Annotated in this window: 53 protein-coding genes (1 of these 53 running past the window's edge); 21 read left to right on the plus strand and 32 right to left on the minus strand. The window is 62.4% G+C overall.

Annotated features, from left to right (window positions below; all coding sequences use genetic code 11):
• Window positions 1-80 precede the first annotated feature (80 nt).
• From GR138_RS07875 to GR138_RS07900, 6 genes are read left to right on the plus strand one after another with little or no spacing between them, the layout of a single operon-like run.
• Window positions 81-1,523: an aldehyde dehydrogenase family protein gene (locus tag GR138_RS07875; protein ID WP_160858117.1), complete on the plus strand. Its 1,443-nt coding sequence runs from the start codon at window positions 81-83 to the stop codon at window positions 1,521-1,523.
• 22 nt (window positions 1,524-1,545) lie between these two features.
• Window positions 1,546-3,084 (plus strand): biotin carboxylase, encoded by a 1,539-nt coding sequence (locus GR138_RS07880; protein ID WP_202402569.1) that lies wholly within the window; start codon window positions 1,546-1,548, stop codon window positions 3,082-3,084.
• 6 nt (window positions 3,085-3,090) lie between these two features.
• The gene (locus GR138_RS07885) at window positions 3,091-4,110 is read left to right on the plus strand and encodes a C45 family autoproteolytic acyltransferase/hydrolase (protein ID WP_160858121.1); all 1,020 of its coding nucleotides are present in this window, start codon (window positions 3,091-3,093) and stop codon (window positions 4,108-4,110) included.
• A gap of 56 nt (window positions 4,111-4,166) precedes the next feature.
• Window positions 4,167-5,414 carry a D-amino acid dehydrogenase gene (locus GR138_RS07890; protein WP_160858123.1) on the plus strand — a complete coding sequence of 416 codons (1,248 nt, stop codon included), beginning with the start codon at window positions 4,167-4,169 and terminating at the stop codon, window positions 5,412-5,414.
• A 4-nt stretch (window positions 5,415-5,418) separates the two neighbouring features.
• Window positions 5,419-7,206, plus strand: a complete 1,788-nt coding sequence (locus GR138_RS07895; protein ID WP_160858125.1) for an alanine racemase — start codon at window positions 5,419-5,421, stop codon at window positions 7,204-7,206.
• 19 nt (window positions 7,207-7,225) lie between these two features.
• Window positions 7,226-7,567, plus strand: coding sequence for a RidA family protein (locus GR138_RS07900; RefSeq protein ID WP_160858127.1), 342 nt, complete (start codon window positions 7,226-7,228; stop codon window positions 7,565-7,567).
• Window positions 7,568-7,660: 93 nt separating this feature from the next.
• Here GR138_RS07900 and GR138_RS07905 read toward each other — a convergent pair whose 3' ends face one another.
• The 9 genes from GR138_RS07905 to GR138_RS07945 all read right to left on the minus strand — a co-directional run bounded on the left by GR138_RS07905 (window position 7,661) and on the right by GR138_RS07945 (window position 19,336).
• The gene (locus GR138_RS07905; RefSeq protein ID WP_160858129.1) at window positions 7,661-11,299 is read right to left on the minus strand and encodes a FecR domain-containing protein; all 3,639 of its coding nucleotides are present in this window, start codon (window positions 11,297-11,299) and stop codon (window positions 7,661-7,663) included.
• Between the two features lie 323 nt (window positions 11,300-11,622).
• Complete coding sequence (locus GR138_RS07910) at window positions 11,623-11,982, minus strand: cupin domain-containing protein (protein WP_160858131.1); 360 nt, start codon at window positions 11,980-11,982, stop codon at window positions 11,623-11,625.
• 27 nt (window positions 11,983-12,009) lie between these two features.
• Window positions 12,010-13,395, minus strand: coding sequence for an NAD(P)/FAD-dependent oxidoreductase (locus tag GR138_RS07915; RefSeq protein ID WP_160858133.1), 1,386 nt, complete (start codon window positions 13,393-13,395; stop codon window positions 12,010-12,012).
• Window positions 13,396-13,411: 16 nt separating this feature from the next.
• A complete protein-coding gene (locus GR138_RS07920; protein ID WP_160858135.1) occupies window positions 13,412-14,527 on the minus strand; it encodes an ABC transporter ATP-binding protein in 1,116 nt (371 codons plus the stop codon).
• Between the two features lie 2 nt (window positions 14,528-14,529).
• A complete protein-coding gene (locus GR138_RS07925) occupies window positions 14,530-15,315 on the minus strand; it encodes an ABC transporter permease (protein WP_160858137.1) in 786 nt (261 codons plus the stop codon).
• Window positions 15,316-15,319: 4 nt separating this feature from the next.
• Entirely contained in the window at window positions 15,320-16,204 is an 885-nt protein-coding gene (locus GR138_RS07930) for an ABC transporter permease (RefSeq protein WP_160858139.1), read from the minus strand.
• A gap of 60 nt (window positions 16,205-16,264) precedes the next feature.
• A complete protein-coding gene (locus GR138_RS07935; RefSeq protein ID WP_160858141.1) occupies window positions 16,265-17,341 on the minus strand; it encodes an extracellular solute-binding protein in 1,077 nt (358 codons plus the stop codon).
• Window positions 17,342-17,380: 39 nt separating this feature from the next.
• A complete protein-coding gene (locus tag GR138_RS07940; RefSeq protein WP_160858143.1) occupies window positions 17,381-17,998 on the minus strand; it encodes a helix-turn-helix domain-containing protein in 618 nt (205 codons plus the stop codon).
• 231 nt (window positions 17,999-18,229) lie between these two features.
• Window positions 18,230-19,336 carry an acyl-CoA dehydrogenase family protein gene (locus GR138_RS07945; protein WP_160858144.1) on the minus strand — a complete coding sequence of 369 codons (1,107 nt, stop codon included), beginning with the start codon at window positions 19,334-19,336 and terminating at the stop codon, window positions 18,230-18,232.
• Between the two features lie 449 nt (window positions 19,337-19,785).
• Here GR138_RS07945 and GR138_RS07950 point away from each other — a divergent pair, with 449 nt between their 5' ends.
• Genes GR138_RS07950 through GR138_RS07960 form a run of 3 tightly spaced genes read left to right on the plus strand, consistent with a single transcriptional unit; the run spans window position 19,786 to window position 23,036 of the window.
• A complete protein-coding gene (locus tag GR138_RS07950) occupies window positions 19,786-21,147 on the plus strand; it encodes an FAD/NAD(P)-binding protein (protein ID WP_160858146.1) in 1,362 nt (453 codons plus the stop codon).
• 43 nt (window positions 21,148-21,190) lie between these two features.
• Complete coding sequence (locus GR138_RS07955; protein ID WP_160859198.1) at window positions 21,191-21,661, plus strand: RrF2 family transcriptional regulator; 471 nt, start codon at window positions 21,191-21,193, stop codon at window positions 21,659-21,661.
• A complete protein-coding gene (locus GR138_RS07960) occupies window positions 21,624-23,036 on the plus strand; it encodes an FAD/NAD(P)-binding protein (protein WP_160858148.1) in 1,413 nt (470 codons plus the stop codon). The genes GR138_RS07955 and GR138_RS07960 overlap by 38 nt, the downstream gene beginning before the upstream one ends.
• A 104-nt stretch (window positions 23,037-23,140) precedes the next feature.
• On the opposite strand, the gene GR138_RS07965 is transcribed toward GR138_RS07960, so the two are convergent.
• The 7 genes from GR138_RS07965 to GR138_RS07995 form a co-directional block, all read right to left on the minus strand.
• Window positions 23,141-23,467, minus strand: coding sequence for a cupin domain-containing protein (locus GR138_RS07965; RefSeq protein ID WP_160858150.1), 327 nt, complete (start codon window positions 23,465-23,467; stop codon window positions 23,141-23,143).
• A gap of 8 nt (window positions 23,468-23,475) precedes the next feature.
• Entirely contained in the window at window positions 23,476-24,231 is a 756-nt protein-coding gene (gene kduD / locus GR138_RS07970) for a 2-dehydro-3-deoxy-D-gluconate 5-dehydrogenase KduD (protein WP_160858152.1), read from the minus strand.
• Window positions 24,228-25,070, minus strand: a complete 843-nt coding sequence (kduI, locus tag GR138_RS07975) for a 5-dehydro-4-deoxy-D-glucuronate isomerase (protein ID WP_160858154.1) — start codon at window positions 25,068-25,070, stop codon at window positions 24,228-24,230. Before kduI ends, kduD begins: the two co-directional genes overlap by 4 nt.
• A 33-nt stretch (window positions 25,071-25,103) precedes the next feature.
• A complete protein-coding gene (locus tag GR138_RS07980) occupies window positions 25,104-25,835 on the minus strand; it encodes an ATP-binding cassette domain-containing protein (RefSeq protein ID WP_160858156.1) in 732 nt (243 codons plus the stop codon).
• The gene (locus tag GR138_RS07985) at window positions 25,835-26,854 is read right to left on the minus strand and encodes an ABC transporter permease (protein ID WP_338091052.1); all 1,020 of its coding nucleotides are present in this window, start codon (window positions 26,852-26,854) and stop codon (window positions 25,835-25,837) included. The genes GR138_RS07980 and GR138_RS07985 overlap by 1 nt, the downstream gene beginning before the upstream one ends.
• 80 nt (window positions 26,855-26,934) lie before the next feature.
• A complete protein-coding gene (locus GR138_RS07990; RefSeq protein WP_160858160.1) occupies window positions 26,935-27,885 on the minus strand; it encodes a sugar ABC transporter substrate-binding protein in 951 nt (316 codons plus the stop codon).
• Between the two features lie 176 nt (window positions 27,886-28,061).
• Window positions 28,062-29,576 carry an aldehyde dehydrogenase family protein gene (locus GR138_RS07995; RefSeq protein WP_160859200.1) on the minus strand — a complete coding sequence of 505 codons (1,515 nt, stop codon included), beginning with the start codon at window positions 29,574-29,576 and terminating at the stop codon, window positions 28,062-28,064.
• A gap of 124 nt (window positions 29,577-29,700) precedes the next feature.
• Between GR138_RS07995 and GR138_RS08000 the strand changes: the two genes are divergently transcribed.
• Window positions 29,701-30,402, plus strand: a complete 702-nt coding sequence (locus GR138_RS08000) for a GntR family transcriptional regulator (RefSeq protein ID WP_160858162.1) — start codon at window positions 29,701-29,703, stop codon at window positions 30,400-30,402.
• A 130-nt stretch (window positions 30,403-30,532) separates the two neighbouring features.
• On the opposite strand, the gene GR138_RS08005 is transcribed toward GR138_RS08000, so the two are convergent.
• The 7 genes from GR138_RS08005 to GR138_RS08035 are packed head-to-tail and all read right to left on the minus strand — an operon-like array spanning window position 30,533 to window position 37,011.
• Entirely contained in the window at window positions 30,533-31,600 is a 1,068-nt protein-coding gene (locus tag GR138_RS08005) for a 4-oxalomesaconate tautomerase (RefSeq protein WP_160858164.1), read from the minus strand.
• Window positions 31,601-31,630: 30 nt separating this feature from the next.
• Entirely contained in the window at window positions 31,631-32,137 is a 507-nt protein-coding gene (locus GR138_RS08010) for a tripartite tricarboxylate transporter TctB family protein (RefSeq protein WP_160858166.1), read from the minus strand.
• Complete coding sequence (locus GR138_RS08015) at window positions 32,134-33,123, minus strand: tripartite tricarboxylate transporter substrate binding protein (RefSeq protein ID WP_160858168.1); 990 nt, start codon at window positions 33,121-33,123, stop codon at window positions 32,134-32,136. Before GR138_RS08015 ends, GR138_RS08010 begins: the two co-directional genes overlap by 4 nt.
• A 28-nt stretch (window positions 33,124-33,151) precedes the next feature.
• On the minus strand, window positions 33,152-34,672 hold the full coding sequence (locus GR138_RS08020; protein WP_160858170.1) for a tripartite tricarboxylate transporter permease: 1,521 nt from the start codon (window positions 34,670-34,672) through the stop codon (window positions 33,152-33,154).
• A gap of 1 nt (window position 34,673) precedes the next feature.
• A complete protein-coding gene (locus GR138_RS08025) occupies window positions 34,674-35,558 on the minus strand; it encodes an NAD(P)-dependent oxidoreductase (RefSeq protein WP_160858172.1) in 885 nt (294 codons plus the stop codon).
• A gap of 47 nt (window positions 35,559-35,605) precedes the next feature.
• Window positions 35,606-36,280, minus strand: coding sequence for a 4-carboxy-4-hydroxy-2-oxoadipate aldolase/oxaloacetate decarboxylase (locus GR138_RS08030; protein WP_160858174.1), 675 nt, complete (start codon window positions 36,278-36,280; stop codon window positions 35,606-35,608).
• Window positions 36,277-37,011, minus strand: a complete 735-nt coding sequence (locus GR138_RS08035) for a PIG-L deacetylase family protein (RefSeq protein ID WP_160858176.1) — start codon at window positions 37,009-37,011, stop codon at window positions 36,277-36,279. The genes GR138_RS08030 and GR138_RS08035 overlap by 4 nt, the downstream gene beginning before the upstream one ends.
• Window positions 37,012-37,122: 111 nt before the next feature.
• On the opposite strand from GR138_RS08035, the gene GR138_RS08040 reads away from it, so the two are divergent.
• A complete protein-coding gene (locus GR138_RS08040; protein WP_160858178.1) occupies window positions 37,123-38,343 on the plus strand; it encodes a LysR family transcriptional regulator in 1,221 nt (406 codons plus the stop codon).
• 201 nt (window positions 38,344-38,544) lie between these two features.
• Window positions 38,545-40,731, plus strand: a complete 2,187-nt coding sequence (locus GR138_RS08045; RefSeq protein WP_160858180.1) for a caspase family protein — start codon at window positions 38,545-38,547, stop codon at window positions 40,729-40,731.
• Between the two features lie 148 nt (window positions 40,732-40,879).
• Here GR138_RS08045 and GR138_RS08050 read toward each other — a convergent pair whose 3' ends face one another.
• Entirely contained in the window at window positions 40,880-41,848 is a 969-nt protein-coding gene (locus GR138_RS08050; RefSeq protein ID WP_160858182.1) for a GlxA family transcriptional regulator, read from the minus strand.
• A gap of 132 nt (window positions 41,849-41,980) precedes the next feature.
• Between GR138_RS08050 and GR138_RS08055 the strand changes: the two genes are divergently transcribed.
• The 3 genes from GR138_RS08055 to GR138_RS08065 all read left to right on the plus strand — a co-directional run bounded on the left by GR138_RS08055 (window position 41,981) and on the right by GR138_RS08065 (window position 44,182).
• Complete coding sequence (locus GR138_RS08055) at window positions 41,981-42,808, plus strand: alpha/beta fold hydrolase (RefSeq protein WP_160858184.1); 828 nt, start codon at window positions 41,981-41,983, stop codon at window positions 42,806-42,808.
• Window positions 42,809-42,871: 63 nt separating this feature from the next.
• Window positions 42,872-43,663 carry an SDR family NAD(P)-dependent oxidoreductase gene (locus GR138_RS08060; RefSeq protein WP_160858186.1) on the plus strand — a complete coding sequence of 264 codons (792 nt, stop codon included), beginning with the start codon at window positions 42,872-42,874 and terminating at the stop codon, window positions 43,661-43,663.
• Window positions 43,664-43,675: 12 nt separating this feature from the next.
• Window positions 43,676-44,182, plus strand: coding sequence for a hypothetical protein (locus GR138_RS08065; protein ID WP_160858188.1), 507 nt, complete (start codon window positions 43,676-43,678; stop codon window positions 44,180-44,182).
• 12 nt (window positions 44,183-44,194) lie between these two features.
• On the opposite strand, the gene GR138_RS08070 is transcribed toward GR138_RS08065, so the two are convergent.
• From GR138_RS08070 to GR138_RS08105, 8 genes are all read right to left on the minus strand, one after another.
• A complete protein-coding gene (locus tag GR138_RS08070) occupies window positions 44,195-45,175 on the minus strand; it encodes a branched-chain amino acid ABC transporter permease (RefSeq protein ID WP_160858190.1) in 981 nt (326 codons plus the stop codon).
• Between the two features lie 7 nt (window positions 45,176-45,182).
• On the minus strand, window positions 45,183-46,070 hold the full coding sequence (locus GR138_RS08075) for a branched-chain amino acid ABC transporter permease (RefSeq protein ID WP_160858192.1): 888 nt from the start codon (window positions 46,068-46,070) through the stop codon (window positions 45,183-45,185).
• A gap of 1 nt (window position 46,071) precedes the next feature.
• On the minus strand, window positions 46,072-46,797 hold the full coding sequence (locus GR138_RS08080) for an ABC transporter ATP-binding protein (RefSeq protein WP_160858194.1): 726 nt from the start codon (window positions 46,795-46,797) through the stop codon (window positions 46,072-46,074).
• A complete protein-coding gene (locus tag GR138_RS08085; protein WP_160858196.1) occupies window positions 46,781-47,530 on the minus strand; it encodes an ABC transporter ATP-binding protein in 750 nt (249 codons plus the stop codon). The genes GR138_RS08080 and GR138_RS08085 overlap by 17 nt, the downstream gene beginning before the upstream one ends.
• Window positions 47,531-47,598: 68 nt before the next feature.
• Window positions 47,599-48,813 carry an ABC transporter substrate-binding protein gene (locus tag GR138_RS08090; protein ID WP_246200334.1) on the minus strand — a complete coding sequence of 405 codons (1,215 nt, stop codon included), beginning with the start codon at window positions 48,811-48,813 and terminating at the stop codon, window positions 47,599-47,601.
• 47 nt (window positions 48,814-48,860) lie between these two features.
• The gene (locus GR138_RS08095; RefSeq protein WP_160858200.1) at window positions 48,861-50,174 is read right to left on the minus strand and encodes a M20 family metallopeptidase; all 1,314 of its coding nucleotides are present in this window, start codon (window positions 50,172-50,174) and stop codon (window positions 48,861-48,863) included.
• Between the two features lie 26 nt (window positions 50,175-50,200).
• Window positions 50,201-51,514 (minus strand): type I glutamate--ammonia ligase, encoded by a 1,314-nt coding sequence (locus GR138_RS08100; protein ID WP_246200335.1) that lies wholly within the window; start codon window positions 51,512-51,514, stop codon window positions 50,201-50,203.
• Complete coding sequence (locus GR138_RS08105; protein ID WP_160858202.1) at window positions 51,504-52,406, minus strand: MurR/RpiR family transcriptional regulator; 903 nt, start codon at window positions 52,404-52,406, stop codon at window positions 51,504-51,506. Before GR138_RS08105 ends, GR138_RS08100 begins: the two co-directional genes overlap by 11 nt.
• A gap of 158 nt (window positions 52,407-52,564) precedes the next feature.
• Here GR138_RS08105 and GR138_RS08110 point away from each other — a divergent pair, with 158 nt between their 5' ends.
• From GR138_RS08110 to GR138_RS08135, 6 genes are all read left to right on the plus strand, one after another.
• Window positions 52,565-53,371 (plus strand): N-formylglutamate amidohydrolase, encoded by an 807-nt coding sequence (locus GR138_RS08110; RefSeq protein WP_160858204.1) that lies wholly within the window; start codon window positions 52,565-52,567, stop codon window positions 53,369-53,371.
• A complete protein-coding gene (locus GR138_RS08115) occupies window positions 53,371-54,021 on the plus strand; it encodes a cysteine hydrolase family protein (RefSeq protein ID WP_160858206.1) in 651 nt (216 codons plus the stop codon). The genes GR138_RS08110 and GR138_RS08115 overlap by 1 nt, the downstream gene beginning before the upstream one ends.
• A 124-nt stretch (window positions 54,022-54,145) precedes the next feature.
• Window positions 54,146-55,315 (plus strand): ABC transporter substrate-binding protein, encoded by a 1,170-nt coding sequence (locus tag GR138_RS08120; RefSeq protein ID WP_160858208.1) that lies wholly within the window; start codon window positions 54,146-54,148, stop codon window positions 55,313-55,315.
• A gap of 142 nt (window positions 55,316-55,457) precedes the next feature.
• Window positions 55,458-56,192 carry an ABC transporter ATP-binding protein gene (locus GR138_RS08125; protein WP_160858209.1) on the plus strand — a complete coding sequence of 245 codons (735 nt, stop codon included), beginning with the start codon at window positions 55,458-55,460 and terminating at the stop codon, window positions 56,190-56,192.
• Entirely contained in the window at window positions 56,185-56,892 is a 708-nt protein-coding gene (locus tag GR138_RS08130; RefSeq protein WP_160858211.1) for an ABC transporter ATP-binding protein, read from the plus strand. Before GR138_RS08125 ends, GR138_RS08130 begins: the two co-directional genes overlap by 8 nt.
• Window positions 56,893-56,895: 3 nt before the next feature.
• On the plus strand, window positions 56,896-57,671 hold the 5' portion of the coding sequence (locus tag GR138_RS08135; RefSeq protein ID WP_160858213.1) for a branched-chain amino acid ABC transporter permease. 115 nt of this gene lie beyond the right edge of the window; the window shows 776 of its 891 coding nt (coding positions 1-776); its start codon is at window positions 56,896-56,898; its stop codon lies beyond the right edge, outside the window.

A 57,671-nucleotide genomic window follows, 5' to 3' on the forward strand; every position in this document is an offset into this window, starting at 1 on the left:
GGCCACCCGCACCATCCCCACCATCATCGAAATCCAGGCCGGCGCCCAGCTCGCCAAAATACTCGCAGCGTGAGGGGACAATGCGGAACCAGCTCTACATCGATGGCCGCTGGCAGGACCCGGTAGAGCCCGGCCGAATCCCGGTCTTCGACCCCTATCGCGGTACCGTCTATCACGAGGTCGCCGCCGGCGGCCCGGCGGATGTGGAGAAGGCTGTAGCGGCGGCGAAGGCCGCCTTTCCGGAATGGCGCGACGCCGGCGGTCGTGAACGCGCCCGCTACCTCGCCGCCATTGCGGAAAAGCTTCAGGACCGCGCCGAAGAACTCGCCCGCCTTTCGTCCCGCAACAATGGCAAACCGCTCGGCGAGGCGCGCATCGACATGGCCGATGCGGCGGCCTCCTTCGCCTATTACGCCGAACAGGCCATCACCTTGCAGGACCGACAGGATGCGAATGTCGCCCTGCCTGACGAGGGGTTTCATGCCCGGCTGCGGCAGGAACCGGCAGGCGTTGCAAGCCTCATCGTGCCCTGGAATTTCCCGCTGGTGACGACCTCCTGGAAGGTCGCCCCCGCGCTCGCCGCTGGCTGCACCGTGGTGCTGAAACCGTCCGAAATCACACCAGTGGTGGAACTCGAACTCGGCGCCATTGCCGAGGAGATCGGGCTGCCGCCCGGCGTGCTCAACATCGTCACCGGCACCGGCGAGCGCGTCGGCGCGCCGATGACGACGCATCCCGATGTCGCAAAGGTTTCCTTCACCGGCTCGAACGCGGTTGGTGCACGCGTCATGGCGGCCGGTGCTCCGGGCGTCAAATCGGTGAGCCTGGAACTCGGCGGCAAGTCGCCCATCGTCGTCTTCGCCAGCGCGGATTTCGACGAGGCGGTGGAATGCGTGCTCGGTGGCATCTTCTTCAATGCTGGGCAGATGTGCTCCGCCACCTCCCGCCTTCTGGTGGAAAAATCAATTGCGCCAAAGCTAATAGACGCGATAGTCGCCGGAAGCCGAGCGCTGAAGCCCGGTGATCCCTTGAATGAGGGGACGCAGATCGGCCCGATCACCATGAAGGCGCAGCACGACAAGGTGCTAGCCTATATCGAGCGCGGCAAGGCCGAGGGGCTGACACTGCTCACCGGCGGCGGCAAGCCGGCCGGGCTGCACGGTTGGTTCATCGAACCGACGATCTTTGCCGATGTGCCGACGACCAGCGCGCTCTGGCGCGAGGAGATTTTCGGGCCGGTGCTCTGCATCCGTATCTTCGAGACGGAGAAAGAGGCCATCGCACTCGCCAATGACTGCGATTTTGGCCTCGTCGCCACCGTCGTCAGCGGTGACGAGGCGCAGGCCAATCGCGTGGCCAATGCCATCGAGGCCGGTCATGTCTGGATCAACAGTCCGCAGGCGATTTTCGTTCAGACGTCCTGGGGCGGCTTCAAGACGAGCGGCATCGGCCGTGAACTCGGGCCGTGGGGCCTGTCGTCCTACCTGGAAGTCAAGCACGTCACGTCACGCCTGAAACGATAACCCAAACGACGGACCGGGGGGCATGTCGAAAAAGAAGAAAGCGCGGAAAGACGAAAAGAAGCGCGACAAGCGCAATAAGCACTCGAAGAAAAATGAGGGGTACATCATGGAAACCATTCGAAATGTTGCCGACCTGCGCGTCGTCATGCATCGCAACGAGCGCCCGATCTATTTCATCTCCGCGACGAACTTCAACCTGATCGGCATCGACGAATGGGTGCGGAATTTCAAGTTCGTCAGCTATATCGACTGCTTCGACGGCCGACACCCCAACGTCTTCGTCCCCTCCGAAATCCCCCATGCTGAATTCGAGAGCATCGAGGATATCAACAACTACCTGCTGCAGCACAAGGAGGTGATCGACTATATCACCAAGCGCGGTGGCCGCGCGGTCGCGACCTTCCTGATGTTTGATGAATCGACTGAAGAAATCTGTGAGGAATTGGGCATAGAGGTCTGGTTTCCCAAGGCAAAACTGCGCCAGCGCTGCGACAACAAGATGGAGACCGTGCGCATCGGCAACAAGGCCGGCGTGCCCTCGGTGCCCAATACGCTCGCGCCGGCGCGCACCTATGAGGAACTGCTCGCCTCGGCAAAAAAAGCCGGCATCGGCAAGGATCTCGTGGTGCAGACCGCCTTCGGCGACAGCGGCCACACCACCTTCTTCATCGCCAGCGAAGACGACTACAACCGTCACGCCGCGGAGATTGCCGCGGAAGACGAAGTGAAGATAATGAAGCGCATCAAATGCCGCGGTGCGACCATGGAGGCCTGCACAACGGGCTCCGGCACGCTGGTCGGCCCGCTTCTGACCGAAGTCGTCGGCCAGCCGGCGCTGACGCCCTACAAGGGCGGCTGGTGCGGCAACGAGATTTTTCCGGGCGCCTTTTCGGAAAAGATCCGCGCCAAGGCACGCGACATGGCCTACCGTTTCGGCAACCAGCTGCGCGAAGAGGGCTATCGCGGTTATTTCGACCTCGATTTCCTGATCGATGTCGAAGATAACGAGGTCTATCTCGGCGAATTGAACCCGCGCATCTGCGGCGCAAGCTCGATGACCAACCATGCCGCCTTCGCCTATGCCGATGCGCCGCTCTTCCTGTTCCACCTGATGGAATTCTCCGGCATTGAGTACAAGATTGATGTCGAAGAACTCAATGACCGCTGGGCGCGGAAAGAGTTCATCGATTCCTGGTCGCAGGTGGTCATCAAGTCGACCGAAGACCTTGTCGACATCGTCACCCATGCGCCGGCGACCGGCATCTACCGCATGGCGCCCGATGGCAGCGTGTCCTACGACCGCTTCGACTATCACCGCCAGGCGATCGAGAGCGAACAGGAGGCCTTCTTCCTGCGCATTACCGGCCCCGGCGACTACCGTTACGAGGGCGCCGATCTAGGCATTCTCATTACACGCGGGCGGGTGATGGACGACGAATTCGAACTGAACGAGCGTGCCAGCAACTGGATCAAGGGCATCAAACGCCTATATGCCAGCAAGCCGCTGACGGAAATCCAGCGCGACGACGCGCCGGAAGCCGGTTCATTCAAGATCCTGTAGGACATCATGGACCTCCAGTTCGAAGCCATCGACGAAGACATGCCCGGCCCCAAATGGCGCCGGGTGTTCGATCGTCACTGGCATGCCTATAGCCGCTGGTTCGTGCGCGACGGTGTGCGCTCGCGCCCGACGTACTTCATGAGCCTCAAGGCCCTGCGCAAGCACATGCCGGAACTGCTGCCGACCTATGAGGCCATCGTGGCAACGGCTGGAGATGGCGACCTCGAGGCACGCTTCCTCTCCATGTGGTGCCCACCTTTCTATGTCGGCGGCTGCTCGCAGGCGATCCTCACCGGCGCGGAGCCCGCGCTGATCCGCAACTACGATTACAGCCCGCGCCTGCTCGAAGGCACCTGGCTCGCCTCCCGCTTCAACGGCAAGCGGGTGGTCGCGGTGGTCGATTGCCTCTGGGGCGTGCTCGACGGCATCAACGAGGACGGGCTTGCGGTCTCGCTTTCCTTCGGCGGGCGCACCGCTGCGGGGCAGGGGTTCGGCATTCCCGTCGTGCTGCGCTACGTGCTGGAATTCGCCAGCACCACGGCCGAGGCCGTCGCCATGCTCCAGCGCATTCCCGTGCACATGTCCTATTCGATCGCCGTCATCGACCGGCAGGGCAAGCACGCGACCGTCTACGTCAATCCCGACCGTCCGGCGGAGGTGGTGGAGCGGCGCGTCAGCACCAACCACCAGCACGGCGTCGAATGGGCTCGCCATGCCGAGATCACCAAGTCGGTCGAGCGCGAGGCGGCGGTGGAGAAATCGCTGAGCGGGTCGGCGGATGTCGACCGCGTTCTATCCGGATTTCTTCGCCCGCCGGTCTACCAGACATCCTATGGACGCGGCTACGGTACGCTCTACACGGCCGTCTACCGGCCGCTCGATGCCTCGGTGGAACTGGTCTGGCCAGGCTCTGTCTGGCGGCAATCCTGCGCCGAATTCCAGGACGAGGTGCGCATTATCCGCTTCAACGACGGAGATTCCGGCGGCTTTGCGCCGACCTTCAAGCAGGGTGCCGTGAGCAGTTAAGAAGAAAGGGCTGGCCGTTTCGCAAACCGGAATCGCGCCAGGGTGAGGGGAGTGTTATGAAAGTAGTCGTTCTGGGCGCCGGCGTCGTCGGCACGGCGGCGGCGTGGTATCTGTCGAAGGACGGCCATGACGTGACCGTGCTGGAGCGCCACGAGGACGTTGCGCGTGGCACCAGCCAGAGCAATGCCGGCCTCGTCTCGCCCGGCGATTCCACCGCCTGGGCCTCGCCGGCCGCACTTACCACTTTTGTGAAGTCACTCTTCCGCTCCGATCTCGGCATCAAGGTGCGCTTCAGCCTCGATCCGCAATTCCTATCCTGGTGCCTGCGTTTCCTCATGCAGTGCACGCAGTCGCGCGCGAATGCCAATACCGAGATCAAGCTGCGCCTCGCCTTCTACGCCCGCCAATGCATCAACGCGCTGCAGGAAGAGACCGGGATTTCCTACGACGATCGGCGCAAGGGTATCCTCTATTTCTACCGGTCACAGCAGAGCATGGATGCCGGCATCAAACACATGCAATACATTGCCGAGCGGGGGCTCGCCATCGAAGTGGTGGATCGCGAACGGCTGGTCGCGCTGGAGCCGGGCCTTGCCGCAGTCAAACATCAGCTTGCCGGCGGCGTCTATTCCTCGATGGACCAGACAGGGGATTCCTCGCTTTTCACCCGCAGCCTCGCCGAACAGGCCCGCGTGCGCCACGGCGTCGATTTCCGCTTCGGAACGACGGTCACCGGCCTCGATGTCCAGGGTGGGCGGGTCAAGGCCGTGCTGACGGATAGGGGGCCAGTTTCCTGTGACGCCGTGGTGCTGTCGCTTGGCCCGGAAAGTGCACTGCTGGCGCGCAAGATCGGCATCGACGTGCCGGTCTATCCGGTGAAAGGCTATACCGCCACCCTGCCGATCGATGCGGACAAGGGGCCGACCATGGGCGGCGTCGACGAGGACCGGTTGATCGCCTATTCCCGTCTCGGCAACCGGCTGCGCCTTGCCTCCACCGCCGAATTCGCCGGCTACGACCGCAGCTTCAAGCCCGCCGATTTCGCGACCATGTTCCGCACCGCGCACGACCTTTTCCCCGGTGCCATCGACGAGACGAAGGCCGTGCTCTGGTCGGGCCTGCGTCCGATGATGCCGGGCTCCGTGCCGGTGCATGGACAGGCACGCTACGAAAATCTCTTCCTCGATACTGGCCACGGCCATGTCGGCTGGACCATGGCCTGCGGTTCCGGGAAACTCGTCGCCGATCTGGTTTCCGGCCGCAAGCCGGAGATCGATACGGCGGGCTTGCTCTATAGGAATTGATGCGATGTCCGATCCGCAAATTTCCATCGATCTCGCCCGCATCGAGCATAATGCCCGCACCGTGGTGGATTTGTGCAAATCATACGGCATCACGCCCTTCGGCGTGACGAAGGGCACGTGTGGCATGCCGCAGGTGGCGCGCGCCATGCTGCGTGGCGGTGTGGCGGGCATTGCCGAATCCCGTTTCGAGAATATCCGGCGCCTGCGTGACGCCGGCATCGACTGCCCGATCATGCTGTTGCGCAGCCCGCCGCTCACGCGCGTGGAGGAGCTGGTGCGCACCGTCGACGTCAGCCTGCAATCCGAGCTGCAATTGATGCGCGAGATTTCACGCGTCGCCGAGCGGCTCGGCCGCGTGCACGACATCATCCTGATGATCGATCTCGGGGACCTGCGCGAGGGTATCTGGCCGAGCGACCTGATCCCGACCGTCGAGGCGGTGATGGCGCTTCCGGGCGTGCGCATCGCCGGCGTCGGCACGAACCTCACCTGCTTCGGCGCCATCATACCGACACAGGAAAACCTGACGCAGCTCGTCGCCCATGCCTACAAGGTGGAGAGCATCACCGGGCGCCCGCTTGACTGGGTTTCCGGCGGCAACTCTTCCTCGCTGCCCTTGCTGCTTGAAGGAGGCATGCCGGCCGGCATCAACAACCTGCGCATCGGCGAGGCGATCCTGCAGGGCGGGCGCGATACATTCCTGACGGAGCCCTGGGCGGCGCTCGACCGCGACGCCTTTGAACTCACCGGCGAACTGCTCGAGGTCAAGACAAAACCCTCCATGCCGATCGGCCAGTCCGGCATCGATGCCTTCGGCAACGTGCCGATCTTTGTCGACGAAGGCGACCGGCTGCGCGGCATCGCCAATATCGGCCGGGAGGACGTTATCGCCGAGGGATTGATGCCGACCCGCCCCGGTGTTCGGGTGCTGGGCGCATCGAGTGACCATCTCGTGCTCGACCTCACGGATGCCGACCCGCCCTTGGCTGTCGGGGAAAATGTCAGCTTCCGCATGAATTACGGTGCGTTGCTGACGGTCATGACCTCCGAATATGTGGAGAAGGTTCCGATGCGGGATGTGTGCGAGACCGGCGAGAGTAGGACCTATGCGATCGAAACGGATGCCATAGGCGGCGCGCTCATCGTGGTCCAGAACATTGCCGAGCGCATCGACCATCTTGGTTTCGAGCGGAGCGCAAAGGAAGACGCGCTGACGCTCTCAGTCTGTGCCCGCAGGGGTGACGTCATCCGTTTTGTCGAGGACGCCGGCCGCCGGCACGATGCGCTGGGTATGATTTGGATCGATTCCGACGCGGCAATGATGCCGGACGGTGACCGCGATGCGCCCCCGGCGGAAAACGCCGTCTTGCGCCGCATGCTGGATCGCCTGCCACCACATGTCGCGCCGGAGAATATCGTGCTGATCGGCCTTCGCAATGCGGCGCCGGAAGAGGCTGCGGCGCTGAAGGCCTCGCGCATGCGTATCTTCACCATGGCCGAGATCGACGCGGTCGGGCTGCGCCAGGCGATGCGGGACGCGATCGCCATCGCCTCCGCCGGCACGTGTGGCTTCCATCTCTGCTATTCGCCGACGGCCACCGACATGTCCGGCTGGAGCGGCGGAATCGGCGGCATCACGGTGCGCGAAACCCATTCGGCGATGGAAATGGCGGCGCTCAGCGGCAAGTTGCGCTCGCTCAGCGTTTCGGGCATTGATGCCGCACTGCCATCGCCGATCGGCGCGGAATGCGCCAATTTCATCCTGTCGGCCTTCGGCAAAACCATTCTCTGATCACAACCAAGGGAGATTTTTGATGATTAAGCGTATCAAGCCCGGCAAGCGCTTCTGCGAAGCCGTCGTCGTCAACGGCGTCGTCACCACCGCCGGCGTCACCGGTGACGGCGCAGACGCCGTCGCGCAGACCCGCGACATCCTCGCCACGATCGACAGCCTGCTTGCTGAGGCCGGCACCTCCAAGGCCAAGCTCATCAGCGCCAACATCTGGCTGCGCGACATCGCCCATTTCAGCCAGATGAACGAAGTCTGGGACCAGTGGGTCGACCCGAACAACCTCCCGGTCCGCGCCACGGTGGAAGCCCGCCTGGCCGCCCCGGAACTGCTGGTGGAAATCCAGGTCACGGCGCTCGTCTGAGCATCCTGGGCTAACCACACCAAAGCCGGTTCAGCATCAGCTGGACCGGGCCCTGTCGGCCGCAGTGTGAGAATACCGTTCAAGCGCAGTTACTTAAAAGCGGACCTTCATCATTCCCTTGAATACCCGGCCCCATCCGTTGAAGCCCGGCATGACATCGAAATCCTCGTCCAGTAAATTGTAGGCGCTGGCTTCGAAAGCGATGTTCTTGTCAAACGGCTCCCAGGTCAGTTCGGCGTCCAATGTCCAATAGTCATCCAGTTTGCGGGGAGTGACGTCTCCGTAGCGTTCACCGACATAGTTGGCGGCCAAGGTCGCTTTCACATTGGCGTCGCTCACATACGTGACTGCGACTTGTCCCGTATGGCGGGGCAGGAAGGGCAGGTCGCGGCCAAAGGCCGGGCTCGCCTGGTCCTTCACTTCGGAAAACGCCAAAGCATAGGTTGCCGACAGGCCGAAACCATGGGGCAGCGCGAGGTTGGCCGTAATGGCGACACGGTCGGCTTCCGCCTCGCTAAAGCTGTAGCTCGAGAGCAGCAATGCGTCGTTCACTGTCAGGTCGTGAAACGTCTGGTGCTGGTAGTCGATCGTCGTGAAGAAACGATCCGTCCATTCGGCGTCCCATTTGAGGGCCAATGTGTCTGAATAACCATCAGATCCTACGCTGAAATCATTCGCCTGCAGTCCGACGATCCCTATGGGAGCAAGCGTCGGTGTCGTCATATCCGACGTTTGGCGAATGTAGCCTGCTCGCAGCCAATGCCCCTCGGCAGGTATCCAGGCAAAGCCGGCTCGCGGCTCAATATGCTCGGCGTCACTCTCGCTGCCGCCGAGAACGGTTCCGAACAAGCCGTATTCAGCCTTTAGTTCCGGCGTAATGTCATGCAGCAGATCGAGATAGGCTTTGCTGAAGTAGCTTTCATCCCGGGTGGACGCGCTGACCGGCGGGATGTCGGAGGTTTCGACACGGATATCGAACGAATTGTTCAGGACGCCGCCTTCCACGCCATAACGCCAGGTGAGATTGTCACTCTCGACAACATGATTGATCGCAGCAACGTAGCTCTTCTGCCCGAACAGCGTCGTGCCATCTTGAAAAAATGGCGGACTTTCCTCTCTCATTCTTCGCTCGAAATCGAGCGAGGAAAACAGCAGGGCTGCATTCACCACATTGCGATAGTCTAGCGTATGGCTCCAGCCGAGACCGGCTGTGGTGAAAGTGGTGTCCACCCCATAGAGACGGCCGGGGAAAAAGAGATTGATGTAGGGCGTATTGAACTCGAACGCGGACGTGCTGTGATTGGCGTAGGCGACCAGCCGATCGTCCGGCGTAAGGGTGGAGGTCAGGTAGCCGTTCAGCCCCATGATCTCCTGTTCGTTTTCGCTGTTGCGGGTGAGAATGCCGCTGTCGACAACCGTGCGCGTTTTATCCGGCGAATCCGCGTATTGCAGATTGAGATAGCCGCTGAGTGGCACTGGCTCATTCGAATAGCTTTGAAGCTCCAGCTCACCGACCCACCCTTCTGTACCCGGATTGAGGGTCGTGCCGATACCGATCGATCCCTCGAAGAATGGCCGACGCAGAAGGTTGGCGGAACGTGACCGGCTGGAAATCATATGTGGGTCGAACAACAGGCCCTGGAAAAACGATGAAAATGACTTGCTGCTCGGATTGTCGGTGATGACGTTTTCACCGAACAGAAAAGAACTGGTCAGTGGGTCTGTGGCGCCGCGGATCGATTGGTCGACATAGGAGCTGCCTTCAAAGGGATCGAAAACGGCGTCACCGTAGTATTGTCCCCAAGCGTTCAAGCCTTGCAGGCGGAACGCATTGTTCAAAGTAGAACCGGCATCCTGATTGGCGTCGAGGGTGGCAAACTGCCCCCCTTGCGCCCGCGATCGTCGCAAGAACTCCTGCGCGTTGCGGATTGCGCCTTCAGAATCATAGTCGTCAATGGCGATGGAAGTACGCATGGAGGAGATGACCGGGTCGTTCTTGTCCAGGCGATCGGCATTGTCCAGGGCTTGCGCTGCGGGTTCGCGTGCGCCGCTTTCATAATATGCAGCGGCAAGCAGCAATTGCGATTGCGAGTGTCCCGGATTGGCCGTAGAGGCAGCCAGCAGGTCGTCCACGCCCTTTTCCAAGTCTCCGCTCTGTAAATGATATCGACCGCGCGCGAGCAGCGCGACGTTGAACGCCGGATCTGCCTTGATCGCCAGATCGATCTCGCGCTTGGCCTCTTCCATCCGTGCCTGATCAAGATAGAAAATGGCAAGATTGGCATGTCCGATGGGGCTCTCCGGATCAAGCACGATCGAGCGCTTCATGGCTTCTTCAGCAGCCTGCGTATCACCGCGCGCATCTTCGACAAGACCAAGATCGTTCCAGACGGTCGAGGAGTTCGGCAGAATTTCAGCGGCACGCATCAGATCTGTGCGCGCGGCTTTAAGATCGCTCTCGAAATCGCCGGCAAGTCGTGCACGGGCGATGAGGGCGAAACCATCGTTCGGGTCAATGGAGAGTGCCCGATTGACGGCTTCGCGCATCTGCTCGCGGTCGTTTACGAGCTGTGCGAGAAGAGCACGTATCGCCGGAAGGGACGATTCGTCGGGGAAGCGTGTTTCCGCTTCGCGCATAACGGCGATCGCTGCGGGAATGTCTTCAAGGAAGCCGACAGTGTAGGCTTTCATCACGGCGGAGTAGGGGTCCCGAACGTCGCCCGGCGGGGTCAATACAAGCTCGGGGCTCGCCAGCGAACGCGCATAATATTCACCATAGGCAGCGATACTGCGGCGGATGGGGTCCAATCCCGATTTCGCCTCAGCGAAGAGACGCGCAGCATCCGCGTAGCGCGTCTCCGCGCCGGCCAGCAAAGCCTCCAGCATGGCGGCGCGCGCCTTGCCGGACCGCGTCAGCCCTCCTTTCCGGGCCTCGGCGAGCGCGACGTGCGCCTCCTTCCGCCCGACGAGGCTCAAGCTTGTCTCTGCAAGGATCAGCCAGTCATCCGCACTGCGCGCATCGGCAGGAATGGCCGATACCCGCGTCTGCTCCTCGCGCATGCCGTCGAGCGGCAATGGCGTTGCGGGCATGATGCTGAAGCCATCCCGCAGGGTAAGGTAGAAGAGCATTTGCTCGCGGTCGTCCGGCGTGACGATGACGAGCTTCTGCGGCGCCTGGCCAATGTTTGCAACGGCAGCTTCGCCCTGGGAAACCTGAACGCTGCCCTGATCGTTCTTCAGCTCGACCTGGCCCTCAAGCACGATCAATGACGTCTGATCACCCTTGACGGTCAGCGTCCAGTCGGTACCGCGGATCGCCGCGGTTGCTGCCGGGGTCTCCACCGCAAGGCCCTGGCCACCGCGCTGGGCGCGGGCCCACATCGTGCCGGACTGGAGGTTCAGCATGGCATCGCCACCGGGCGTCATCTGTTTGACCTGCAGCGCGGAATTGCGGCCGAGCCGGACCTGGGTGCGGTCTGCAAAGAGAATGGCGAGCTGGCCGACCGCGTTGGTGCGCAGCACATCCCCGCCAAGAAGGTTCTGGTAGCGCACCACGTTCTGCCAGTTCGAAAAATCGACGAAGCGCACTTCTTCGCCCATTTTTTGCTCGATCACCGAACCCGCCGCCGCGGTGCCCCGATCCACCGGCTCGGCCGTTGCACTCGCTGGCCACAGGCCGGCGACGCTTGCCGCTACGGTGAGACACAGCAAACCCGCCGGTAGCGGCTTCATGCCGCGTCGATATCGATGCAAACCCCGCCCGTGCAACCAAACCCCCACCTGGATGCGAAGATCGCGTAATCCGACTTGGGCAAAACGAGGCCGTACGAGCTGCCCGTGCTCATGCGAGAGCGTGAAGGCAGCATGTCGGTGACAACGGATGCAAGTTGAACGCGAACGTGGCGTAGAGATACTGCCTTTTCATATTTCGGGCAATCTTCGATTTGCGTTCGAAATACTTTCGCGTTCGCAAGCCATCACCCGCCGGAAAATAAAGCGGCCGGGGCTTCACGCCCCGGCCGCTCCAATGTCTCCATGGTGGTAACTGAAACGGCTTAAACGCCGGCCGCAACCATCGTGTAGATCTTGCGGGTCTGCTCATGGATCGTCCATTCGCCGCGCCAGCCGATGGGCAGCACGAACATCTCGCCGGCACCGATCTCCTGAGCCGAGCCGTCGCTGTTGTGCAGCGTCACGCGGCCGACAAGCAGGTGGCAGATTTCGGCGTTGTCGCTGCGGTCTGCGGTGAACCGGCCGGGGGTGCATTCCCAGACACCGGTCTCCATCTTGCCGTCCGGGCTCGTCCAAAGCGCAATGGCCGCCTCTTCCTGATTACCTTCCAGCGAGGTCGGTTTCGACGCGAAAGCGCCGAGGTCGAGGCTCAGGAGGTCGCCGAAATTCTCAAAACTGATCATCTTATGTCCTGTCTTAAAGAGCGTGTTTCAATGGCCGGTGATGCTGTCGGCGAGTGCCGCCAGTTTCGAAGTGTGCGGTTGACCGGCGAATTCGCGGCCGTCCGCCATGCGATAGAGCTGGTACATGGAATGCACGCCGAGCCAGCGGAACGGCTCCGGCTCCCACTTGCGGACCGTACGGTTGACCCAGGGCAGGCCGGTCAGTTCCGTCTCGCGGTTGAGCACGAGGTCGGCAAGCGTGCGGCCGGCGAGGTTCGAGCTGGAGACGCCGAGGCCGACATAACCGCCAGCCCAGCCGATACCGGTCGAACGATCGAAACCGGCCGTCGTGCACCAGTCGCGCGGCACACCGAGCACACCGCACCAGGCGTGGTCGATCTTCAGTGATTTCGTTTGCGGCAGAAGCCGTGTCAGGATGCCGTGCAGCGCGTCGATGGTCGCCTGCTGCGTCTGGCCGTTGACGTCGGTCTTCGAGCCGAAGCGATAGGGAACGCCGCGTCCGCCCATGGTGATGCGGCCTTCGCGCGTCCGCTGGGCGTAGCAATAGGCATGCGCCGCATCGCCGAGCAGTTCATGGCCTTCCCAGCCGATTTCCTTCCAGAGGGAGTCCGGCACGGGTTCGGTAACGATCTGGGCGCTGTTCAGCGCCAGCCAGGTCCGCTCGTAGCCGGGCAGGCCTGCAGAAAAGCCTTCCGTCGCGCGGATGATGTACGGCGCACGCACCGTGCCGCGATCGGTCTCGACCCGCCCTTTCTCGAAGCGGGTTACGCTCGTGCCCTCATAGATCGATACGCCAAGATCTTCGACGACACCCGCGAGGCCACGCGCCAGCTTGGCCGGTTGCACGCGGGCCATGCCGCGATAGACGATGGCGCCGCGGAGGTTGGCGATGTTGATGCGCTTTGCCGCCTCTTCCGCAGACAGCAGTTGCACGCGTTCCGGCGGCATCTGCCAGTCGAGATCGAACTGATATTCCTTGCGAACGCGCTCGAGCTGGGCGGCATTGGTGGCGGCGATGATCTTGTCGACACGGATGAGATCGGCATCGATGCCTTCGGCCTTGGTGACGCGCTCGACTTCATCAACCGTCCCGGACATGGCGTTCTGCATGTCGACGACCGCGCCGCGGCTGGAGGTTTTTGCGTATTTTTCGCGCGACCAGCTGAAACCGCCGGAAAGCCAGCCGCCATTGCGGCCCGATGCGCCGAAGCCGGCGAATTCGCGCTCGAGCACGACGACATCGAGGGCCGGATTGGCCTTCTTCAGGTAGTAGGCGGTCCACAGGCCGGTATAGCCCGCACCGATGATGCAGACATCGGCCTCGCGGTCACCGGGAAGGGGAGGGCGCTTCTGGGGAATGCCGCCGATATCGGCGTACCAGAAGGAAATGTTACCGTTGGTCTTGACGTCCATGGGGATGCTTTCGGGTTCAGGTCAGCGTCACGTCGGCGCTGGCATCGTCGGGAAGAAGGATGAGGTCGGCGGGCATGAAGGCGATGTCCACGCTGTCGCCGATGGCGAAATCGCTGGCACCGAGCGGGCTGCGGACAACGGCGATCGTGCCATCGTTCAGCCGGACTTCATATTTGGAACCGGAACCGAGATAGATGGCCTCGGCGATCGTACCGGACAACCGGTTTTCGCCGGTGACGACATCGGCGCCGGCGCGTTTCAGGGCCACGCGCTCCGGCCGCAGGAGCATGACCGGCCGGGCGTCGCCGGCAAGACGGCCGTGCGCGACAACCCTGTCGCTGCCGATGGTCATGATCGTATCGTTGCCGGAGACGTCGCTTGCACCCCGCAGCACCGTAGACTCGCCGATGAAGCGGCCGACGAACAGCGTTGCCGGATTGTCGTAGAGTTCCCGGCCCGTGCCGATCTGCTCGATGCGGCCGCCATTGAAGACGGCGATGCGGTCGGACAGCACCAGCGCCTCCTCCTGGTCGTGGGTGACGTAGACGAAGGTGGTGCCGAGCTCGCGGTGGATGCGCTTGATTTCGAGTTGCAGCCATTCACGCAGCTTCTTGTCGAGCGCGCCGAGCGGCTCGTCCATCAGGAGCAGCGGCGGATCGAAGACCAGCGCACGGGCAAGCGCCACGCGCTGCTGCTGGCCGCCGGACAGCTCGTTCGGATAACGATGGGCGAAATCCGCCATCTTCACCATGTCGAGCGCGCGCTTGACACGGCGCTCGCGGTCATCGCCCTTGATGCCGCGGAGCGTCAGCGGATAGGCGACATTTTTTCCCACCGTCATGTGTGGGAAGAGCGCGTAGTGCTGGAAGACCACGCCGATATTGCGCTTGTGCGAGGGCAGGCCGGTCACGCTCTTGCCGCCGATTTCCAGCGCGCCGGAGCTGATGTCGGTAAAACCGGCAATCAGGTTCAGTGTCGTCGTCTTGCCGGAGCCCGAGGGGCCGAGCAGCGTCATGAACTCGCCCGGGCGAATATGCAGATCGATGTCGTTGAGGGCCGTGAAAGCGCCGTAGCGCTTGGAGGCCTTGCGGATTTCGATCGCGGCGCCAGTGGATCGTTGGGGTGCATTCATGGTCAGGTCCTTCCACGGCGCATGCCGAAGAGCAGGCCGGCAATGATGATGAGCGACGTTGCCAAGAAGAGCAGGGTGCCGACGGCGGCAACTGTCGGGTCGGCGTCGCGGGTGATCGACGAATAGATCTGCACCGGCAAGGTCTTCAGGTACGGGCTGGTGATGAATAGCGCGACGATGATCTCATCGAACGAGGTGATGAAGGCAAAGAGCGCGCCGGAAAGAATGCCCGGCAGGATCAGAGGCAAGGTCACCGTGCGAAACACCGTGAGCCGACCGGCGCCGAGGCTCGATGCCGCCGTCTCCAGCCGCCGGTCGAAGACTTCAAGGCTCGCCTGTACGGCGATCAGCACGAAGGGGATGGCGAGCATGGTGTGTGCGAGGACGAAGCCGGTGACGGTGCCGACGAGGTGTGTGTCGAGATAGACGGCGTAGATGCCGATCGCCAGCACCACGCCGGGCACGACCATCGGCGTGATCAGCAGGGCACGCAGCAATCCGCCGGTGCGCGCCGCCGCCCGCGTCACGCCGAAGGCGGCGAGGGTGCCGACCACCGTTGCCACCACGGCAACGATCAACGCGACGATCAGCGAGTTGGTAAAGCTCGTCGTCCAGTCCGGATTGCTGAAGAAGTTGCCATACCATTGCCACGAGAAGCCGACGGGCGGGAAGGCGAGCGACTTGTTGCCGTTGAACGACATCGGGATCACGACGAGCGTCGGGGCGAGCAACAGAACGGCGACCAGCAGGCAGAAGAGGCCGAGAAGAATGCGCGGGAACGAAGGCATCGGCTCAAGCCTCCCTGCGCGTAGACGTGTGCTTCTGGCGCATCAGCGGGGCGGCGATGGCGAGCAGCACGAAGGTTGCGACGAGCAGGACGACACCCATCGCGCCGCCACGACCCCAGTTGAGCAGGCTCAGCACCTGGTTTTGCACCAGCGACGACAGCAGGATGCTGCGCGGGCCGCCAAGCAGTGCCGGCGTGATGTAGAAGCCGAGCGACAGGATGAACACGATGATCGCGCCGGCATAAACACCGGGCAATGAGAGCGGCACATAGATTTGCAGGAAGGCGCGCCAGGGTTTTGCGCCGAGGCTGCGGGCGGCCTGCAACAGACGTGTATCGATACCCTTCATCACGGAATAGATCGGCAGGATCATGAAGGGCAGCAGCACCTGCGTCATGCCGATGATGACACCGGGCGGCGTGCGGATCAGCTTGACGGGTGACAGGCCAAGGCCACGCAGGAAGGAATTGATGACGCCGGAATCCTGCAACAGGATGACCCAGGCGAGGGTGCGCACGACGCCGCTCAGCCAGAAAGGCACCAGCACGCACAGGATCAGCACCAACCGGACATTCTTGCCGACGATCGTCATGGCGTAGGCATAGGGATAGGCACAGATGAGGGAAACCAGCGTCACCCAGGCGGCGACGACGAAGGTCCGTTGCAGCACAGTCCGGTTCACCGCCGACTGGAAGAACCAGATGTAGTTGTCGATGCCGGGTACAGGATCGGTAAAGCTGCGGACAACGACGATCGCCAACGGATAGGCGAGCGCGACAACGAGCACCAATACGGCGGGTGCGGCAAGCCAAACCGCGCCACGGGGGCGAAATCGCGAAAGGAAAGCGGGCCGTTCGGCGCCGGTGGTCAGGTCGGACGTGGCTGTCATGAAGATCTCCCGTCATTGGAGCAAGCCCGGCCGAAGCCGGACTTGCCAAGGACCAAGCGCTTAGTTGCCGGAAAGCAGCGCGTTCCACTTTTCCGCGGCAAGGTCGAAGTTCTTCACCCAGAACGGGATGTTCTGCTGATAGCCCTGCGCAATGCGCTCCGGCGTGCTCGTGAGGAACGCGGCGGTGACATCGTCCACCTTCGGCTTGGCGTCGAGGTTGATCGGCGTGTAGGAGGTCTTTTCGGTCAGGATCTCCTGCGAACGGGCGCCGAGATAGGCGTTGAGGAGGGCATAGGCCGCGTCGGTATCCTTGACGCCGACCGGAATGGTCATCTGGTCCATAACGACCAGCCAATCCTGCCAGACGGGCGTATATTGCGCGCCGTTCTTGACGGCGGTCATCGCACGACCGGTCCACATCATGACCATGTCGGCTTCACCGGATTCGGCGAGTTGCTGCGATTCCGCGCCGGTCTTCCAGTAGATCGTATCCGGGCCGAGATCGCGCAGCTTCTGGATGCCCTTCTCGATATCGTCCGCCGTCATCGCCTTCGGATCACCGCCCGCTGCCTTGAAAGCCTGCTCGATCAGACCGCCAGTCGGATCACCACTGCCGTCGATGGCGCGGCTGCCGGGGAATTTTTCCGTGTCGAAGAAATCGACCCAGTTCTTCGGCGGATTGTCCTTGTAGGTCTCGTTCTTGTACATCAGCACGACGCCGTAGTTCATCGCCGGAACCGAGCATTCGCCGACCTGGTTCGGCGGGATCTTCGAGACGTCGAGCTTGGAAAGGTCGAGCTTCTGGAACAGCGTGCCGCAATGGACGTAAGGAGGCAGGTCGGCGGTATCGACCACATCCCAGGTGACATTGCCGGCATCGACCTGCGCCTTCAGCTTGGCGATTTCCGTCGGGCCGTCGTTGAGCAGCGTCACACCGGACTTCGTGACGAAATCCTGAAGGGCTGCGACCTGGCCGTCCTGGTAGATGCCGCCATAGGAGACGAAGGTCAGCGTCTTGCCCTTGAGCGAGCCTTCCTTCACTTCGCCGGCGACCGGCTTTTCCTGTGCAAACGCCGGCAACGCCAGGGCACACGTCATCGTTAGGGCGAAAGCCCTCGCAAAATTCTTCATTGTCATTACTCCCAGTAGCGCTCGCTTGCGTTGTTCCTGCTGCGGTTACGAGCCCGGCCGCGGCAGGTATTTGTCGAGGTCATCCGCGACGCTGGTGGGCGGCGCGATCATCCAGAGGACTTCAGCCAGTTCCGTGCCGATATTGACGGTCTTGTGCGGAACCGAGCTTGGATATTCGATGCTGTCGCCGGCCGACAGCACATGGCGCTCCTCGCCGAGGGTGAGTTCCACCTTACCCTGCAGAACAAAGAAGAGTTCGTGCGAATCCCCATGGCTGTAAGGCTTGTCGCCCGTCGAGCCACCGGGATCGAATTCACCGATATAGACTTCCATGTCGCGGATCGGGCGCCGCGACAGCAGCATCTTGCGATAACCCTCGGCCGGTGGCAGCGCAGGGCGCTCATGTTTGCGCAAGACCCGCCCGACAGGCGGGGCCGCCTCTTCGAAGAGGTCCGTGAGGCTGATGCCCAGCGCGCCAGCGATGCGCATCAGTGTGCTGATGTTGACGCCGCTGAGGCCCCGCTCGAGCTGGCTGAGGAAGCTTGCGGTCGTGCCGGTGGCATCTCCGAGCATGCGGAGCGACATGCGTCGGGCGGTGCGGAAGGCCTTCACCTTCTCCCCGACAGCAGCCTGATTCTTCGCAGCAACAGCGATGTCGTCCATGGCCTCACCTCTCACTTAACACTGTATTAAGTGGATAAGCGCTTGGCAACAGCGAATTTCACGATTGGCTGTTTTATGCGGGGCAAGGCGTTGAACGCCACTTTGATCGGGGAGGGATCGCGCAGATTTGCGATTGTGTCGTCGGCTGATGACACTCAGAATAATAAAAAAATGACTATTAAAAACAAATATTTGCCTGTCATTCCATGCAGATCACTTTAGCTGCGCGCTCTAGCTTTCGTCATCTTGGGGATGCCGGTGCCGATCGAGATGAATTTGTCCGCTTTCATGCAGCGCGGAAAACACGTGCGCTGGAAGACCATCCGTTGACACTTCCGCATCGGACTGCGTGGTCTCCGCATCCCTGACATGACCGGATGCTTCCCGGGCAATGGCCAGAGCGGCGGCGGCGGCCAGGAAGGCGTTCGTGCGGTGATGTTCGGCAAGCCCGATCTGGGCGGCATCGATCGCCCGCCCGGCTTCGGCGATCATCGCATCCGCTGCAGCTAGCCGGGCGGACAGCAGGCCGATGGTCGTGGTTGCGGCATCCGGTCGATCCAGCATGCGCACAAACACGCGGCGCCCCGCGCCGAGGTGGCGCGACGCTTCGAGAAGCAGTTCGAGGTCGTGAGGAACGGCGCGTTGCGCGCCATCGCCGGCAGGATGCAGCAAGGTATCGCCGTCGACCACCACATCCTTGAAAAGCACATGTTCGGCCGGTTGCGGTTTCCCGTTTGCCGGCTCGCAGGTGTTGGCGGCATAACGCAGGCCCGGTATACGGACCGGAAGCAGGAGGCCTGCTGTCCTGCCCCCGCCGGGGCGTGCCGGCACCAGCACCCAATCGGCGTGCCGCGTACAGGGGGTACAAAACGCCTCGCCGTTCAGCCGCCAGGCAAGGCCATGCGGAAGCAGCACCAAGGCATCCACCGGCTCTTCCTTGCGCTGTACCGAGGCACCCGCAAGCCGCGCGCCAGCAAGTGCTGCCGAGAAAACCGTGGTGTTCTGCCCCTCCGTGCCCCAGCTTCGAACATGTTCCAGACCAACGAAATGAGCGGCGAGAACTTCCCCAAGTGTTGCCGATTGCGCGGCCGCTTCGGTACAGATGGCGGCCAGGATGGTGTTTGAGACATCGATACCGCCGTGATCGGTGGGCACGGAAACGCCGAGCAGGCCGGAGCGTGAGAGAAGGTCAAGCCGCGCTTCCGCCGTTTCCGGCGCCTGTCCCGAGCCGCCGAAAACGCTGGCGATCGTGCGTGCCACGGCAATCGCTTCGTCCTCCGTGCTGATAACGGCGGCGGTTCGAATGGGTCGGTCAAGCGGCGATGAAATCGTACCCATGTCGTCTGCTCCTTGCTGAAGGTGGTTTCAGGGCGCACAGGCTGAGACAGGTAAAAAGATCACATTCTATAGAGACTGTATAGATTATTTCCACTGCTTTGGCGCGAAAAGCGGCGGGCCGTTTGCATGCCCATATTCTGTTGCAACGCAAAAGCATTAGCGTTTTCAATACGCTTCGGGTGAACACGCGCACTGTGCGCTCGCCGCGAAGAAATTCGGATGTGAGTCCTTTGTTCCGACGTCCGCAATTGTAAGTCCGAACGACACACGCCCGTTCGTCCGCACTCTACCATCCCGCCGGGTCCAAGCAAGGCGCTTGCCCGCAACGGCGAGGGGAGCCGGGCCGACCGCGTTGGCGTTTCACTTGGCGTATTGAAGAAAATTAAAATCCATATATTTTATAGAAAATAAGCCAGCCTTCCGACTGGGTCCTCGCAGGAGGAGTTTGAATGAGCATGCATGCGGATGTCGCCGTCATTGGATCGGGTTTTTCGTCTGTTGCCCTGTCGCTCAATCTTGTCGACGTGTTGCCCGCGACCGCGCGGGTCTGTCTCGTCGGCGCGACACGCAAGCGGGGACGCGGCATCGCCTATGCCGCAAATGGGGATTGCCTTCTGTTGAACGTGCCGGCCGGCCGCATGAGCCTTTTTGCCGATCGGCCGAACCATTTCGTCGACTGGCTGGCTGAGAACGGCAGATCCGCGGCAGGCAACGATTACGTGCCCAGACAGCTCTACGGCCGCTATCTCGGCGACAGCCTCGACGCCGCCTTGAAGCGTACGGCGAACCGCGCGGCATTGAGCCTCGTCGATGCGGAGGCCTGCAGCGCCGAACCCGTTCAGGATGGCAGCCTGACGTTTCGACTCTCGGACGGCGCACGGCTTCACACCGATTTCGCAGTGCTTTGCACGGGAGCGGGAACTGCGCGCCTGCCGCTTCGCGCCGACCAGCTTTCTTCCGACAACCACCCTTTCATCGTGCACGATCCCTGGGCGGAGGACTGGCTTGAACGCGTCCCGAGCGACGGCGACATCCTGCTCGTCGGAACCGGGCTGACCATGATCGATCAATGCCTGCTGCTGAAAGAGCGCGGCTTTCGCGGAACGATCCACGCCGTCTCGCGGCACGCTTTGCTGCCGCAGGCACACCTGACCGAACGCGCCGAGCCTACGACACCAGTGCTCAGCGCAGGAGGCGGCGAGGTGAGTGAAATGCTGGCGATCCTCCGGGCAGCGGCAGACGCCGCACCGGATTGGCGAGCCGTCATGGACGGCCTGCGCCCGGTTACCCGGGAGATATGGGCTTGCTGGAGCCCCGCCCAGCAAGGCCGCTTCCTGCGTCACGCCGCCACCTTCTGGAATGTCCACCGCCATCGCATGGCGCCCCGCGTCGCGCGGGGCATCGAGACACTCCAGCGATCAGGACAACTTCGGTGTCACAAGGGCCGGCTGGAGGCGGTGCGGCGGGTGGGCAGGCGTGTCGAGGCGCGGATCAACGCCCGTGACGGGTTCGCGCTCACCACGGACCTGGTGGTCAACTGCACCGGTTTCGACCGATGCACGGCGAAGACCTCACCGTTTCTGGCAAGCCTCGCCGATCAGGGCCTGATCCAGCCCGATCGTGCTGGGCTCGGCATCGCCGTCGATGAACACTCTGCAGCTATCGCCGCGGGCGGGAAGGGCAAACCCCGCCTCTATGCCATGGGGCCGCTCACCGCCGGACGGCACTGGGAGATCACCGCCGTACCTGACATCCGCGTCCAGGCGCGTTCGGTTGCCGAAACTATCGGCGCAAGGGTTTCAACCGGATGAGAGGCGCGCCAAGCGTCGCGCCCTGCCGCCAGAGCGGGACGCCATGATCTCGCAAAAATCCAAATATGCCCTGCGTGCCTTGCGCGCGCTCGCGCGGGTGCATCCCGACACCCCTCTGCTGATATCGGCGATCGCCAGCCGCGAAAACATTCCGAAGAAGTTTTTGGAGCAGATATTGCTGGAGCTCAAGCGGGCCGGTTTTGTCGCGAGCCGGAGAGGCCGGCGCGGGGGATATCTGCTGCAACGACATCCCGACGAGATCACCCTCGGTGCCGTTCTGCGCACGACGGAGGGGGCTCTGGTGCCTGTCGCGTGCCTGGCAGATGGCGGCTATTGCAAAGACTGCCGCGAACAGAAGCATTGCACCGTCCGGCGTGTTTTCGCGCGGATTGCCTTTCTGTACGGCGAGATCCTCGACAATACGACGCTGGCCGACATTCTGAATGCTTCATTCGAGGGGCCGCTCGACGGGCGGTTTGCCCTCAAAAACCTTGCCATCAATAAAATACACTAAAAAGGTAGAAATTACAGAAAATCGCGTTATCATGCTACCAGACGTCTCGTTCCAGGGTGCAGGGAAGGGGTATTGCATGTTCATCGAAAGGGTCGCGCGGCAAGAAAGTCCGATGATGCAAATAGCGGTGATCGGCGCAGGCCTGTCGGGGCTTGCCACGACGATCGCCCTGATGAAGCGGTTTCATCAGCCCTTTGAAGCGTGGCTGATCGATGCGCAGGACGCGCCGGGTTCCTTCGGCAATGGCCCGGTAGGCAGGGCCCTGACCAGCGAACCGGCGCGCGACCTGTCGGTCATTCCAGACCGCCCCGACGATTTTTCCGACTGGCTGAAGGGCAGCCTTCTGGCGGACGGCCCGATTGCCTCGCTGCGCGGCCCGCAGGACCTGCATGTTCCCCGCGCGCTCTTCCGGGACTATGTGATGGCCCGCTTCAGCGAGGCCCTGAGCCTTCGCAAGGACATTCGTATCCGCACCTTCCGTGGCGAGGTGCGTGATGCCATCCCGCAAAACGATCGCGTCCGGCTCCGCTTCAGGGAAGGGGACCGGGCCGAATTCGATCATGTCTTCATTGCCACCGGTTTTGGCGTAGCCCGGCGCGAAGCCGATTCCTGGCGTGCGGCCCATGCCGCCGCCGACCGGCTGTCGCAGTGCGAAGACCCGCCGGTGCTGACACTCCTCGGCAACGGCCCGCGCTTTGCCTCACTCCTCCTTGATTTGCGGGCGAGCGGTTATGCCGGACCGATCCATATCCGCGCCGCGACCGGCAGCCTGCCGCAACCCCACGGCCGTGGCCATGACCGGGCGAGCTTTGGACCTCCGCCGGCCAGCCGGTCACTCCGGGATGCCTTCCACTACATCCGCCGGGAGTGTCGTACTGCGGAGAACCGGGAACCCGGCCAATGGCAGTCGGTGGTCGACGCGGCCTCCCTTCGTCTTTCCGCCGTCTGGCGCAACCTGCCGCAGAAGGAACGAAACCACTACCGCCGCCACCTTCTGCATCTGCATCGGCACTTTTCAACCCGCATCGCACGCGATACCCACCGCCGCCTCGTTGCCGAACTCGAAACCGGGCGCACACAATTCGTTTCGTCGCGGCTCCCGGCAGGACCGGAGGAAAACACCGTCGATTGTCGCGAAACGCCCTCAGCGTCGGTGCTCGCCCGACTGCTCGGCATGGATCTCGACCTGCTCAGCGTCAACGACAGCGGAGGTCTCCTTATGGACGGCAACCCTCTGTTCGGGCTGTCCCTGGTCGGCACAGCCGCCTCGAGCCTGCGTCCTGGTCCGTTCGTTTTTGCCGAAACGGTACGGCAAGCCTATCGGGCCGTACTCGACATGCAACGCCACACATTCGCCCTGGCATCGCGATCCTGAAAGGCGCACAGGTACGGCCTATCGAATGCGTTCCATAATGCCGATTATGCGACCTAATCATGTACGGCGGGTACATTCTATTTTGCAGTGTGGCAGTGGGCCGCTTAAAGAAAGTCCTCGCGACGCGGTGTAAAAGTATCGATCAATAGACCGGGCGTCAGCGCTACGACACCATGGACGACGTTTGGTGCGACGATGAAGCTGCTTCCGGGGCCGAGGCGTGTCGTGACACCATCGAGCGTGACGTCGAAGGCACCTTCGGCGACGTAGCTGACCTGCGTATGCGGGTGCGAATGCAAGGCGCCGATGGCGCCCTCCTCGAAGCGGAAGGCGACGAGCATCATTTCCGGGCGGTGGCTCAGTACCGCGCGGCGGTTGCCGGGTGCGACTTCGGTCCAGACGGTGTTTTCGGGCAAGGTATAAGGTTGCATGTGACCTCTCATCGGGCGAGCCATCCGCCGTCTACCGGCAGGATGGTGCCATGTACATAGTCGGAAGCCGTTGCCGCGAGGAAAACCGCAGCACCGGCCATGTCATCGGGCGTTGCCCAACGGCCGGCCGGAATGCGCTTCAGTATGTCGGCGCTGCGCTCCGCGTCGGCACGCAAGGCGACCGTGTTGTTGGTTTCGACATAGCCGGGCGCGATGGCATTGACGTTGATGCCGCGCGCCGCCCACTCGTTTGCCATGAGCTTCGTCAGGCCGGCAAGGCCGCTCTTCGCCGCTGTATAGGATGGTACGCGAATGCCGCCTTGGAAGGAGAGCAACGAGGCGATGTTGATGATCTTGGCCTTTCGCTCCGCCGCAATCGCCGCCTTTGCAAAGGCCTGGCACAGGAAGAAGACGGATTTCAGATTGGTGTCGAGCACCGCATCCCAATCCTCTTCGGTGAACTCCAGCGCATCTGCGCGACGGATGATGCCGGCATTGTTGATGAGGATGTCCGGCGTGGCGCCAGCTTCCAACACATCAGCAATGACGGCGCCGGCGACACCCGGCTTCGAAAGATCAGCCGTGATGGACAGGAACGTCCGCCCGGCGGATGTGACATCCGCCGCCGTCTCCGTCATCGCCGAACGCCCAACGCCGACGATATCGGCACCCGCCCTCGCCAGCCCTATCGCGATAGCCTGACCGATGCCTGTATTGGCGCCGGTGACGATCGCCCAGCGGCCGGAAAGATCGAATGGGTTCATCGAAGCGCATCCATCGGCACCTTGTCCATGTCGGTGAAGCTCATGTTATCGCCGGCCATGGCCCAGATGAACGCGTAGCGCCCGGTTCCGGCGCCGGAGTGGATCGACCAGCCTGGCGACAGGACCGCCTCGTGGTTTTTCAGCACGACATGCCGTGTCTCGCCCGGCTCTCCCATGAAGTGGAAGATGCGCGTCGCCTCCTGCATGCCGAAATAGAGATAGACCTCCATGCGCCGGTCGTGCACATGCGCCGGCATGGTGTTCCAGACGGAGCCCGGCTCGAACATCGTCAGGCCGACCAGAAGCTGGCAGCTCTCGCAGACATCCGGGTGCACATATTGGTTGATGGTGCGGGCGTTGGATTCTTCGGCAGAACCGAGCACGACCTTCTTTGCCATCTCGCGCGTGATGTGCACCGTCGGGCAAACACGATGCGCAGGGGCGCTCAAGAAGTAGAACAAGGCGGGCTCGGCCGGGTTACGGCTTGAAAAGGCCAGTGGCCCCTCGCCCATCCCGATATAAATGGCCTCCTGAAAGCCGAGCGTGTGGTCTTTTCCACCCACGCTGATAGTGCCCGAACCGCCGATGTTGACGATAGCCGCTTCCCGGCGTTCGAGGAACTGCTCCGTCCCCGTCTCGGGAACCCGGTCGATCACCAGCGCTTCGGAAAGCGGCGCGATGCCGCCGACGACCATGCGATCAAGATGGCTGTAGGTGAGGTTGATCTCGCCTGGACGGAACAGCGCCTCGATGACGAAGCCGTCGCGCAGTCCCTGCGTGTCGCGCCTTGCTGCATCCTGTGGTCCGACGACCTGTCGTACTGATACGGAAATTGTCACGGCATATGCCTCTTGCTTTCAGGTTTTCGGGGGTCAGGTGAGCACGACATATTCGGTCAGCTGATTGATGGTCGTGTCGGCCTTGTCGACATCGAACACCTTGGTGCCGTGGCTCATGATCACGAAGCGATCGCAGACCTGATAGGCGTGGTAGATATTGTGTGTCACCAGCACGCTGGAGACGTTTTCCGCCTTGAGCTTCAGCACCTGATTGAGGAGTGCTTCCGTCTCGCGGACCGAGAGTGCCGAGGTCGGCTCGTCGAGCAGCAGGACGCGTTTCTTGAAGTAGACGGCACGCGCGATGGCAACCGCCTGCTTCTGGCCGCCGGAGAGATTGCCGACCAGCGTATCCGGGGAATCGATGCCCGAAATGTGCACGGCGTTCTGCAAGACATCCATGGCGATGGCGCGCATCTCGGCCTGTCGCAGGAAGCCGAAGCGATCCGTCAACTCACGGCCCATGAAGATGTTGCGGGTGATCGAGAGGCTGTCGACCAGCGCTGTGTGCTGGTAGATCGTCTCGATACCGGCATCCGCTGAATCCGAGCGACAGGTGAAGGCCGTCTTCTTTCCGTCGACGCTGAGGTAACCTTCCGTCGGCTTGTGGATGCCGGAGATCAGGTTGACGGTCGTCGACTTGCCGGCGCCGTTATCGCCGAGCAGACCGACCACTTCGCCCTCTCCAATGTGGAAGCTGAGGTTGCGAAGCGCCGTCAGCGCGCCAAAACTTTTCGAGATATTGTGCAGTTCGAGAAGGTTCGACATTACGCAACACCTCGCCGCTCGATGAGATGGTTGAAGATGGCGGCCAGCACGATCAGCGTCGCGATGAACATATCGAGATAGAAGCCCGGCGCACGCAGCAGCAGCAGCACATCCGTCATGGTGTGGATGAGCAGCACGCCGAGGAAGATGCCGATGATCGAACCGCGGCCGCCACGCAGCGACAGGCCGCCGATGACGCAAGCGGCGATCGCCTGGAGCTCAAGCCCCGCACCCTGCCCCGGCTGAACGCTGCCGACGCGGGCGGTGGCGAGAATGCCGGCCACCGCCGCCATGCCGCCGGCAATGGCAAAGGCGATGAGCTTGACTCGGTTCGTGTTGATGCCGATCGCCTCGGCCGCACCACGATTGCCGCCCGTCGCGAAGACGTGGTTGCCGAAGCGGTGACGGTGTAGCAGGAAATGGAAGCCGACGACGAAAAGCACGATCCAGATGAAAGCGGCGTTGATGCCGAAGAGCGTGCCGGAGAACAGGCTGGTGAAGACAGGCTCGGGATCAAAGCGCACCTGCACCGCGCCATTGTAAAGCAGCACCGCACCACGCCAGAAGAGCAGGCCGCCAAGCGTTACGATGAAGGACGGCAGGCCGAAGCGGATCGTGATCTGGCCGTTGAGCAGGCCGATCAGGACACCGGCGAGGATGCCGAGCGGGGCGGCGACGAAGGCACTGATGCCGGCGCCGACGAGGCTCGCCATCAGCACGGCGGTGAAGGTGTATACGGAGCCGATGGAGAGGTCGAATTCGCCCGCGATCATCAGCACGCCGGCGCCGAGCGCGAGGCAGCCGAGCACGGGGATTGCCTTCATCAGGATCGTCAGATTCTGCGGCGAGAGATAGCGAAACTCGTTGGGATAGAGCAATGCACCGGCAATACAGACGATCTGCAACGCCATGAAGACGAGGAAGATCGCCCCGGCGGGCATGCCCATGATCTGCTTGAGGGTCGATTGTCTTTGGGTCCGCGAACGGGGCGCGGCACTGTCTGCTAGAATAGGGGTCACGGTCTGGCACTCGATCGTTTTGGGGACCCGGGAACCCACCGGTCATGCCGGCAGGCTCCCGCTCATGGCGTGAGAAAGCGCTAGCGGTAGCTGCCGATCAGCGGCTTGACCGAGCTGATGCGCGACTTGTCGAGGAAGGCGCCCTGCCCTGTGTCGATGTCGGTGGGCGTCAGCCCGTATTTCTTGGCAAGTGCGATCTGGGCGATCGGGTGGTAGCCCTGCAGGTAGGGTTGCTGGTCCATGGTGGCGAACATCGCACCGGACTCCACCGCATTGACGATCTCGACGGCGAGGTCGAATCCGCCAAACGGGATATCGATACCGGCATCCTTGATGGCGCCCGCCCCGACAGTCGAGGTCACCGAGCCCGTGCCGAACAGCGCCTTCACCGTCGGATTGGCGATGAGGAACTGCGCCATAATGTTCTGGGCTTCCGCCGGATCGAGGCCAGCGCGAACCGTCTCGACCTTGATGCCGGCTTCAGTCATCGCCTTCTCGATGCCGCCGCCGCGCGCCACCGCAAAGCTCGCCTCGGGAATTTCGCGCGGATTGAACACCACGTCACCGGATTTCAGGCCGAATTCCTTGATCATCCGGTTGCCGAGTTCGTAACCGGAGGCAAACTCATTCATGCCGACATAGGCCTGGCGGCAATTGCCCTTGGCGCCGTCGAGGTCGTCATTGTTAAAGCCGATGACGACGATGCCGGCCTTGACCGCCGCGCAGATGCTCGCGTCGAAGGCGTCCGACGAAGAGATCGCGACGGCGATGCCGTCGACGCCGCTCGCGGTCGCGCTCTCGATCAGGTCGTTCTGGCGCACCGGATCGTTATTGGCGTATTGCACGTCGAGATCGACGCCGAACGCTGCGGCCGCGTCTTGCGCACCCTTCACCACGGGGTTAAAGAACTGGACACTCGGATCGAGGTAGATGATCATCGTGGCCTTGACATCCGCGGCAAGCGCTGTCGATGCCAGAATGGTGGTCAGGCCCGCGGCCAATGCAGCGGTTCTCAACCTGGTCAATTTCATTTGCGTATCCTCCCTTTGGATGTGCAATGCGGGTCCACAAGACCCAAGTCTCGGCTGGCGGGCTCCGACCAAAGATAACGCCAGCCGAGATTTTCCTCCCAAGCCTTTCCGCGTTTCTACGAAACTTGAAAACGCTCTATCTCTTTGTTTTTTCGCAATTCTACCTGCGCAGCCGGTTATGCGAACCAGGGCGCCGGGCGCCCGAGCGTAACGTGCACGCCCTTGAACTGGGAATATTCGTCGAAGCCGTAGCGGCCAAGTTCGCGGCCAAGGCCGCTTTTCTTGTAGCCGCCGATCGGCAATTCCGGCGTGCCGTCGATGACGCTGTTGATCCAGCAGCGGCCGGCGCGGATGCGGCGGATGCTTTGCAGTGCGTTTTCGAGATTGCTCGACCAGACGGAGGCCGACAGGCCGAATTCGCTGGCATTTGCCATCGCCACCGCCTCGTCCGCCGTCTTGAACGTGAGCGTCGACAGCACCGGTCCGAAAATCTCCTCCCGGGCGATCGTCATGTCCGGTGTCACGCCGGCAAACACCGTCGGTGCGTAATAGAGCCCGGCCTCCCTGCCGACCCTTTCGCCGCCGAGCAGCAGTTCCGCGCCGGACGCAATGCCCGCCTCCACATAGGAATGCACCTTCGCAGCATGCGCTTCGGAAATCATTGCGCCGATCCTGGTGCGTTCGTTCAACGGATCGCCGAAGGTCACCTTGCGCGAGATGTCGAGCAGGCGCTCCATCAGCGCATCGCGGATGCCCTCCTGCACCAGAAGCCGGCTGCCGGAAATGCAGCATTGGCCAGCATTGTGGTAGACGCCATAGGCGATGCCGTCGGCCGCCGCATCGAGATCCGCATCGGCAAAGACGATCTGCGGGCCCTTGCCGCCAAGCTCCAGCCCGACGCGCTTGACGCTGCGCGCGGCGATCTCGCCGAGCTTGGTGCCGACGCGAACGGAACCGGTGAAGGCGACCATGTCGACGCCGGGGTCTTCGGCCAACACTTGGCCCGCCGGATCGCCATAGCCGGTGACGACATTGAACACACCATCCGGAATGCCGGCCTCCCGCGCCAGTTCGGCCATACGGATCGAGGTGCCGGAGGTGAATTCGGACGGTTTCAGCACCACGGTGCAGCCGGCGCCGATGGCCCACGGCACGCGCTCGGAGGCGATGATGAAGGGAAAGTTCCACGGCGTGATGATTCCAACGACGCCGACCGCTTCGCGCAGCACGAGGCCAAGACGGTCGTCGCCGATATTGTTGTGGCTCTGGCCTTCCAGCGCGCGGGCCTGCCCGGCCGCATAGGACCAGAGGTCTGCGCAGAAGCCGATCTCGCCGCGCGCCTGGTTGATCGGCTTGCCGACCTCGAGGCTTTCGGCGAGCGCCAGTTCTTCCTGATGCACAAGGATAAGGTCCGCCACCTTGAACATCAGGCGCGAGCGCTCGGCGCCCGACATGCGCGGCCAGGGGCCGGTATCGAAGGCGCGACGCGCCGCCGCAACAGCGGCCCGCACGTCATCTGCCGAGGCCTCGGGCCATGTGCCGACCACGACGCCGGCATGGCCGGGGCTCACCCGATCGATCGTCCGGCCGGAGGCCGCGTCGACAGACTTGCCATCGACAAGCATTCGGTAGCCGGATTTAATGTCGAGGCGGGGATCACTGGAATCGGGTGCGATGAAATTGGACAGCAATATCGTTCCAAGGCCGGACACGCGGTGCCGACCCCTCCCTGTTTATCCGGCTTTATGGGCGCCGGATTTCTGTTGGACTTAAGATGTATGGTACTGTATGGTGGTTTAAATTGGATGTCAACGCATGACGGCGGCGAAAGAAATGAACCTTGAATCCCTGAAGATCGACACCGGCGAAACCGCGGCGGCGCAGGTCGAACGCGACCTGCGGGAATCGATCATCCGGCTCGAACTGGCCCCCGGGATGCGGCTTTCCGAACAGGATATCGCCACCCGCATGGGCGTCTCGCGCCAGCCCGTCCGCGAGGCGCTGATCGCGCTCGGCAAGTCGAAACTGGTCGACATCCGCCCGAACCGGGGCACCGTCGTCGTGAGGATTTCCGCACGGCAGATGATGGAGGCACGCTTTGTGCGCGAGGCGATCGAGACCGCGGTGGCCCGACGTGCCAGCGAGACTTTCGACGCCTGGACGCGGCGCAAGATCGACACGATCCTCGCCCGCCAGAAGGCGGCGATGGAAGCACACGACCACAACGCCTTCCGCCGCGAGGATGAGCAGTTTCACATCGCCATAGCCGAAGGCGCCGGCTGCGGCCTCGCCTGGAATGCCATTTCAGACATCAAGGCGCATATGGACCGCGTCTGCAATCTCCAGCTCCGCCATCCCGATTCGATGACACGGCTGATCACCGAACACGAGGCGATCATCACCGCAATCGACTCGCGCGACGCCGATGCCGCCGGGACCGCCATGCGCAGCCATCTGAACGGCATCCTCGCCGACCTGCCCCAGATCGAGGCCGATAACCCCGACCTTTTTGAGTAGCGCTTGGTGATGGAACCCTGAGCGACTATGGGTTCCATGCGTTATCGAGCTCCAAAGCGAGGCTCGCCCCTTGGATATCCGGGGCAGTGCTCAAAAATCAATGGCGTGCGCGGAGCGATATTGAGTGACGTCAGGCTGCGAATACCTGCCCATCGAAAAGTTTGCGGGTGGTGCGCAGGAATGAGCATTCGCCGAGCCCGCCAGGCGCGTCCTGATCGACACGCAGCAGGATTTCCATGTTGCCGGTCGGATGTTCGACAGCGACGGTCTTCTCCTCGCCCGCCGGAAGCACCGCCATGGAGGCGGCCGGACTTTCGGGAAACATGCAGGCCGTCGCGACGCTCAATGCACCGAAGACGCCGATGGAGGCGTGTACGCGGTGCGGAATGAGGCTGCGGGTCATGATGGCGCCACCGCCGGTCGGCGGGGCGACAAGCGTCATCTTGGGCACGGATTTCTTCGCGACGTCGCCGAGGTTCATGAGCGGACCTGCCGCGAGCCGGATGCGCTCGATGCGCACCTTGACCGCTTCGTTCGCTTCCAGCTCTTCGCGACTTTCGTAACCCGTCAAGCCGAAGTCCGTGGCACGCATGACGACGACGGGCATGCCGTTGTCGATCAGCGTGCATGTCACGCCGTCGATCTCGGTTGCGGCCGAGCCGGTCGGTAGCAGCGCGCCGCAGCTTGAGCCCGCAGCATCGGTGAAGGCGAGGTAGACGGGCGCCGCCGATCCCGGCACGCCGTCGATGCGCGCCTCGCCGGCATAGACCGGCCGGCCGTTTTCGGTGCGGACCCGCGCTACGGCGGATTGTGCCGTGTTCTCCATGAAAATGCGGATGGCGGTCTCCCCCTCGCCTGCCTCGACGAGCCCGCGCTCGATTGCAAAGGCACCCACGCCGGCCAGGATGTTGCCGCAATTCTGGCTGTCGCTGACGAGGTCCTGGTCGACGAAGACCTGGAGGAACAGATAGTCGACGTCGAAATCCGGTCGGGTCGAGGCGCGCACGACGGCGACCTTGCTGGTCAGCGGGTCGGCGCCGCCGATGCCGTCGATCTGGCGCGGATCGGGCGAGCCCATGATGCGCAGCAGAAGCCGGTCACGCTCCGTAGGGTCCGACGGCAGGTTATCAGCGAGGAAATAGGCCCCCTTCGACGTGCCGCCCCTCATCATCATGCACGCAATGCCATCCGGCGCCATGTCCATCACTCCTGTCGATCTCTATTCAGGTCAGGGAAGCGGGAGTTCGAGCAGTTTGCCGAACAGCCCATAGGCAATCGCCCAGAAGCCGACACCCGTCGCGATCGCGCGGATAAACGGCTTCTCCCCGGGGAAAAGCAACGTCGCCACCCCCGTTCCGATGCCAAGGCAGAGCGCTAGGCCGATCCAGTTCGCGCTGAGCGCTACGGCGACGAAGAGGCCGAGCAGACCAAGAACCCGTGGCACGTCGATACGCTCACTGGAGCCGCCGAGGTCGATGCCGCGCAGGACCTGCACCAGATAGACTGCCGAGACGATGAGGCCGAAGACCGAGACCTGCATCGGCAGCGAACCAGGTCCGACATCGCCGCGCGAATGGCCCGCCGGCAGTGCAAGGCTAAGGATGAGAAAGCTCGCATTCCATGCGATGGACAAGCAGGCGGCGACAAGGTTCTGCCAGAAGTGCTTGTGGGTCGCCTCTCCCCCCGATGCGGGGGAGAGGTTGGAACCCGAAACAGCCGAAGCCTGGTTCGTCATTGGGCGTATCCGTTCGCTTTCAGGAATTCGAGCTGGTTGGAGAGGTCGCTTTCAGCGCGCTTGGTGAACTCTTCCTCCTTCCAGTCCGGGCTGTCCTGGAACTGCTCGGTCTGGAACTTCTTCCAGTCTGCCGAGGCCGTGACCTTGTCGACCGCCGCCTGAATGGAGTTGACCACATCATCGGGCGTTCCGGCCTTCACGGCGATGCCGCGCCAGACCGCACCTTCGATATCGTAGCCCTGTTCCTTGAAGGTCGGGGTGTCGGGCAGGAATTCGCTGCGTTTGTCGGTGGAGACGCCGAGCAGCTTGATCTCGCCGTTCTTGACCTGCGCGAGACCGGTCGACGGCGTCATCATCGCGGCGTCGATATGCTTGCCGAGCAAAGCGAGCGTCACCTTGCCGGAAGCGTCATGCGGAATCCAGCCGCTCTCGAAACCGCCGGACTTCATCAGCTGATAGAGCATGTACTGGTGGAAGCCACCCGGCGCATGACCGCCAACCTTCAACCCGCTCGGGTTTTCCTTCATGTATTTCACGAAGTCTTCCACCGTCTTGAATTGGCTGTCGGATAGCACGGCGAGCGACGAAGGCTCCGACTGCATGGCGCGCAGCATGCGGAAGTCCTTGAGCTCGAAGGGAATGAGGCCCTGGGCAATGCCGAAGGTGAGCGTTCCCGTAAAGACGAGGATGTTATAGCCGTCGGCAGGCTGCGTCATGATCTGGGAAACGCCGACCGCACCGCTCCCGCCCGGCCGGTTGTCGACCTTGACACTCCAGCCGGATTCCTTTTCGAGAAGCTCAGCGAGCTTGCGGCCATAGGTATCGAGTGCTCCCCCGGCACCCGCCCAGACCACGAGCGTCACGGACTTTTCCGGAAAACCGGCCGCCATGGCCGGAGCTGGTAGGGCGACACTCGAAAGGGCGAGCGCCAGTCCCAGGGCTGCCCCTGCCATGCGTGTGCCGAACGTTCTTCTGTTGATCGTCATATGTTTTCTCCTCCTGTTGAATTTTTGATCAGCGAGCGGTGCCGTTCGCCGTTTCGTCGACATCGACCTGCCGCACGCGGCGCTTCTGGAGCCTGCGCCACAGGGGCGTCAGCAGGCTGACAAGGCTGAGGACGAGGAACAGCAGGCTGACCGGATCGGTAATGAAAATCATGTAGTCGCCCTGCGAGGACACCAGCGCCGTGCGATAGTTGGATTCCACGAGGTAGCCGAGCACCATGGCGAGAACGATCGGCGCGACCGGGAAGCGCAGCTTCTTCATGAGATAGCCGACGACGCCGAAGCCAAGCATCAGGTAGACATCGAACATCAGGTTGCGGATGGCAAAGGCGCCGAGCACGGCAAAGGCCATGATGCCGACGGCGATAACCGCATCCGGCAAGCGCATCACACGGGCCATCAAGGGCAGGAACAGGGAGCCCGCGGCATATTGCACGAGGGACGCGATGATCGTGCCGAAGAGGATCGCATAAACCAGCGAGGGCGCTTCGGTGAAGAGCTGCGGGCCGGGATGCAGGCCGTGCATGATCAGCGCGCCGACCATGATGGCAGTTGTCGGAGAACCCGGCACACCGAGCGCGAGGAGCGGGACAAGCGCACCGCCGACCGTCGCATTGTTGGAGGCTTCGGGGGCGGCGATGCCGTTGGCCGAACCTTTGCCGAACTCTTCCGGATGGGGATCACGCGCCCGGGCATAATCGCGGGCGACCCAGCAGGCGATGTTGCCGCCAACACCGGGCAGGATGCCAAGCAGGGTGCCGATGACCGAGCCGGACAACATGGAGCGCCAGGTTTCCTTCCAAAGCGCACCGGACATGAAGACGTGGCCGACCTTGTCCTTGATGACGGGGGCTGCTGCGACGCGGTTCTCGATCATCACCAGTGCTTCCGAGACTGCGAAGAGACCGATGAGTGCGGCGAGGAACGGTACGCCTTCATAAAGCTCGAACAGGCCGAAGGTGAAGCGCGGCGTGCCGGCAATCGGATCGATACCGATCGTTGCGAGCGCGAGGCCAAAGGCTGCACAGACGAGGCCCTTGATCAGGGAACCGCCGGAAAGCGCTGCAACGGAGGTGAGACCGAACACGCCGACGGCAAAATAACCCGCTGGTCCGAATTTCAGGGCGAGCGACGCCAGCGGCATGGCCAGCAGCAGCAGGGCCAGGCCACCGAAGACGCCGCCGACGGTCGATGCGGTGAGCGAGATCGAGATCGCCTCGTTCGCCCTGCCCTTGCGCGCCATGGCGTAGCCATCGATGGCGGTTGCGGCAGCAGCAGCCGTACCGGGCGTGGAGAGCAGAATTGCGCTGATTGAGCCGCCATACTCCGCCGACGTGTACAGCGAGATCATCATCAGCATGCTGAGCTCGGGGCCGAGATTATAGGTGAAGGGGATGAGAAGGCTCAGCCCGATCGACGGGCCGAGGCCCGGCAGCGCGCCGATGACGATGCCGAGGAGCGCGCCGATGATGAGGACCGCCAGTCCCGAAAAGGAGAAGATGACGCCGAGCGACTGGAGTATGCCATCCATGTCAGAGGTCCTTTGCCAGGCGGCGTGCCAGCACGAGCACGAAACCGCGATATCCGTCCGTCACGGCAAGGCCCTGATCCTTCATCGCCGCATGGGCGCTGGCGATCGTCTCGCAGGCGGCCCGCGACATGGAAGCCTTCAGCCCGAGCGACTCGATGGTTTCGGCCGCCTCGGTCATCTCGGTCACGCGTCGCGCGCCGTGTTCGAAGGTTCGCGACAGGTAGTAGTCCGCGACCTGCCGCCAGTCGAGCCCCGGAAAGGTTTCCCCAACGGAATCGAGGATGCGCTCGGTAACGCCAGCGCGTTCTGCAGAGGACAGTGCCTCGATCAGCAGCGCTTCCACACCCTTGATCATCACCGAGCGGATCATCTTCAACGACGAGGCCTGGCCTGGCGTGTCGCCGACGGCCTCGAGGTTCATGCCGAGCGCATTCAGCCGCTCGGCAGCCTCGCCCGCCCGCTTGCCGGCCACCAGTATCGGCACCTTTTCCGCATAGGGCGGCACCCGCGCCATGACGGCACCTTCGACAAAGCTGCCCTTGCCGGTCTCGATTTCCTTCGCAGCGAGCGCCTTCGTATCGGGCCCGACGGAGTTGAGATCGATGAAGATGGCGTTTGCCGAAAGATAGGGAGCAGCCGAGGCGGCTACGGCCTTGGTCGCTGCGCCGACCACCAGTGACAGAACGACATCTGCCGAGGCGATATCCGCAATGTCGTCGAGCGGCTGCACGCCCCGGTCGGATGCGATGCTGCGCAGGCCAGCCGAGGCTGCCGGATCACGGAAGCGCAGGTCGTAAGCGGCAAGCCGCGCTGCGTTGCGGCCGTTGAGGCCGCCGGCGATGGACTGTGCCGCCTCGCCGAAGCCGATGAAAGCAATCGTGGTCATTCGTCCTCCCGTGCGGAAAAGGTTCCTCCACCTTCCCCGACTTTCGATCAATCGATGTAGGTGAGCCCCTTGGCGGCAAGCGCCTCGCGCATCTTGTAGATATCGAGACCCAGTTCGCCCGCAGCGAGCCGCTCGCGCGTCTGCCGCTCCTTTTCCAGCCGTGCCATGGATGCCTGAAGCGCGGTTGCGGCCTTGGCCCTCGGCACGACCATCACACCGTCATCATCGGCGACGATGACGTCGCCGGGCGCGATGCTGGCGCCGGCACAGACGATCGGGATGTTGACGGAGCCGAGCGTCGCCTTGACGGTCCCCTGCGCGGAGATGAAACGCGACCAAACAGGAAAGCCCATCTCCTCGAGTTCCGCGACGTCGCGAACGCCCGCTTCGATCACCAGGCCACGCACGCCGCGCACCTTGAGCGATGTCGCTAGCAGTTCGCCGAAATAGCCGGCATCGCACAGCGAGGTGGGCGCGACGACGAGGATGTCGCCCTCCTGGCATTGCTCCACCGCCACGTGCAGCATCCAGTTGTCCGCCGGCGGGATCGACACCGTCACCGCCGTGCCAGCCACGCGGGCGCCGCGCCAGATCGGGCGCATATGCGATTGCAGCAGGCCGACGCGGCCCATGGCTTCATGTACGGTCGCCGTACCGCATTCCGCCAGCGCATCGACCATGTCGAGCGCCGGCCGCTCGATGGTGCGGTTCACGACGTTCATGCGAGTGCTCCATGGCCGAGCGTGCCGGTGACATGCGGGAAGACCGCTTCATACGCCTCGCCATAGGTCACCTTGTAGTCGGAATTGCGGGCTGCCTGTACGCCGCGTTGAAGGGCCACGCGGGTATAATATTCCCAAAGATGTTCCTGGCCTTCCATGCACTTGATGGCGGCGAGCTTCTTCTCCCAGACATCGGTGATATCGAGGAGGACATTGGGCTTCCAGTTGCACTGTTCTGGCTGATGCGGCTCGAAGAGATAGACCGGTGGCGCGCCAAGCACCGGCACGTCCGGCCGGTGGCCATGGGCCTGCGCGATAACGCGTGCATGCTGCGCGAACTCGGTCGCCATCGGGTGATCGAAATTGTAGGGATCCTGGCGGGAATGGGTGAGCATGAATTCCGGGCGGATCTCGCGATAGAGATCGACCAGCCGGTCAAAGGCGTGCGGCGTGATCTGCAGGGGGTAATCGCCGAGATCGTAGAACTGGATATCGTGGACGCCGAGCGCCCTCGCCGCGTTTTCCGCCTCGCGCTTGCGATCGGCCTTCACGGCTTCGAGCGTCATGCCGGGCTTGCGCCACAGCTTGGCGGATTCGCCGCGCTCGCCGAACGACAGGCATACGACGGTGACATTATAGCCCTGCTTTGCGTGCGCCGCGATCGCGCCGCCGGCCCTCCAGACGAAGTCGGCGGAATGGGCGCTGACGACGAGTCCGGTTTTCTGATGCATATCCATGCTCCTCCATTTTCGAGGAGCACACTCGCACCGATCGGGTTCCCGGTGCTAATACGAAAGCCGGCCTGTGTTATAGTTTTTTGTGAATCACACTGTGAGGCGAGAATGATCGCAACCAATCTCAATCTTCGTCACCTGCGCACCTTCATGCAGGTCTGCGAAACCGGCAGCCTCAATCGTGCGGCTGCGGAACTGAATGTTTCTCAGCCCTCCGTCTCGGTGGCGCTTGCCGGCATCGAGGCTCGCTTCGGCGCAAAACTGCTCGCCCGTTATGCCGCAGGAAGCCAGCCAACAACCGCCGGCGAAGTGCTTCTAACGCGGTTACGCCGCATGGAGGCGCAGCTAGCCTCAGCGCTCGAGCAGGCGCTTGGCGCAAGCTCGCAGCGCGACCCCGCGCTGATCTCCAAAACCCTCGCCCGCATCGGCTTTCGCCAGATCGAGGCACTGATCACGCTTGCCGGCGCCGGCTCGATCACCGATGCGGCCCGCGCCGACGGGAGTTCACCGGCAGCGCTCCACCGCACACTGCACGAATTGCAGGCCAATGTCGGCAAGGCGATCCTCGTTCGCAGCCCGAGCGGCGTGGCACCGAACACGGTCGGCCGCCGCCTCGCCATGCGCTGGCAAGTCGCCCTCACCGAGTTGGAACAGGCGGTCGACGAATTGAAGGAACTCGAAGGCCGCATGGAGGGGCGGATCAAGATCGCGAGCCTGCCGCTTGCCCGCACACTGCTTCTCGCACGCGCGCTCAATCCCCTTTTGGCCGCCCATCCGAATGCCCGCATTGAGGTGATGGACGGTTCCTATGAGCTTCTGTCGCAGCAGTTGCGCGTGGGAGCGAGCGACATACTGATCGGCGCGCTGCGCTCGGGAAGCGATCTGGCGGGGCTCAGGACGGAAGCGCTGTTCGACGATCCCTATGCGATCGTCGGCCGGGCGGCGCACCCGCTTGTTTCGCGCGACAAAGGCGCATCGCTCGATGACCTCGCACAGCAGGAGTGGGTGGCACAGCGGCCAGGCACCCCCATTCGCGCGGCCTTCGACGCGCTGTTCGAGAAATGCTCCGCTTCGCCGCGTGCCAGCATCGAGACCAGCTCGCTCGTCCTCACCCGCGCCATCATCCTGGAAAGTGACCGCCTGTCGATGCTCTCGCGCCGGCAGATCGCCATCGAGGAGCGCGAGGGCCTGCTGACCTCCATCCCCGTTGCGCAAGACGTGCACGAGCGCTTAGGCACCCGTACCATTGGCATCACCATGCGCGAAACCTGGCTGCCAAGCAGGCTGCAATCCATTTTCCTGGACCACATCCGCGCGGCGGCCGCGTAGAACGCTGACATACCCTCGTGGTCCGGCGACACTTTTTGAACGGATACGGACAGCCGTATCAAATCTCTATTGATCCAAAGACTGCTGCACCTCTCCGAAGGGATATATTTATTTCCCCTAATAATCTTGTTACCCACTCCATTGGTCGTTGCAGGCATTGCCAATATATTCGCCGTTGGATTTTCCTCCGAGGAATTGAACATGCTTGGGAAAACGTTGCTCGCATGTGCAATGCTCACGCTCGGCTCAGGATTTTCACACACCTTCGCCGCCTCACTGGCCGCAACGCAAGAGTTTCCCGCTGATGCCTGCCACGAGATTGCGGCTACCGGCACGCGCGCGTCAGGCGGTGCAAGTCACGGGGAAGCGGGGAAGTTTGCCCTTGTGATCGGTAATGCGGCCTATAGCGGGGGAATACCACCGCTTCGCAACCCGGCGAATGATGCCGCGGCCGTCACCGACGTCCTTCAGAAACTGAACTTTACGGTCTTTCTGGCCCTGGACGCGCGGGGAGCAACGATACGCGACTGCGTTGCCCGTATGCGGGCGGCGCTTTCGGGCGACGATATTGCGCTCGTCTATTATTCCGGCCATGGCATTCAGATCGACGACCGCAACTACATGGTCGCAACCGATGCCACGGCAAGCGGGGTACTTTCCGACGCCTTCGTTTACATCGATGAGATCATCGACGGCATGAAGGAAAAATCGGCATCGATCCTGGTCTTCCTGGACGCCTGCCGGAACAACCCCTTTGCGGGCGAAGGCAACCAGGGTTTGTCGGTATCGACCGGGCGTGGTCTCGATAGAGGATTGACCAAGGTCACGCCAGATACGTCCGGCGCGAGAAAGGAGGCACGCGGCATCTTCGTTGCTTACTCGACATCGCCGAATGCGACGGCCACGGATGGCGAGGGGGATCTCAGCCCCTTTACCGCTGCCTTTGTCAAAGCCGTAAAGACTCCCGGCTTCTCGGTACAACGTGCTCTCAGCGAGGTGTCTCGCAGTGTCGGCGAGGCGACGGACTGGTCCCAGACGCCATGGATAAAGTCGTCGCTCAGCGCCGAAATCCTGTTGAACGGCGTTCTGACGCGCGATGAGGCGCTTTCGGTTTCGCAAAATCATGCGGCGGCGTCGAAACGGCTTCTGGCTACCGGCGATGTCCAGGGTGCGATCGTCGAAGCCTTTCGCGGGCTGCCGCAACAAATAGACGAGACGACCGCAACACAATACCCGTCCGCCTATCAGGCGCTGACGGCTGCGGCGCGATCAAGCAGCATCGTTCTTCCCGTCCCAGCGAACAACATACATGTCGTCATCGTCAATGCAGACGGCAGCCGGGCCGTTGTCGCCTCCGTCGACCGTGAATATCGCGGAACAGGCAAAGGCACGCTGGAGATCTGGGATACTACGGCCAAGAAGGTGATCGGGACTCTGGGAGACGTGGGCACCGCAGTGCCCAGCGCAAAATTCTCTTCAGACGGATCGCGTGTGGCAGCCTATCTGGGTAAAGGGATCACAAAAGTCTCTGACGCCATTACAGGCCAGACCGTCGCGACGATCACACTCTCGGCAGACAATCTTGGCCCGGCCCATGGCGCCTTCAATCCTCCAATACTGGTGTTCAGCCAGGATGGATCGGTCCTTGTCACCACGCTCCAAAAGAAGGGTATGGCGCTGGTGCAGGGCTGGGACGTGGCGAGTGGTGCAAAGCGTTTCGAGTTTGACCTCGGCTCCAGGTGCAACGACCTGGTCAAGATAGCCGGCTGGGCCCTGGACAGGGGTTTTGCCGTGCTGAATGCTGACGGTGCATCCCTTTCCTTCGTTTGCACCAACAATTCCCCGAAAATAGGAAAGGCGATCGTCGTGGGCCAATGGTCCCTGTCGCAGAACAGTTTGATCGGATCCGGCGTTTTGCCCGTCGAAGACGAGATTTATCCGATGGGATTCGGCTTCAGTCCTGACGGGACGAGGATGACTGTCCAGGAACTCGACAATGGCGGATCGTACCAGATCATCGTCCTCGACACACAGACCGGGCAGAAGATCGGTAACGTCACCAAAGGGCTCTATTCGTCGTTCTCCCCGGAAGGCGACCTCTACTCGGTCGTTCATGAAGGGGGCGCGATGATTTTCTCTGCAAGGAATGGTGACCGCGTGAACGAGATTGCGGATTACGCCTATACCGTACCGGCCGCTTTTCGGAAATTTGGCGAGAAGTTTGCCGACTACATCCTCCTCGACAACGACATGTCTACGCTGACGCATGACGTGTGGTGGCGGCCACCGGGTGGTCTCACGGTCGCAGAGGCGGCAAGATCCAGGCTGATGGCGGGACAAGAGGCGGAAGCAAATGCCGGTGCACTGGCTTACAATGAAATTCCGTGAGGACGGGGGGAAGCGTTGATGTGCTTCGGCAGCAAAGATTGGTCGACCTTCGACAACCGAGAGATCCTGACCTGCGCGTCTATGACGTATGTCTTTTAGTGCGCTGAAACCACCGTGGCCAAGGCTGATCGGACACCGAGCGGTTTTCTCATGCGGCCGCGGCGACAGAGAAGCGGCTGCGGTATTCCCCCGGCGACAGGCCGAGAATGCGGTGGAACACCCGGCGGAAGGCGGCGGAATCCTCATAGCCCACCGCCCAGGCGATCTGGTCGACCGTGCGCCGGGTAAATTCCAAGAGTTCCCGCGCCTTGCCGATACGCAGGTGCTGTACATATTCGATCGGCTTCATGCCGGTCGCCGTCTTGAAGCGGCGCAGAAACGTGCGCTCCTCAAGCCGGGCTTGTCCCGCCATGTCCGCAATGCTGGTCGGCCGGCCGGCGCGTTCCTGAAGCCAATGCTGCACCTTCAGGATCGCTTCATCGCCATGCGTCAGGCGCGGTGAAAAATTGCTGTAGTGCCGCTGCTCGCGTCCCGCCGGGTCGATCAGCAGGAATTTTCCCGTTTCGATCGTCACGGAAGGGCCGAGCAGGCGGTCGACGATGCGCAGGCCGAGATCCGTCCAGGCCATCAAACCACCGGCGGTAATGATGTCGCCATCCTCGATGACGATCTTGTCCGGTTCCATGCGCACCTCGGGAAAGCGTTCACGAAAACGCTCGGCAAACAACCAGTGCGTTGTGGCGGGACGGCCGGAAAGCAGCCCGGTCGCCGCCAGAATGAAGGTCCCACCGCAGGTGGCGGCAAGCGTCGCGCCCTGGGCGTGGCGATCGAGCAGCCAGCGCGCATACGGTTTGGACTCTTCCGGATCGGCCGGCCCGGTCAAACGGCCGGGCACGATGAGGACATCCGGCTCGCCGGCGGCATCAGGATCGGTATCGTAGCAGCGCAGAAGCCGACCATCCGCGGCCGCTTGCCAATGGCTGACGCGCAGCACCGGCCCGCCGCGATCCTGCGAGAAGATCGAGGCGATGGCGAAAAGATCGGTGATGCCGTGCACCATCGCCACCTGGCAATCCCGATAGAGCATCAGTCCGACTTCCATTGTCCTTGCCGCCATTTTTGCTCTCCCCACGCTTTGTCAGTTTCGGCTCGGCTTCTGTCAAAAGCGCCCATCCAGTCGCGATGCACGCGAGAGTATCTCTAATCACACGGGACGCAATCAAGCCCCCCGATCAGAGGAGACGGAACAATGGCGACGATCATCACAAGGGACGGAACGCATATCTTCTACAAGGATTGGGGCCGGCAGGACGGCCAGACCATCATCTTCTCCCACGGCTGGCCGCTCAGCGCGGATGCCTGGGATGCGCAGATGGTGTTCTTCGCCAACCAGGGTTTTCGCACCATCGCCCATGACCGCCGCAGCCACGGCCGCTCCGACCAGGTCTGGCAGAACAACACGATGGACCAGTATGCCGACGACCTCGCCGAACTGATCGAACAGCTGGACCTCCACAATGTCATCCTCGTCGGCCATTCCACCGGCGGCGGCGAAGTCACCCGCTATATCGGCCGCCACGGCACCCGCCGCGTCGCCAAGATCGCCCTGATCGGCGCCGTGCCGCCGCTGATGCTGAAGACGGAGGCCAATCCGGGCGGCCTGCCGATCGACGCCTTCGACGGCATCCGCAAGGGTACCTATGACAATCGCAGCCAGTTCTTCAAGGATCTGACCATCCCCTTCTACGGTTATAATCGTGCGGGTGCGACGATTTCCGAAGGCATTCGCGAGGAGTTCTGGCGGCAGGGCATGATGGGCGGCCTCAAGGGCCAGCTCGACAGCATCCGCGCCTTCTCCGAAAGCGATTTCCACCAGGACCTGAAAGCCTTCGACAAGCCGACGCTGGTGCTGCACGGCGATGACGACCAGATCGTGCCGATCGGCGCCGCCGCGCTTTCCACCGTCAAGATCGTCAAGCATGCCGTGCTGAAGGTTTACGAAGGCGCCGACCACGGCCTGACGCAGACCCATCAGGATCGGTTCAACGCTGACCTTCTCGATTTCATCGACGCCTGAAAACCCAGACCGGCTGCGGCGCCGCAGGCCCCTGCCCGGCCCAACCCCTTGAAGGATATGGACATGAACACCGACACATTTCTCGTTACCGGCGCATCCGATGGCATCGGCGCCGTCTATGCCGACCGGCTCGCCCGCCGCGGCAACAATCTGGTGCTGGTCGCCCGCCGCGCCGAAAAGCTGGCGACGCTCGCCACGCGCTTGCAGAAGGACCATGGCGTCACCGTCGAGATCCTCCCCGCCGATCTGGGTGCTGCCGAGGGACTGGCGAAGGTCGAAGCGCGCTTGCGCGGCGATGCCACCATCACCGGCCTCGTCAACAATGCCGGCATTGCCGGGGAAGGCATGATCACAGAGCTCGATCCTGCCTATGTGACCGGCATGATCAACCTCAACATCCTCGCCGTCACCCGTCTTTCCGCCGCCATCGCCCCGCGCCTTGCCGCCGCAGGCCGCGGCACGATCATCAACATCACATCCGTCACGGCGTTGATGCCAGCCGCCTTCACCGCCGTCTATCCCGCCACGAAAGCCTTCGTGTTGGCCTTCACCGAGGCGCTGCACGCGCAGCTTTCAGCTTCAGGCGTCCGGGTGCAGGGTGTGCTGCCGGGCATTACCCGCACCGCGATCTGGGAGGACGAAAAGCTCGAAACCATACCCGCCGCCATGGTGATGGATGTCGAGGAAATGGTCGACGCGGCTTTGGCTGGACTCGATCTCGGTGAGGCGCTGACCGTGCCCTCCCTGCCGGAGACGGCCGATCTTGACACCTTCCTTGCTGCCCGCGACGCGTTGCGACCCAATCTATCTTTGGCCCATGCCGCCGCTCGCTACGGCCTGCGCAACAAGAATTGACGGGAGGCGATCGTGATCCTCGGGCTGACCATCTCCCAATTCACCATCCTGCATGTCGTGTTGAGCTTCATCGGTATCGCCGCCGGCCTCATCGCCCTGCCCGCTTTTGCAGCGGGGCGGTGGATGCCCCGCATGACAGCGCTGTTCCTCGCCACGACCACCGCGACCACGCTAACCGGCTTCCTCTTCCCGATCAGCGCCTTCACCCCGGCGCTCGGCGTCGGCATCATCTCGGCCGCCATCCTGGCGGTCGCCCTAGTGTCGCTGTACCGCTACGGCCTCAAAGGCCGGGCACGCCCGCTTTATGCGATCAGCGCAACGATCGGGCTTTACCTCAACCTTTTCGTGCTGATCGTGCAGGCTTTCCTGAAGGTTCCCGCGCTGAACGATCTGGCACCGAACGGCAGCGAGCCGCCGTTCCTCGCAGCCCAAGGCGTTCTATTGGTCGCTGCTATCCTGCTTGGACGACAAGCTTTGCGTGCCGGCGCACGACGAGTTCAAGGAGGTCCGGCTTTGTAATTGCCTGAAGGGCTACGGCGCTCGCTCCGGGGTGGCGCCAACCGTCTTGGCGGACCTCGCGAACAGGTTGGCCGATATCTGCGCCAATCCGCCGGGAAAGAAGCGCAGGACCAGGATGATGCCGACGGCGAGCAGCATATGTTTGGTCGCCTTGAGATCGGGGAATTGTTCGAGATATTCGCTGATCATGACGATCCCGACCGCCGCGACCGCGGGGCCGACGATGCTGCCGGCGCCTCCCACCAGAAGCATTGTGAGGATCAGCGTCGAGGTACTGAAGGAGAAGACTTCGGGTGCCGCGACGCGGAAGTAGATGCAGTAGAGCGCTCCGGCGATCCCGGTCGGAATGGCGCTGATGACGAGCATCGTCAGCCGGATGCGCATCTGGTCGATCCCGCGCGCGGCGGCGTATTCCGGGTTGTCGCGCACGGCCCGCGCCGTCTTGCCAAGAGGCGACCGCGCAATCGCGACAAGGGCAGCGATGCAGGCAAGGGAAAGGACAAGGGAGACATAGTAGTAGCCGAGGCGCTGATCGCGGGCGAAGTTGTAGTCGCTGATCCGAAGGCTCGGCACGCGCACGATACCGCCGGCGCCGCCGGTAAGATCGCCCTGGCTCATCACGACCTGCAGACAAAGCTGCGAGAAGGCGAAGGTGACGAGCACGACATAAATGCCGCGCAACCGCAGCGTTGGCGCTGCCACGACAAACGCAGCCAACGCGGCGACGATACCGGCGATTGGAATGACCAGCCACGGATCGACGCCGGCCTGCGTGGTCAGGATACCGGCGGTATAGACGCCGAGCCCGAAGAAGGCGATATGGCCAAAGTTGAAGAGGCCGGTGAGGCCGAGCGTCAGGTCCCAGCTGGCGGCGACGATCGCAAACAGAAAGGCGAGGATGAACAGGTGCCGGATATACGGCCCTTGCAGGACGAGCGGCAGTAGCAGCAGCAATAGGAGGGCTGCAGCGATGGCGAGCGGTCGGTTGATCATATCCACCTCATAGCGACGACGGGTTTTTGGCACCGAACAGGCCTTGCGGCCTGAACAGCAGGACCAGAACCATCAGCAGGAACAGCATGGACGGCGTCCAGTAGATACCGACCGTGAAAATGAGGATCGCTTCGAGGAAACCGATGACATAGGCCGCTCCGATCGAGCCGCCAATGGAACCCAGTCCGCCGAAGATCACAACGATCAAGGCCTTCATGAGCGGGTCGGCGCCCATGGTCGGCGTCATCAACCGCACGCCGGCGAGCAACATGCCGGCGAGGCCGGCCAGTGCTGCCGCCAGGCCGAAGGAGACGAGAAACATCCGCGTGACCGGAATGCCGATCAGTTGCGCGGATTTCTGGTTTTGCCCGACCGCCCGGATTGCCCGGCCGATCTGGGTATGGTTGAGCACGAGGAACAGCGCGAGGAGGATGACCGGCGCGACAAGCACGATGATCAGCTCCTGCCGGGAGATGTTCACGAGCCCGTAGGAGATGTTGCCCGGGATCAGCGGCTCGAGCTGTTTCAGCCGCGGGCCCCAGATGGTCAACACGCCGTTTTCCAGGAACGTCAGGCCCGCAAGCGTGGTCATGATGGTGACGAGCACCATGTCGTCGCGACCATAGAAGGGACGGATCAGCAGATACTCGAACGCCGCACCCACGGCGGCCATGACGACGAGCGCGAGGAGGATCGAATATCCCACCCACAGGTCGGGACCCAGGCGCTGGGCGATTTCGTAGGCGACATAGGCCCCGACGGTCATCGAGACGCCATGGGCGAAGTTGAAGATGCCGAGTGTCGTCCAGACCATCGACAACCCGCTCGCCATCAAAGCGTAGAGGGAGCCGAGCACGAGGCCGCTGACGAGGATGGAGACGATGATATCAGCCATGTCAGTGCCCCGTCATCCCAAAATACTCCTTCATGACATCGGCATGGCCGAAGCTGTCGCTGCCGACCTCGATTGTGCGGGCGACAACGCCGTGGTTGACGAGGTAGAGCCGTGACGTGAGCCGCAGCAGGAAATCGATATCCTGCTCGACCACGAGAAGCGGCATGCCACCCTCGGCAATGCGTGCGATCGCCGCTGCAAGTTCGTCTTTCAACCGCGGAGAAAGGCCGAGTGTGGGCTCGTCCAGAATGAGCAGGCGCGGGCAGGCCATCAGCCCGACGGCTAGGTTCAGCATCTGCCGCTCGCCGCCCGAAAGCGTGCCACATTTCTGCCGGCGACGCTCCGCCAACCGCGGGAAAAGCGCTTCCACCATGTCGAGGTTCTGCCGCATGCGGGCTCTCGCCCGACGGGGATAGGCGCCAAGTGCGAGAACCTCGCCGACCATCATGTCGGAAAACAGCCGATTGCCCTGGGACACATGGATCAGACCGATCTCAACGATGTCGCGCGGCGAGCGCCCGGTTATGTCGCGCCCGTCGAAGGAAACCTTGCCGGACGCCGGTTTGATCAATCCGCTGATCGTCTCGAAAAGCGTCGTCTTGCCATGCCCGTTGGGACCAAAGAGACCGATGTTCTCGTCCTCACCCATCGTGAACGACAGGCCGTTCAGGACCTGATGGTCGCCATATCCCGCCGTCAGGCCTTCGACTTCAAGAAGCGTGTGCATGGCTTGCCTGCCCTCCGAGATAGGCGCTTATGACGCGCTCGTCGCGAACGACTGCCTGTGGATCGCCCTGGCTCAGGATGCGTCCTTCGTTGAGCACGATCAGCCGCTGTGCCACGGCCATGAGCAAGGGCAGCACATGTTCGATGACCACGATCGTCAAGCCGCTGGCATTGAGTTCGAGCAACAGGTCGCGCAGCGCGTCGATCTCCGGCTTGGTGAGACCGGAGGCCGGTTCGTCGAGCATCAGCAGATGCGGCGAGGAGACGAGCGCGCTGGCGATCATCAGACGCTTTCTATCGAAAACTGAAAGGTCGCCGGCCGTAAGGTGGATGCGTTCGAGCGCGAAGCCGACTTTATCGAGCGCCGCAGAAGCAAGGTCGCGCTTTTGCGAGGCCGATATCGGGCCGCAGCACCATGTACCCATCATGACATTCTCGAATGCGGAAAGCGTTTTGAAATCGCTGTCCTTCTGGAACGTGCGCACAAGGCCGAGGCGAGCGATCTCGAAAGGCTTCAGCCGCCCGACCGACTGGCCGCGAAAGTGGATTTCGCCTGCGTCGCGACCGAAAGGAATTCCTGTCAAGATATTGAAAAGCGTGCTCTTGCCGCTACCGTTCGGGCCGGCAATACCGAGCACTTCGCCCTCACGGACGTCGAACGTGACGTCGTTCACCGCCACGAAGGCGCCAAAGCGCTTGGTGACGTGGCCGACATCGAGAAGAATTGCCGCCATCTGGTTCTCCTGGCTGACTTTCGCCCGACCGGGTCGTCCGGCGGCCGCGCTCGCGGCCGCCGGCAACCTCACTTCTTCAGCCATGGTGCCGTCTGGAGTTCGCCGTCCGCCCAGCGTGCGGGAGACAGGAGCACGCGCTTGCCATCCCATACCTGGAAGATCTGCAGCGGCATAAAATCGTCTCCGGCGACAGTCAGGTGCGTCTTGGGGTCGAACGAAACGATGCCGAGCGCAGTGACCCGGTCCTTGACCTCGCCGATCGCCTTGGCGACCGCGAGCCGATCCGTCGGATCAACGCCGGCGGCAAGAATGTCGCGGTAGATGTAGACCATTTCGTAGAGCGCCTGCGCATAGGTGCTGGCGTCGATGCCATAGCGCGCCTTGTAGGCCTTGTTTGTCGCCGCCGCGCGCTCGTTCGGAAGCACGCCGACCATCGTGGAGGTGATGATGCCGGTCGCCTTCTCCTTGGTCAGTTCCAGATATTCGGGCACCGTCGGGGCATACTGGATGAAGACCAGCGACTGTGTCGGGTTCTCCAGGAACTGGCTGGTAAAGGTCGCCGCGTTGCCGGGCAGGTAGTCTGTGTTGACGATGACAGCCGGCGGGTCCTGCCTGGTCTTGCTGAGGAAGGCCCGCCAGTCGTTGATTTCTCCGAAGGGCACGACTTCCGTTGCCGTGATTTCCCAGCCGCGCGCCTTGGCATCTTCCATCATGCCTTCATAGATCGACTTGGAATAGGGGTTGTCGGAGGTGATGAAGGCGATCTTCTTGTTGGCAAGCGTCAGCTTCTTCTCGCTCTGCCAACGCTCGATGACGGGCATGATGCCGGTTTCATAGAGATCGTAGGACGGCGCGAAGGACCAGATCGTCGGGAAATCATCCGGCGCCTCTGCCACGATCTCGGCGGTCTGTGCCGAGTTCCCGGCAAGGAAATAGGGCATTCCGGCCTCGGCCATCGCTTCAATCTCGAAGTTGGAAGCACTGGCATAACCGGTCATGACCATGTTGACGCCTTCGTCGCTCAGCAGGCGCTCGACGGCGCTGGTGACAGCGGCAGGGCCGAGGTCGCGCGTGTCGGCGACGGCGATTTCAAGCTTGTAGCCGTTGACGCCACCGGCCGCGTTGATCTCTTCCACCGCAAGTGTTGCACCTTGCTGCGTGTCCTGCCCGTCTGCCGCAGCACCGCCGGAAATCGGTGCCAATATACCGATCCTGGCGATCTTTTCCTGCGCCAGTGCAGGCATGGCAGCCAGCGCGGCGGATGACAGCGCCATCGTCAGCATGAATCTTCTCGTGATGTGTCGCATGCGTTCGGTTCCCTTGTTTTTGGCTATTTCGTTCCGCAAAAATCGATCGTCGCGGCCGCAATGACTTTCGTGGCTTCCACGAGGGATTCGATCGTGACGAATTCGTCGAAGCCATGCAGGCCGTCACCGGTCGGTCCATAGATGACGCCCGCGGCGCCCGCACCGGCATAGTGTGCGGCGTCACAAACAGCCTCGAAGCCGCGGATCCGGAAGGGCTTGCCCAATGATGTCTTGTGCCTTGCCAGCGAGGCGACGATCGGATGATCGACCGGCGTGTCCATCGGCGGGAAGTAGAGATCGGCGAGATACCAGTCGATCGCGATCGGATTGTCGCGCAGCCAGCGATCCTGCTGGCAGAAGTGATGGATGAAGGCCTCGAATTCCGCCCTCACCTGCTCGGGAGCCTCGTTCGGCAGGAACTTAAAATCGAGGTCGAGGACAGCGACATCGGGAATGATTGCCGGGTTGCCCATCACCATAGGCAGCCCATCCGGACCAAGGCCTGCGCCGGCGCGCAGCACGCCCGGATTGATCGTGTTCAGCCCCGGCGGCACGAGCGGATGATGGGTCGTGCGGCAGCGCATGCTTTCATAGTCGCGCAAGGCATTCAGGAAGCGGGCGGCGAGTTCGACGGCGTTGACCCCCGGCTGGATCCGGCCCGGTGAATCCGGCTGGGGCCAGACCTCATTGAAGCGCCAGCCGGCATGGCCCTGCCGGCCCTTGATGGTGAGGCGCACCCAGTGCAGGCCTCCCTCGCATGGCAGGATATCGCCCCAGGTCGGCTCGGCAACCAGCACCGATTTGGCAAGCTTGCCTTTGGCAACCGCATCCATCGCGCCGAAGCCGCCGGCCTCCTCGTCAACCACGGCATGGATCGACAGTCGGCCATCGAGCGTCAGGCCCGCCTTGCGGATCGCCGCATAGGCTGCAACGCAAGCGGCAACGCCACCTTTCATGTCCAGCGCACCGCGTCCGTAAATTTTTCCGTCCTTGATTTCGCCGCCGAACGGATCGACCGTCCACTTGCTCTCATCGCTGATCGGCACGGTGTCGACGTGACCGCAGAGGATCAGGCTCTTCTCCTCGTTTCCGGCAAGCGTACCGACGAGATTGGGACGGTCTGGAAACACATCCCACTGCTCGCAGGAAAAGCCCAGATCTTCGAGCTCCGCCTGCAGACGCTTCTGGACGTCGGGCTCGCGGTTTTGCGCGGCATCCTGGAAGAATTTCGGATTGACGGACGGGATTCGCACCAAATCCTGCGTCAAACCGACGACATGACCGCTATCCGCATCGATGATGTCCCAAACCACCTTGATCGCATCCTGCTTGTCCATGAAATACCCTCTTTTTTCCGATCGCCTCAGTAGGCACTCTCGTAGGCTTCGCAGATTTCCGTCTGTGTCTTGCCGGCGAGATAGGCGATTTCACCTTCCTTGTGCTTGACGTAGACATCCGCAAAGCCTTCCGGAAACCATCCGCAAACCGTCGCATTGCCCTTGAACCGTTGCAGCGCCGCTTCAAGCGTCTGAGGCAGTCGGACGTAACCGCGCGCCGCAAGCGCCTCCACGCTCAGAAGCGAAAGATCCTCCTGCGTCGCCTCCGGCACCTCCAGCCCCTCCTCGATGCCCTGCACTCCGGCATGAACGATCGCGGCGAGCGTCAAATGCGGGTTGGCAGTGCCATCGGCGGCGCGGAATTCGAAATTGAACTGGGCCGCGCGAGCGATGTCGCTGATATCGGAGACCGGGCAGATGCGCACCGAAGCCTCGCGATCGCGGAAGCCGAGATTGTTGAAGGCGGCACTCCAGCGATGCGGCGTGAGACGCAGGTAGGAGACGACGCTCGGCGCGGTGATGGCGATAATCGAGTCCAGGTATTTCAGGATGCCGGCCACGAATTTGCCCGCGACATCGGAGAGTTCATGCTTGCCTTCCGGATCGTACGTGACCGGATTGCCAGCCGAATCCAGCATACTGATATGCACATGCACGCCGTTGCCGACACCGGCCGGATCGCGGATCGGCGTGAAAGTCGGATCATAGCCGAGCTCACGGGCGACGAGGCCGACGAGTTCGCGGGTGATCAGCGAATGATCGGCAACCGTGACACCCTTCTGCGGGCCCATCGTCACCTCGAACTGACCGGCGCCGAATTCCTTGAGAATTGTATCGGGCGTGACCCCCGCCTGGCGCATGGCGGCGATGATTGCCTCGCAGAAATGCCGCTCTTCCTGAAAGCCGCCGAGCGTAAAGGCCTTGCCGATATCGGAGACGAGATGCTTGATCTGGAACTCGTGCTCGAACGCGCCGTAGAGTGTGACGCCCGCCACCCGTTGCAGGCGCTCCAGCGCCGCCTCCAGGATGGAGCGCGTGCAGAATTCCCAGGGCCGGCCGTCGGTGTAGCGGATGTTGCCAAGCACGAAATTTTCGTTCGGCGCGCCCTCCTCGCTCTCGATGCTGACGCTGGTAGACGGATCGGGAATGAGCACAAGGTCGCCAAGCGACCCGAATGGGCTTTCGGCAATGTTGTCGAAGCAGGTGATCTGAACGTTGGTCGGCGTCCAGCCGACGCCGCGCTTCAAGCGTTTTTCCATCTGCACCAGCGGAAAAGCCTTGCCGCGCACCTTGCCTGAAAGGTCGCCGCAGCAGGCAACCATCATTTCCTCACGTTTCATCTGCGTCCCCGTTGATCTTGTCCTGGTCATAGCCCGGCATCTCGAAGCGGATGCCGTCCCAATCCTTGATGCGTTTCTGCGTTGCTTCCCAATCGGCCTCGGAGACGCGCACAATCAGCGCCTCGACAAGTGCCATGGCGGCCGCCACCGTATCCCAGGCTGTTCCGGCATCGATCGGCAGGGCCACGATATGATCGGCGCTGCGGGCGGCCGGTGACATCCACTTGTCGGTGACGACGACGATCGTCGCGCCGCGTTTTTCCGCGATCGTTTCTGCAAGACGTGAAAGGCTGAGTTGGTAGCGCCGGAAATCGAAGAGCAGCACGACATCCTTCTTGCGCATGCGCAGCACATGTTCCGGCCAGAATTCCGGATTGTCCGCCATGTGGTAGATGCCGCTGCGAATCTGCCTCAGATGGATCGACAGGAACGCGGCGACATTGTCGCTGACGCGACCACCGAGCAGGAAGATGTTGCGTGACGGATCGGCAAGCAGGCCAGCGAGAATGTCGAACTGTGCCTGGGAAACTGTTGCCGTCATTTCCCGCATGACAGCGGAAACGCGGGCGACATATTCCGACAGGAATTCAGAATGTCCGACCGGCTTTTGGCTGGATTTCAGGTCGAGCGGTGAGCGCTGCCCCTCCTTCAGCTCGGCGATCAACTGCCGTTGCAGGTCCTGGAAGCCACTGCAGCCGATCTTGCTGACAAAACGGGTGATCGACGGTGCGCTGACCCCGGTCTTCGCCGCCAGCTCCTGGATGCTCACGAGGCCGGTGAAGGGATAGTCGGCAAGGATCGCATTGGCGATCTTGCGCTCGCTCGCGGTCAACTGCGCGGCGGCTTCGCGAATCCTCGTTCGGATCGTCGTTGACGATTTTCCATCGCTCATTGGCGTTCGTTCCCTTTTGTTGGAGGGGATATTTGCGCCATGAAAAAAAATAGTCAAATGGAAAAATTGTATTGACTATGATTGAGAAATTTCTTTGACTGACCTACACAAGAAGCCAGCGCTCGGCCCTCGCCGAGCCGCGTGACGGATATCATTCCATGCTCAGGTTCGCAGGCCGCGACACGACTAGATTGCTGCAGACGGGCGATCCCGAACCGGTGGAATGGATCAATTCCGCCGGCCCCTCGACGATCTTCCTGACCTGTGAACATGCCGGCCGCGCCGTACCGCAGGCACTCGGTGATCTGGGTATCCCCGCCGAGGAGATGGAGCGTCATATCGCCTACGACGTCGGCGCCGAGGGCGTGGCGCGTGGACTTGCCGAACGCCTCGATGCTGCGCTCATTCTCCAGCGCTACAGCCGCCTCGTCATCGATTGCAACCGCCCACTGGAGGCGAAGGACTGTATTGTCACCCAAAGCGACGGCACGGCGGTTCCGGTCAACGCCGACATCGCAGATCTCGATCGCTCCCGTCGCTATGTCGAAATCCACCAGCCGCTGCACGAGGCGATCGCCGTGACGCTCGACCAGCGCCAGGCGATGGGAAAACCGCTGGTTCTTGTCTCAGTGCACAGTTTTACGCCCGTGATGCGTGCGACAGGCGCTGTCCGGGATTTCGAGCTCGGCCTGCTCTACAATCGCGACGCCCGTCTTGCTGAAGGACTGGCGGAGGCTTTCCGCGCCGCCAATCCGGACGTCACCGTCAAGCTCAACGCGCCGTATCACGTCGACGACGTCTCCGATTACACCATCCCCGTGCACGGCGAACGGCGCGGCATTCCGCATGTGCTTATCGAAGTGCGCAACGACCTTATCACCGATGCCCGCGGACAAGAGGAATGGGCGGACCGTCTCGCCCGCCCCCTCCGCCTCGCGGCAGACAGAATCGAAGGAAAAGCCTGATGGCCACTGACCATCTCACCACTCGCGAAATCCCGCTCGATCCGGCCACATCCGCGATTCTCTTCATTGACGTACAGAACTTTTCCGTCCGCCGTGAGGGCGGCGAGTTCAAGGACGTTTCCGACGCGGATATCGGCGGCAAGTACGGCTATTATTTCAAGCGCATCCACGAAATCGCGATCCCGAACATGCAGCGCCTGCTTGGCGGGTTCCGCAAGGCCGGCATCGAGGTGTTGCACACGACGATCGAAAGCCTGACGAAGGACGGCCGCGACCGCAGCCTCGACTACAAGATCACCGGCTTCAACGTGCCGAAGGACTCTTGGGACGGTAAGGTGATCGATGAGCTGGAGCCGCTGGAAGACGAGATCGTCTTCCCGAAAAGCTCGTCGAGTGTCTTCGTTTCCACCCATATCGACTACACGCTGCGAAATCTCGGTGTGAAGCAACTTGTGCTGTGTGGACTGCTCACCGACCAATGCGTGGAATCGGCAATCCGCGACGCCTGCGATCTCAATTACCTGGTGACGCTCGTGCCGGATGCCTGCGGCACCTATTCCGAGGAGCGCCACAACACATCGCTGAGCGCGATCAAGGGCTATTGCCGGCAGATTTCGACCGACGATCTCCTGAAGGAAATCGGGCAGTAAAAAGCCTGGAACACAGCGACGGGACGGAAACGAGGAGCATTCGAAAGCGGGCCGCACAACAAAACAAAAAGGCCGGACCGCTGATCCATTCATTGCCGAAAAGGCATCATTAAGGGGAACGACCATGATGAAGACTTGCACATTGCTTCTGGCGGCGAGTTTTGCGCTCGCCTCTACCGCAGCTTTTGCCGCCGACGACAAGATCGTGATCGGCGGGGCGCTGTCGATGACAGGCATCCAGGCACCTCTCGACACGCCCGGCTATAACGGCGCGCAGGTCGCGGTGAAATATCTCAACGACAATGGCGGCGTGCTCGGCAAGCAGATCGAGTTCATCAACATTGACGGCAAGTCCGATCCGGTGACGGTCGGCAACGTCGCTGTCGAGTTGATCGACAAGGGCGCCCAGGTCATCGTCGCGCCCTGCGATTTCGACTTCGGTTCGCCAGCCAGCCGCGAGGCGCAATCCGCCGGCCTCGTCGGCATCTCGACCTGCGCATCCGACCCGCTCTATTCTTCCTGGTCGCTCGGCGACAAGCAGTTCACGCTCTCCATGTGGAACACCACGATGGGTGCCACGGCCGCCGACTTCGCCTTCAAGGAGAAGGGCTGGAAGACGGCCTATGTCGTCACCGACCAGTTCATCGCCTATACCAAGTCGCTCTCGAAATATTTCGTCGAGCAGTTCAAGGCGGATGGCGGCGAGGTCATCCTTGAAGACACCTACACGAACGGCGACAACAATTTTTCCGCCCAGCTCGCGCGCCTCCAGGCGTTGGGCAAGAAGCCGGACGTGATCTTCGTCTCGTCCTACGGCACGGATATCGGCGTGATCATCCGCGCCCTGCGCGAAGTCGGCTATGATGCGCCGATCCTCGGCGGCGACGCATATGATGATCCGGCCATGCACCAGGCGCTCGGCGAAAAGTTCGGCAACGACGTCTATTTCGTCACGCATACCTGGATGGGCGCGGGCGCGGATCCGGAAATGGAGAAGTTCATCGGTCTGTACAAGGACATGTTCGGCAAGGACCCGGATACATCCTTCGTCTCGACCGGCTGGGACACGATCATGATGATCGCCCAGGCAATTACCGCGGCTGGCTCGACCGATGGTGCGGCCGTTGCCAAGGCGCTGGAAGATGGCCAGTTCAAGCTTCTGACCGGTGAACTCGACTACGGAACGAACGAGGAAGGCCATGTGCCGAACAAGGCGGCAGCTTTGATCGAGCTCAAGGGCGGCAAGCCGACCTTCGTGGGGTGGCGCAAGCCGGAAACCCTGCCGAAGCCCTGATCGTTCCCGTTTACGGGCCGGCTGCGCGCATAACCCTTTAAATCGGAACGATTTGAAGAAAGGAATATGCGCAACGAAAAGCGCTTCAGCAGCAGGCAACGCCTGCAGCTGAGGCGACCGGCCTATCACCTTCGGAAAAGCCATGTCTGAAACGCGCCTCGCGGTAAACGATGTGTCGGTGGAATTCACCGGTCTCCGCGCCCTCGACCATGTGTCGCTCTCCGTCTCGACAGGCGAGGTCGTCGGCCTCATCGGGCCGAACGGCTCCGGCAAGACGACGCTCATCAATGCCATCACCGGCCAGGTGAAGCTGGCGACCGGCACCATCATGGCCGGCGACACCAGGTTGTCTGGGCTCTCGCCGCGCGAGATCGCGCTGCAAGGCATCAGCCGCTCGTTCCAGATCGTGCGGTTGTTCAACACGATGACGGTGCTGGAAAACGTCGAGGCCGCGGCCCTGGCAAAGGGTGCGTCGCTTGCCGTCGCCGCCGAGCGCGCGAAAGGCCTGCTCAGCGAGCTTGGCCTGACGGCCAAGGCGGACGAGCTGGGCGAAAGCCTGAGTTACGGCGACAAGCGACGTGTGGAGATCGCCCGGGCACTCGCCGCCGAGCCGCGCTTCCTGCTGCTCGACGAGCCGGCGGCCGGCATGAACGACGCCGAGACGGAAACCCTGCTGCACACCCTCTCCGAACTGCCGAAGAAACGCGGCCTCGGCCTTCTCATCATCGACCACGACATGGGCCTCATCATGCGCCTCTGCCACCGGCTGCACGTGCTCGCCTCCGGCCGCACCATCGCGGAAGGGGATGCTGCCCATGTGCGCAGCCACCCGGCCGTCATCGAGGCCTATCTCGGCAAGGGAGCGGCCCATGCTTGATGTCAGCGACCTCTCCGTCAGCTACGGTACGATCCGCGCCGTACGCGGCATCAGCTTCACCCTGGGCAAGGGCGAACTGGTGAGCCTGCTCGGCGCAAACGGCGCCGGCAAATCCTCGACGCTCAAATGCATCGCCGGTGCGCTGAAGGCGTCGGGCGGCTCGATCACGCTCGGCGGCAAGGACATTACGTCCGCCAGCCCCGAACAAGTGGTGCGCGCCGGCCTCGCCACCGTGCCTGAAACCCGCGACGTGTTTCCGGACCTGACAGTCGCCGAAAACCTCATGCTCGGCGCCTATATCCACCGCCGCGACCAGGCCGGAAATCGGCAAAACCTCGAACGGCTGCACACGCTGTTTCCGCGTCTTGCCGAACGGTCGCACCAGCCAGCCGGCACGCTGTCCGGCGGCGAGCAACAGATGCTGGTCATCGCCCGCGCGCTGATGTCCCGCCCGACCGTCTTGCTGCTCGACGAACCCTCGCTCGGACTTGCGCCGGCCATCGTCGAGCGCATCTTCGAGATGATCGAAACGCTGAAAAAGTCCGGCCTCACCATCCTGCTTGTCGAGCAGAACGTGAACCAGGCACTCGCTGTCGCCGATCGCGCCTATGTCATGCGGCTCGGCACGGTCGTCACATCAGGCACGCCCGACGAGATCCGCGCGACCAGCGATCTCAGCGCGCACTATCTGGGAGGCTGACCCATGGCTTTTGCAATCCAGTTCGTCATCGACGTCTTGAGCCTCGGTGGCGCCTATGCGCTGATGGCGCTCGGCCTCGTCATCATCTACGGCATTCTGCGGCTGGTGAACTTCGCCTATGGCGAACTGATCATGGTCGCCGGCTACACGATGTTCCTGACCAGCGGTTCCGGCCTGCCGTGGATCATCATGGCGGTGCTTGCCGTCGTCATGGCGATCGTCTTCGGCATCATCACCGACTATGCCGCCTTCCGCCCGGTGCGTGCCAAGTCGGTGACGGCGGTGCTGATCACCTCCTTTGCGTTCTCCAACCTGTTGCAGAATGCGGCGCTGCTCTTCATCTCACCCCGCCCGCGCAACGTGCCGCTGCCGGAAATTTTTTCCGAGACCGTGTCGATTGGCGGTGCGATCACGCCGGTGCGCAACCTCATCACCATCGCTGCATCCATCGTGCTGCTCGCCGCCGTCGCCTTCCTGATGCGCAAGACGACGCTCGGCATCGCCATGCGCGCGGCGGCGACCAACTTCACCATGGCGCGCATGCTGGGCGTGCCGGCGAACCTCATCATCTCGTCTGCCTTCGCGCTCTCCGGCTTCCTCGCCGGTGTGGTCGGCATCCTGTGGATCGGCCGCATCGGCACGGTCGTGCCGGGCGTCGGCATGGAGCCGTTGCTGATCGCCTTCATCGCCACGGTCATCGGCGGCATGCGCAGCCTGCCCGGCGCCGTGGTCGGCGGGTTTCTGCTGGCGCTGATCGACACGACGCTCAACTACTCCCT

It is taken from the genome of Shinella kummerowiae (assembly GCF_009827055.1).
Classification (GTDB): Bacteria; Pseudomonadota; Alphaproteobacteria; order Rhizobiales; family Rhizobiaceae; genus Shinella; species Shinella kummerowiae.

Bases quoted from the DNA above. Each gene is read 5' to 3' on its own strand.
- GR138_RS07875 (WP_160858117.1), top strand. From the start codon at position 81: ATGCGGAACCAGCTCTACATCGATGGCCGCTGGCAGGACCCGGTAGAG.
- GR138_RS07880 (WP_202402569.1), top strand. From the start codon at position 1,546: ATGTCGAAAAAGAAGAAAGCGCGGAAAGACGAAAAGAAGCGCGACAAG.
- GR138_RS07885 (WP_160858121.1), top strand. From the start codon at position 3,091: ATGGACCTCCAGTTCGAAGCCATCGACGAAGACATGCCCGGCCCCAAA.
- GR138_RS07890 (WP_160858123.1), top strand. From the start codon at position 4,167: ATGAAAGTAGTCGTTCTGGGCGCCGGCGTCGTCGGCACGGCGGCGGCG.
- GR138_RS07895 (WP_160858125.1), top strand. From the start codon at position 5,419: ATGTCCGATCCGCAAATTTCCATCGATCTCGCCCGCATCGAGCATAAT.
- GR138_RS07905 (WP_160858129.1), bottom strand. From the start codon at position 11,299: ATGAAGCCGCTACCGGCGGGTTTGCTGTGTCTCACCGTAGCGGCAAGC.
- GR138_RS07910 (WP_160858131.1), bottom strand. From the start codon at position 11,982: ATGATCAGTTTTGAGAATTTCGGCGACCTCCTGAGCCTCGACCTCGGC.
- GR138_RS07915 (WP_160858133.1), bottom strand. From the start codon at position 13,395: ATGGACGTCAAGACCAACGGTAACATTTCCTTCTGGTACGCCGATATC.
- GR138_RS07920 (WP_160858135.1), bottom strand. From the start codon at position 14,527: ATGAATGCACCCCAACGATCCACTGGCGCCGCGATCGAAATCCGCAAG.
- GR138_RS07925 (WP_160858137.1), bottom strand. From the start codon at position 15,315: ATGCCTTCGTTCCCGCGCATTCTTCTCGGCCTCTTCTGCCTGCTGGTC.
- GR138_RS07930 (WP_160858139.1), bottom strand. From the start codon at position 16,204: ATGACAGCCACGTCCGACCTGACCACCGGCGCCGAACGGCCCGCTTTC.
- GR138_RS07935 (WP_160858141.1), bottom strand. From the start codon at position 17,341: ATGACAATGAAGAATTTTGCGAGGGCTTTCGCCCTAACGATGACGTGT.
- GR138_RS07940 (WP_160858143.1), bottom strand. From the start codon at position 17,998: ATGGACGACATCGCTGTTGCTGCGAAGAATCAGGCTGCTGTCGGGGAG.
- GR138_RS07945 (WP_160858144.1), bottom strand. From the start codon at position 19,336: ATGGGTACGATTTCATCGCCGCTTGACCGACCCATTCGAACCGCCGCC.
- GR138_RS07950 (WP_160858146.1), top strand. From the start codon at position 19,786: ATGAGCATGCATGCGGATGTCGCCGTCATTGGATCGGGTTTTTCGTCT.
- GR138_RS07955 (WP_160859198.1), top strand. From the start codon at position 21,191: ATGATCTCGCAAAAATCCAAATATGCCCTGCGTGCCTTGCGCGCGCTC.
- GR138_RS07965 (WP_160858150.1), bottom strand. From the start codon at position 23,467: ATGCAACCTTATACCTTGCCCGAAAACACCGTCTGGACCGAAGTCGCA.
- kduD (WP_160858152.1), bottom strand. From the start codon at position 24,231: ATGAACCCATTCGATCTTTCCGGCCGCTGGGCGATCGTCACCGGCGCC.
- GR138_RS07980 (WP_160858156.1), bottom strand. From the start codon at position 25,835: ATGTCGAACCTTCTCGAACTGCACAATATCTCGAAAAGTTTTGGCGCG.
- GR138_RS07990 (WP_160858160.1), bottom strand. From the start codon at position 27,885: ATGAAATTGACCAGGTTGAGAACCGCTGCATTGGCCGCGGGCCTGACC.
- GR138_RS08000 (WP_160858162.1), top strand. From the start codon at position 29,701: ATGACGGCGGCGAAAGAAATGAACCTTGAATCCCTGAAGATCGACACC.
- GR138_RS08005 (WP_160858164.1), bottom strand. From the start codon at position 31,600: ATGGCGCCGGATGGCATTGCGTGCATGATGATGAGGGGCGGCACGTCG.
- GR138_RS08010 (WP_160858166.1), bottom strand. From the start codon at position 32,137: ATGACGAACCAGGCTTCGGCTGTTTCGGGTTCCAACCTCTCCCCCGCA.
- GR138_RS08015 (WP_160858168.1), bottom strand. From the start codon at position 33,123: ATGACGATCAACAGAAGAACGTTCGGCACACGCATGGCAGGGGCAGCC.
- GR138_RS08020 (WP_160858170.1), bottom strand. From the start codon at position 34,672: ATGGATGGCATACTCCAGTCGCTCGGCGTCATCTTCTCCTTTTCGGGA.
- GR138_RS08025 (WP_160858172.1), bottom strand. From the start codon at position 35,558: ATGACCACGATTGCTTTCATCGGCTTCGGCGAGGCGGCACAGTCCATC.
- GR138_RS08030 (WP_160858174.1), bottom strand. From the start codon at position 36,280: ATGAACGTCGTGAACCGCACCATCGAGCGGCCGGCGCTCGACATGGTC.
- GR138_RS08035 (WP_160858176.1), bottom strand. From the start codon at position 37,011: ATGCATCAGAAAACCGGACTCGTCGTCAGCGCCCATTCCGCCGACTTC.
- GR138_RS08040 (WP_160858178.1), top strand. From the start codon at position 37,123: ATGATCGCAACCAATCTCAATCTTCGTCACCTGCGCACCTTCATGCAG.
- GR138_RS08045 (WP_160858180.1), top strand. From the start codon at position 38,545: ATGCTTGGGAAAACGTTGCTCGCATGTGCAATGCTCACGCTCGGCTCA.
- GR138_RS08050 (WP_160858182.1), bottom strand. From the start codon at position 41,848: ATGGCGGCAAGGACAATGGAAGTCGGACTGATGCTCTATCGGGATTGC.
- GR138_RS08055 (WP_160858184.1), top strand. From the start codon at position 41,981: ATGGCGACGATCATCACAAGGGACGGAACGCATATCTTCTACAAGGAT.
- GR138_RS08060 (WP_160858186.1), top strand. From the start codon at position 42,872: ATGAACACCGACACATTTCTCGTTACCGGCGCATCCGATGGCATCGGC.
- GR138_RS08070 (WP_160858190.1), bottom strand. From the start codon at position 45,175: ATGATCAACCGACCGCTCGCCATCGCTGCAGCCCTCCTATTGCTGCTG.
- GR138_RS08075 (WP_160858192.1), bottom strand. From the start codon at position 46,070: ATGGCTGATATCATCGTCTCCATCCTCGTCAGCGGCCTCGTGCTCGGC.
- GR138_RS08080 (WP_160858194.1), bottom strand. From the start codon at position 46,797: ATGCACACGCTTCTTGAAGTCGAAGGCCTGACGGCGGGATATGGCGAC.
- GR138_RS08085 (WP_160858196.1), bottom strand. From the start codon at position 47,530: ATGGCGGCAATTCTTCTCGATGTCGGCCACGTCACCAAGCGCTTTGGC.
- GR138_RS08090 (WP_246200334.1), bottom strand. From the start codon at position 48,813: ATGCTGACGATGGCGCTGTCATCCGCCGCGCTGGCTGCCATGCCTGCA.
- GR138_RS08095 (WP_160858200.1), bottom strand. From the start codon at position 50,174: ATGGACAAGCAGGATGCGATCAAGGTGGTTTGGGACATCATCGATGCG.
- GR138_RS08100 (WP_246200335.1), bottom strand. From the start codon at position 51,514: ATGAAACGTGAGGAAATGATGGTTGCCTGCTGCGGCGACCTTTCAGGC.
- GR138_RS08105 (WP_160858202.1), bottom strand. From the start codon at position 52,406: ATGAGCGATGGAAAATCGTCAACGACGATCCGAACGAGGATTCGCGAA.
- GR138_RS08110 (WP_160858204.1), top strand. From the start codon at position 52,565: ATGCTCAGGTTCGCAGGCCGCGACACGACTAGATTGCTGCAGACGGGC.
- GR138_RS08115 (WP_160858206.1), top strand. From the start codon at position 53,371: ATGGCCACTGACCATCTCACCACTCGCGAAATCCCGCTCGATCCGGCC.
- GR138_RS08120 (WP_160858208.1), top strand. From the start codon at position 54,146: ATGATGAAGACTTGCACATTGCTTCTGGCGGCGAGTTTTGCGCTCGCC.
- GR138_RS08125 (WP_160858209.1), top strand. From the start codon at position 55,458: ATGTCTGAAACGCGCCTCGCGGTAAACGATGTGTCGGTGGAATTCACC.
- GR138_RS08130 (WP_160858211.1), top strand. From the start codon at position 56,185: ATGCTTGATGTCAGCGACCTCTCCGTCAGCTACGGTACGATCCGCGCC.